Genomic DNA, 55,209 nt, shown 5'->3' on the forward strand with positions numbered 1-55,209 from the left:
CAGCGGCGCACGCAATTTACGCCCGTCCGCCAGGGTCAGCAGCCAGTCATCGCCGGAGCGGCGCATCTGTTCCAGGCGGGCGTTGGCCAGCAGGCCCAGGTCGCAGTCATGCAGTCGATCGAGCAGCGCGTCCTGAACCACACGGTTCTCGACGATATGCCCGAGCACTTCGGCGTGCACACTGGCCGCCGAGAAGTGGATCTGCCCGGTGCCGCTGCCGTCCCACACTTGCATCTCGCCATAGGGGCTGGCGCGCCGCGACACAATGCCGTCCCACACGCCGAGGCGCTCAAGGATGCGCTGGCTGGCGGCCGACAAGGCGCTCACCCGGGGCTCGAAGGCAGCCGTAGGGTCGAACGGCTTGACGCTCAGCGGGCTGCCGTCAAGCAGCAGCACCTGCAGGCCACTGCCCTGCAACGCCAGCGCCAGGGCGCTTCCGACCATTCCGGCCCCGACAATCAGCACATCTGCGCGCATGTCCATGCTTTAAGCCTGCTTTGCTGGCGGCTTGCGCCGCACGTAAAGGGTTTTGTCGACCCGCGCCACCAGGGTGCCGGAGCCGTCATGAATCTCGACCTTGAGGTGAGGCAAGTACTTCTCGCCACCTTCGGTCTGCCGGCGAATCTCGTCCAGCAAGGCGTCGTCGATGGAAAATTCGGCGTACACCGGGCCTTTGCCCGGCGACACGAAGTCGATGCTCGCGGCCTTGTCCCACACGATGTAATCGCGGCCCAGGTTCTCCATCAACAGCAGCATGTAGAACGGGTCGACCATCGAGTACAGGCTGCCGCCAAATTGCGTGCCTACATAATTGCGGTTGTACCAACCCAGACCCATGCGCACTTTGACATGACGAAAGTCAGCGCTCATATGCTGCACGCTTATCCCCGCCCCGAGATAGGGCGGATAAAGGGTCATGACCCAACGCAACAGTCGCGCTTTACCCAAACGTTGGATCAACCACTTACGCATCGGGGCGCGTACCCAGGCCCATGGCCTGACGAGCGAACCAGCGTTTGGCCGGCGGTAGCAGGTCCAGACCTAGCAGGCCCATGTTGCGGCCCAAAGCCACTAATGGCTGGGCGCTGCCAAACAGGCGCGTGACTTGATCCGAGAAACCCACCGTGAGCTTCTGGTCAAGATGCTGGCTTTCGCGGTAGCGCTGCAAGGTCGCCAAGTCGCCCGGCACCGCAGGCCCGGCCAACAGGGCTTCGGCCAAGGCATTGGCATCGCGCAGGGACAGGTTGAACCCCTGCCCGGCAATCGGGTGCAGGCTGTGGGCGGCATTGCCGAGGATCGCCAGGTGCGAGCGCACTTGTTCTTCGGCTTCCACCAGCGTCAGCGGGTACAGGTGCCGCGCGCCGACTTGCTTGAGGGTGCCCAGGCGGTAGCCGAACACGCCCTGCAGTTCGCTCAAGAAGCTGCGCTCGTCGAGGTTGGCCAAGCGCTGGGCGTCCATGCCGATGCGCGTCCATACCAGCGCGCAGCGGTTGTCCGGCAACGGCAGCAGGGCCATCGGGCCTTCATCGGTAAAGCGCTCGAAGGCTTCGCCGTTATGGGCTTCGCTTGGGGTGATGTTGGCGATCAGTGCGCTCTGGTTGTACGGGCGGGTTTTGACGCCAATACCCAGTTGCTCACGCAAACCTGAGCGGCCGCCATCGGCCAATACTGCAAGGTCGCACTCCAGCACGGTTTCATCGTTGAGGGTCAGGCGATAGCCGTCGGGCAGCGGCTCCATGCGCGTGACTTCGGCCGGGCAGCGCCAGCTGACGACTTCTTTGTCCAGGCCTTGCCACAGGCACTGGCCGAGCCAGGCGTTTTCCACCACATAACCGAGGGCTGGCACGCCCTCCTCCATGGCGGACAAGCGCGCAGTGGAGAAACGTCCACGGTCCGACACGTGAATCTGCTTGATCGGCTCGGCGCGGCGGGAGATGTCCTGCCACACACCCAGGCGCTGATAGATCTGCCGTGCACCGTAGGAGAGTGCCGAAGAACGCGCATCGTAGCTTGGCTGGTAAGTGTCGCCTGGCGCAAATGGCTCGATCAGCACGATCTTCCAACCCCGTGCCTTGGCACCGGCCTGCAACGCTAACGCCAGGCTGGCGCCGACCAGGCCGCCACCGATTATCGCAAGGTTGACCCGGCTCATCGGGCTGCCGCCATCAGCGCTTCGATCTCGGCGACGGTTTTGGGTACGCCGCCGGTCAGAATCTCACAGCCTTGCTTGGTCACTATCACGTCGTCCTCGATGCGTACGCCAATGCCACGCCATTTCTTTGCCACATTCTGGTTGTCCGGCGAGATATAAATGCCCGGCTCCACGGTCAACGCCATGCCGACTTCCAGCACACGCCATTCACCGCCCACTTTGTATTCGCCCACGTCGTGCACATCCATGCCCAGCCAGTGGCCGGCGCGGTGCATATAAAAGGCACGGTAGGCTTCGCTGGCGATCAATTCGTCGACGTCGCCCTGCAACAACCCCAATTTCACCAGCCCGGCGGTGATGACTTGCACCGTCGCCTCATGGGCCTGGTTCCAGTGTTTGTTCGGCGCGATCTCGGCAAAGGCGGCTTCCTGGGAAGCCAGCACAACTTCGTAGATCGCCTTTTGTTCGGGCGAAAACTTGCCACTGACCGGCCAGGTACGGGTGATGTCGCTGGCGTAGCAGTCAATCTCGCAACCGGCGTCGATCAACACCAGGTCGCCGTCCTTGAGCAGCGCGTCATTCTGCTGGTAGTGCAGGATGCAGCTGTTGCGCCCGGCGGCGACGATGGAGCCATAGGCCGGCATTTTCGCGCCGCCCTTGCGGAACTCGTAATCCAGCTCGGCCTCCAGACTGAACTCATACAGCCCGGCGCGACTGGCCTGCATCGCCTTGACGTGGGCCGCACAGGAAATTCGCGCGGCCTCGCGCATCACCTTCACTTCTGCCGCCGATTTATACAGGCGCATGTCGTGAAGCAGATGATCCAGGGCAACAAATTCGTTCGGTGGCTGGGCGCCCAGGTGCGCTTTGGAGCGGATCACATTGATCCATTCCATCACATGCCGGTCGAACTCGGCGTTGCTGCCCATGGCCGAGTACACCCGGTCGCGGCCTTCGATCAGGCCGGGCAAGATGTCGTCGATATCGGTGATGGGGAACGCATCGTCAGCGCCAAAGTCGCGAATGGCGCCTTCGGTGCCGGCGCGCAGGCCGTCCCACAGTTCGCGTTCGGCATTGCGTTCGCGGCAGAACAGCACGTACTCGCCATGCTGGCGACCGGGCATCAGCACGATCACCGCTTCGGGTTCAGGGAAGCCGCTCAGGTACTGGAAGTCGCTGTCCTGGCGGTAGACGTGCTCGACATCACGGTTGCGGATGGCCACGGCGGCGGCCGGCAGGATCGCGATGCTGTTGGGTTCCATCTGCGCCATGAGCGCCTTGCGGCGACGGGTGTATTCCGCTTTCGGGATATGAATCATGGGCAGATGGACTTCCTTGCTTAGTGCAGCGACGGCTTGGGTGCGGCGGGCTCAGCGGATTTTTTGGTCTCGGTGAACAGCAGCAGCGGCGCGACGCGCAGGTATTCCATCACTTCCATATAGTCGCCTTCGCCGTCCTCGGACTCTTCCAGGGCGTCTTGCACCTGGGAGATAGCAGCCAGGTCTTGCAACACTTCTTTGGCGTCGGTGCTCAGCTCCAGGCCGCCGGCGTTCACGCCAAAGCCGTGCAGGAAGCCTTGGCACCATTGGCCCAATGCGGCGGCGCGCTCGGTGAGCGGCGCGTCGTCGGTCGGCAGCAGCAGGACCACGGTGACGTCATCACCGGTCAGCTCGCCCTTGACCATCTCTTGCAGGCCGATCAGCGCGTTACGCACGTTCTCGGTAGGTTCGGTTTCCAGCAGCTCGGCCACATCGGCCAGCCAGTTGTCGGCATCAAAGCCAACGCCCGTGCAGCTGCGGCCCAACAGCACGCCGTGCAGTTCGGCAGGCGAGCAAGGATGACCGCTGGAGCTCAGCAGTTTGGAAAAAGCGTCGTACGGGGAGTTCTGAATAGGCATGGTGAGCTAGGCGCCAGACGGCGCAATGTCTAGAATGAAGCGCTGTATCCTAGCACCGGCAGACGTACCAAGACTATCGAGGGCGTCAGATCGTTTATCCTGAAGTTGCCATTCATCAGACAAATCCAGTGGAACCCAATGGAAGACACCGACCTGCAAGCGCTGATGGCCAGACTCGAACTGCTAATTGATCGGGTCGAGCAACTTAAGAGTCAAAACGGACTCCTATTAGCTCAGGAAAAGACCTGGCGCGAGGAACGCGCTCACCTCATTGAAAAAAACGAAATCGCCCGGCGTAAGGTCGAATCGATGATTTCGCGCCTGAAGGCCCTGGAGCAAGACTCATGAGTTCAAGCAATAGCGTTACCGTGCAGATCCTCGACAAAGAATATTCGATCATCTGCCCCCAGGAAGAACGCAGCAATCTGGTGAGTGCTGCCCGCTATCTGGATGGCAAGATGCGTGAAATCCGCAGCAGCGGCAAAGTCATCGGCGCCGACCGTATCGCCGTGATGGCCGCGCTGAACATTACCCACGATTTGCTGCATAAGCAGGAACGGCCTGACGTGCAGGCCAGCGGCTCGACACGTGAGCAGGTGCGTGACCTGCTCGAACGCGTGGATCTGGTACTTTCTACCGATCCAGAGCCACCCAAGGGCTGATTGACGCGTCTGTTTAAGGTATACTCGCCCCACTCCCTGGCGTGTTTGCCAGTCGGCGATGTCCCTGAGCCGATTCGCACTACCCTGGAAGTTGCACGTTGGGCTGGTGTGCATGTCCGCTAGACGGAAAGCCTTAAAGCCTACTGCATCTTCCACCTTGAACTTTCGGGTTCAAGGGCTAAGTCGACAGCGGCTCTGTCGGGGAGCCTGAATTCCCAAACTCAATGCCAGTCCTAGGACTGGCATTGTTTTATGAGCCGAACAACCATGACCGAACCTGCGCCGCTTTCCCGTCCGCAACTTCGACGCATGTTGCGCAAAGCCCGCCGCGCCCTTACGCCGAGCGAGCAGCGCAAGGCCGCCCACGGCCTGTATCGGCAACTGGCACAGCACCCGCTGTTTCGCCGGGCCAAACATATTTCCTTATACCTACCCACGGACGGTGAAATCGATCCGCGCCTGCTGCTGCGCGCTGCCCAGCGCCGGGGCAAGGCCACTTATCTGCCAGTACTCAGTGCCTGGCCGCGCACCAAGATGGTGTTCCAGCGCGTGCGGCCTGGGGATAAGTTATTGCCCAACCGCTTTCGCATTCTTGAGCCGCACGTAAATGCCAACCGCCAACGCAACGTCTGGGCGCTGGACCTGGTGCTGTTGCCGCTGGTGGGTTTCGATGATGTGGGTGGGCGACTGGGCATGGGCGGTGGGTTTTATGACCGTAGCCTGGCCTACCTGGCTCGGCGCAAGAACTGGCGCAAGCCCACGTTGCTGGGCCTGGCCCATGAATGCCAGAAGGTCGAACGTTTGGCGCAGGCGAGCTGGGATGTGCCATTGGCTGGCACCGTCACCGATAAAAAATGGTATGTCGCAGAAACGTCGCTGGAACCAGCGACGCCTTGAAAAAGTGTTAACGCTTAAACGGTTTTGGCTGCTGCTGAGCCAATTCAACAGGTGCATCAGTCTTGTTCGACCACAAGCTCTGGGCATACCCGGTGGTCACGACGCCCAGACCAAACAAAATAACCAAAATCCATAGTAAATCCGGTTTACGTTGCATCGATTGCCCCCCTTCAGGCACCTCGTACACGATGACAACAACGTTCCAAAGTAGTCCGTTGCAGCTGCGTCAAGCTTAAAAGCGGGCATTCTGCGGTAACGTGAACCAACACGCAAACCTTGACGCCAACCGACTGTCGGTTTGTCATGGAATTGCCCGACAACTTGCCCAATGCCTTTTTCAGGAGCCCCAAAATGGCCTACTGGCTGATGAAATCCGAGCCCGATGAACTCTCCATCAAAGGCCTGGAAAAGCTCGGTGAAACGCGCTGGGACGGCGTGCGCAATTACCAGGCGCGCAACTTTCTGCGAGCCATGGCGGTTGGCGATGAGTTTTTCTTTTATCACTCCAGCTGCCCTGAGCCGGGCATTGCCGGTATCGGCAAAATTGTCGAGGCGGCTTATCCGGACCCGACCGCGCTGGAACCTGAAAGCCATTATTTCGATGCCAAAGCCACGCCGGAGAAAAACCCGTGGACGGCACTCAACGTGGCCCACGTCGAGACCTTTCCAAAGGTGCTGGGCCTTGGCTACCTGAAACAACAAACCGCCCTCGCCGAATTGCCGCTGGTGCAAAAAGGCAGCCGATTGTCGGTGATGCCGGTGACGGCCGAACAATGGGCAGCGGTGCTCGCCCTGCGCTGAACAGGCAGAACCCTGCGGTCACACCCGTAGCGCATGCATCTGCACGCCAAGCGGGTTAGGCTTGCGCTTCATTTGACCGGTATCAAGAACCTTCGGGCGCTATCGGTCAAACTAGGATGCTTATGCCGCAGGATGCAGCCATGTCTACGAACCACACTATGTCGCGCCTTTTCGCTGTCGCACTCATCGCCTTGTTGCTGGGTGCCGGTGGCTTCGGTTACTGGCGATCGACCCAGGACCGCCTGCCCGAAGGCTTGAGCATGGGCAATGGCCGCCTGGAATCCACCGAAGTACAGATCGCCGCCAAGATCCCCGGGCGCCTGGCCGAAGTGCGTGTGGATGAAGGCGACAAGGTGCTCAAAGGCCAATTGCTCGCACGCATGGACACCCGCACCCTCGAAGCCCAGCGCACCCAGGCCGAAGCCGAAGTGCTGCGCGCCAAGGAGAACTTCGCCGCCGCCGAGGCCAACGTGCAGTTGCGCCAAAGCGAACAATTGCTGGCCAACCAGGAACTCAGGCGCACCCAGGAGTTGTACAAGCGCGGCTTTGCCAGCAGCCAGTTGATCGACCAGCAGCAAGCACGCCAGAACACCGGCAACGCTGCCGTGGTCTCCGCGCAAGCTCAAGTTAACGCGGTGAAAGCGGCCATCGGCGCAGCACAGGCGCAGGTGGCCCAGCTCACCAGCGAAATCGACGACAGCAGTCTGCGTGCGCCCATCGACGGCATCATTCAATTGCGCCTGGCCGAGCCCGGTGAAGTGCTCGGCGCGGGCGGTCGCGTTTTACTGTTGATTGACCCGAATGATCAGTACATGAACCTCTACCTGCCGGCCTCCGTCACCGGCCGCCTGACCGTCGGCAGCGACGCACGCATCCTGCTCGACGCCCTGCCCCAGCAGCCGCTGCCGGCGAAAATCAGCTTTGTCGCAGCCAAATCGCAATTCACCCCTAAAGAGGTCGAGACCCGCGACGAACGCCAGAAGCTGGTGTTCCGCGTCAAGCTGCGCCTGACTCAACCCAGCGCCGTACCACAAGCCAAACCGGGCATGCCCGGCGCCGGTTATGTACGCACGGCTGATATCGACTGGCCGGCCAACCTGCAATGACCGGCCTGGCGCTGCACGCCACCGGCATCCACCACCGTTACGGCAAGCAACAGGCACTGATCGACATCGCCTTCAGCCTGCCGGCCGGCACCCGTTGCGGGTTGATTGGCCCGGATGGCGCGGGCAAGTCGAGTTTGCTGGGGCTGATCGCCGGGGTTAAGAAACTCCAGGCAGGCCAGCTTGAGGTGCTCGGCGGCTCCATTGAAGATCGCCGCCACCGCAATAGCCTGTACCCGCGCATCGCCTTTATGCCCCAAGGCCTGGGCGGCAACTTGTATCCCGAGTTGTCCATCAGCGAAAACATCCGTTTCTTTGCCACGCTGTTCGGCCTGTCCAAAGCCGACTGCGAGCAGCGCATGCACAACCTGTTGCTGGCCACCGACCTCGCGCGCTTCGCCGAGCGCCCGGCCGGGAAGTTGTCCGGCGGCATGAAGCAAAAACTCGGCCTGTGTTGCGCGCTGATCCACGACCCTGATTTGTTGATCCTCGACGAGCCCACCACCGGCGTCGACCCGCTGTCGCGCCGACGTTTCTGGGAGCTGGTTGACACCGTGCGCAGCGAGCGCCCACAGCTGACGTTGCTGGTGGCCACCGCCTACATGGAAGAGGCCGAGCAGTTCGAACATTGCCTCATGCTTGATCGCGGCAAACTCATCGCCGACGGCTTGAGCCACGAACTGGCGGCTGTTACACCCAGCGGCAAACTCGATGAGGCTTTTACTCATTTCCAGGGTGACAGCGCCCACGACAATCAGCCGCTGGTGATCCCGCCGCGTGAAAGCGCCAATGCCGATATCGCCATCGAGGCCCACGACCTGACGCTGCGCTTTGGGGATTTCACGGCGGTAAACAAAGTCAGCTTTGCGATTGGTCGCGGTGAGATCTTTGGCTTTCTCGGTTCCAACGGCTGCGGCAAAACCACCACCATGAAAGTCCTCACCGGGCTGATGCCGGCCACCGAAGGCAGTGCCACGCTGCTCGGCAACCCGGTAAATGCCAAGGACCTGGCCACTCGCAAGCGCGTGGGCTTTATGTCGCAAAGCTTCTCGCTGTACGGCGAACTCAGCGTGCGCCAGAACCTGGTGCTGCATGCGCAACTGTTCGACTTGCCCAAGGCCGACAGCGCCCCGCGCATAGATGAACTGATCCAACGCTTTGACCTCGGTGAAGTGGCCGAGCAACCCTCCGGTGAATTGCCCCTGGGCCTGCGCCAGCGCCTGTCACTCGCGGTGGCGGTGCTGCATCGCCCGGAAGTGCTGATTCTCGATGAGCCCACTTCGGGCGTCGACCCGGCGGCGCGGGATGATTTCTGGCGACTGTTGGTTGAATTGTCCCGCGAGCAAGGCGTGACGATCTTCCTGTCCACCCACTTTATGAACGAGGCCCAGCGCTGCGACCGCATCTCCTTGATGCATGCGGGCAAAGTGCTGGCCTGCGACACACCCGACGCGCTGCAACAGCAATTCCACGGCGACACCTTGGAGGCCGCGTTCGTCACTTGCCTGGAACAGGCCCAAGGCGAACCCGAACCTGCCGCGCCGAATAAAACCGTCAGCGAAAGCAGCACGCCGCCCCTCAGCAAACGCGGTTTCAGCGTCGCCCGCCTGCTGGCCGTGGCCAGCCGCGAAGGCAAAGAGCTGTTGCGCGACAAAGTGCGCATGGCCTTCGCCCTGCTCGGGGCGATGTTCATGATGGTGATCTTCGGTTACGGCATTTCCCTGGACGTGGAAAACCTCGCCTTCGCCGTCTATGACCAGGACCAGACCCCGCAAAGCCGCGCCTACCTGGAAGCCTTCCGCAGCTCGCGTTACTTCGCAGAACAAGCACCCATCCGCGATACGAACGAACTGCACCGGCGCCTGCAACGTTCGGAAATCAAACTGGCGCTGGAGATCCCGCCCGGCTTTGGCCGCGACCTGTACGCCGGTCGCCAACCCAGCGTGGCTGCGTGGATCGATGGCGGCATGCCGTTTCGCGCCGAAACCAGCCGTAATTACGTAGAAGCGGTGCACCAAGGCAATCTTGCGCAACTGGCCGAACTGAGCAGCCTGCCCCGCAACACCCCAGCTGCCGCCAAGCTGGAGACGCGCTTTCGCTATAACCAGGACGTGGTCAGCGTAAATGCCATCGGCCCCGGCGTGATGGCGCTGATCCTGGCATTCATCCCGGCAATGCTCACGGCCCTGGGCATCGTGCGCGAAAAAGAGCTGGGGTCGATCACCAACTTCTACGCCACGCCGCTGACGCGCCTGGAGTTCCTGCTGGGCAAACAGGCGCCGTACCTGGCCGTGAGCCTGGTCAACCTGGCGCTGCTGGTGGCGATGAACCGCTGGCTGTTCGGCGTGCCCTTCAAGGGCAGCGGCGTGGCCTTGGCGTTCGGCGGCCTGTTGTATGTACTGGCCACCACCAGCATGGGCCTGCTGATTTCCGCGTTCACCCGCACCCAGATCGCGGCGATCCTCGGCACCATGATCATCACCAGCCTGCCAACCATCCAGTTCTCCGGGCTGATTGTGCCGCGTTCGTCGCTGGAAGGCGCGGCCGCGCTGATGGGCATGTTGTTCCCCGCCGGGCACTTTCTGGATATCGCCGTGGGCACTTTCACCAAGGCCCTGGACCTGCGCCAGTTGTGGCCACAATGCCTGGCGCTGTTCGGGTTTTTCGTCGGGTTCACCGGGCTGAGCCTGATCATGCTCAAGAAGCAGGAGGCCTGATGCACAAGCTCGCTCACATCCTGCGTCTAGGTCTCAAGGAGTTGACCAGCCTGCGCCACGACAGCGTATTGCTGCTGTTTCTGGCCTACGCCTTTACCGTGGCGATCTACATGCCCGCCGCCGGTTCGGTGATTGGCGTGCACAACGCCAGCGTGGCCTTTATCGATGAAGACCACAGTGCGCTGTCGCGGCAGATGGCCGAGGCGTTGCAACCACCGGAGTTTCAGCCGCCTGCGCCACTGGCCTACGATCAGTTGGACAAGGTCATGGACAGCGGCGAGTACACCTTCGTGATCAATGTGCCGGCCAACTTCCAGGCGGACCTGTTGGCCGGGCGTCAGCCGGGCGTGCAGGTAAACGTCGATGCCACGGCGATGAGCCAGGCATTTATGGGCGCAGGCTATATCGGCCGGATTTTCCAGCGTGAGTTGCAGCGCTACGGCGGGCAACCCGACGCGGCGGGCAAGCTGCCTGCGCGGCTGACCACACGGGCGTTGTTCAACACCAACCTGGAAGGCGGCTGGTTTTTGGCGGTGATCCAGATCGTCAACAACATCACTATCCTGGCCATCGTGCTCACCGGCACCGCGCTGCTGCGTGAGCGTGAACACGGCACGCTCGACCATTTGCTGGTGCTGCCGCTGACGGCGCTGGAAATCATGCTGGCAAAAATCTGGAGCAACATGCTGGTGGTGGTGCTGTGTACGTGGCTGTCGCTGGAACTGGTGGTCAAAGGCTTGCTCGGCGTGCCGCTGGCAGGGTCGTTGAGCCTGTTTTTGCTGGTGACCGCGCTGTACCTGTTTGCCAGCACTGCCTTGGGGATTTTTCTCGCCACCCTTGCGCGTTCGACGCCGCAGTTTGGTTTGCTGGCGATTCCGGTGATCATTCCGATGCTGTTGCTGTCCGGCGGCAGTACGCCGTTGGACAGCATGCCCGAGTGGCTGCAATGGGTGATGCAGGGCTCGCCGTCGACGCATTTTGTGAGCTTGAGTGCGGCGATTTTGTTTCGCGATGCGGGCGTGGGTGTGGTGTGGCCGGATTTGCTGGCGTTGGTGGGGATTGGGTTGGTGTTTTTTGCGGTGGCGCTGGCCAGGTTTCGTAAAAGCCTGGCGTCCTGAAGTGCCTGTACTGGCGCCATCGCGGGCAAGCCCGCTCCCACATATGGAATGCATTCACCTGTGGGAGCGGGCTTGCCCGCGATAGCCGCGCAGCGACTTACTGGATGATCAGGTTGTTGAAGAGCAGGTCTTCCACCACCGGCTTGCCGGTCTCGTCGTTCATGACTTGCTGGGTTTGCTTCAGGGCTTCCTGGCGCAGTTTTTCTTTGCCTTCGACCGTGCTCATGGCTTCGTTGGTCTGCTGGGTAAACAGCGCCACCAGTTGGTTACGGATCAGCGGATCGTTGGCTTTGACGGCCGCAGCCGCTTCAGGCCCGGTCACGCGCAGGGCGATGTCGGCCTTGTAGACCCGCAGTTTGGCCGTGCCATCCAGGCCGTAGTTGCCCACGAACGGTGGGGTCAGGCTGATGTAGCTGACCTTCGGCGCCTCGCCTTCTTTCGCTTCTTCGGCCTGGGCTGCCATCGGCAAGGTCAGGGCGAGCATCAACAGGATCCACGCTTTCACAGTTCATTCCTCGAATTCGGTTGCCGGGTAGCATAACGCTAGCAAGGCTGAGTACAAGCTTATGGCGACTTATCAGGGTCGGGCATGCTCGTTGACCCACGGGCGTACCCTCCTACACTTATCGGCCACGACGCCAAAAGGAATAGTCCGATGAAAGCTGTGCTGTGCAAAGCCTTCGGCCCCGCCGAAACCCTGGTGCTGGAAGAGATCGCCAGCCCCGCGATCAAGAAGAACGAAATCCTGCTGGACGTGCACGCGGCCGGGGTGAATTTCCCGGACACCTTGATCATCGAGGGCAAGTACCAGTTCAAGCCGCCCTTCCCGTTCTCACCGGGTGGCGAAGCAGCCGGCGTGGTCAGCGAAGTGGGTGAAAAGGTCAGCCACCTCAAAGTCGGCGACCGGGTCATGGCTCTGACCGGCTGGGGCAGCTTTGCCGAACAGGTCGCGGTGCCAGGCTATAACGTGCTGCCAATCCCGCCGAGCATGGATTTCAATACCGCCGCCGCCTTCAGCATGACCTACGGCACCTCCATGCATGCGCTCAAACAACGCGCCAACCTGCAACCCGGCGAAACCCTGCTGGTGCTCGGCGCCTCCGGCGGCGTGGGCCTGGCCGCCGTAGAAATCGGCAAAGCCATGGGCGCCCGGGTGATTGCCGCCGCCAGCAGTGCCGACAAACTCGCCGTGGCCAAGGCCGCCGGCGCGGATGAGCTGATCAACTACAGCGAGGCCAGCCTCAAGGATGAGATCAAGCGCCTGACCGACGGCAACGGTGTCGATGTGATCTACGACCCCGTCGGCGGCGACCTGTTTGACCAGGCCGTGCGTGGCATCGCCTGGAACGGCCGCCTGCTGGTGGTGGGTTTTGCCAGCGGGCGCATTCCCGAGCTGCCGGTGAACCTGGCGCTGCTCAAGGGCGCGTCCGTGGTCGGGGTGTTCTGGGGCTCGTTCGCCCAGCGCCAGCCGCAGGACAATGCGGCGAACTTCCAGCAGTTGTTTACGTGGTATGGCGAGGGCAAGCTGAAGCCGTTGGTGTCGCAGGTGTATCCGCTGGAACAGGCTGCGCAGGCGATCAATGACTTGGGGCAGCGCCGGGCTGTGGGCAAGATTGTCGTCCAGACCCGCTGAATGCGGTTCATGTGGGAGCTGGCTTGCCTGCGATAGCGGTGGGCCAGCTCACACAGCTGCTACTGATAGACCGCTATCGCAGGCAAGCCAGCTCCCACAGTTGATCTCTTTAGCTCTTAAGACCTGATACCGACCCACACTTATCTATTCGCGACATGTTCGTAAGAGAACATGCAATCACTTCGATTTCCTGTGTTTGCAGATAAGAGGCGATGCTATTTTCGGTAACGAAACTGTAACATTCGCATCCGCAGTCAAAACAAGAAATTTGGAGCTCTTGAATGTTTGCTTTCTTTCGTCCTGCCGCACACCAGGCGCCCCTGCCTGAAGAAAAAATAGACAGTACCTATCGACGGCTGCGCTGGCAGATCTTCGCCGGTATTTTCTTCGGTTACGCGGGTTACTACCTGCTGCGCAAAAACTTCTCGCTGGCCATGCCGTACCTGATCGACGAGGGTTACACCCGTGGCGAGCTGGGCCTGGCCATGTCGGCCATCGCGATTGCCTATGGCTTGTCCAAGTTCCTGATGGGCCTGGTGTCCGACCGCTCCAACCCGCGCTACTTCCTGCCTTTTGGCCTGCTGATATCGGCCGGGGTGATGTTCATTTTCGGTTTCGCGCCTTGGGCAACGTCCAGCGTAACCATGATGTTCATTTTGCTGTTCATCAACGGCTGGGCCCAGGGCATGGGCTGGCCGCCGAGTGGGCGCACCATGGTGCACTGGTGGTCGCAGAAAGAACGCGGCGGCGTGGTGTCGGTGTGGAACGTGGCGCATAACGTCGGTGGCGGCCTGATCGGCCCGCTGTTCCTGCTGGGCATGGCCTGGTTCAACGACTGGCACGCAGCGTTCTATGTGCCGGCGACCGTGGCATTGGCGGTGGCGGCATTTGCCTTCATCACCATGCGCGACACGCCGCAATCGGTCGGCCTGCCACCGATCGAGGAATATAAGAACGATTACCCGGAAGGCTACAACGCCAGCCACGAAGACGAGTTCAGCGCCAAGGAAATCTTCGTCAAGTACGTGCTGCGCAACAAAATGCTGTGGTACATCGCCTTCGCCAACGTGTTCGTCTACCTGCTGCGTTATGGCGTGCTGGACTGGGCACCGACTTACCTCAAGGAAGCCAAGCACTTCGACGTGGATAAAACCTCGTGGGCGTACTTCTTCTATGAGTGGGCGGGCATTCCAGGCACGCTGCTGTGCGGCTGGATGTCGGACAAGATTTTCCGTGGCAACCGTGGCCTAACCGGCATCGTGTTCATGGCGTTGGTCACCGTGGCGACCCTGGTTTACTGGCTCAACCCGCCGGGCAACCCGATGGTCGACATGATTGCGCTGTTCTCCATCGGCTTCCTGATCTACGGCCCGGTGATGCTGATCGGCCTGCAGGCGCTGGAACTGGCGCCGAAAAAAGCCGCGGGCACGGCCGCAGGTTTCACCGGTTTGTTTGGTTACCTGGGTGGCTCGGTAGCAGCCAGCGCTGCCATGGGCTACACCGTGGACCATTTCGGCTGGGACGGTGGTTTTGTGTTGCTGGTGGGCGCGTGCCTGCTGGCGATTGCTTTCCTGATCCCAACGCTGTGGCACACCAACAGCGTCAGCTCGGCGCGTTAATTCCCGCCGCAGTCTTTGGCACAACGCTTGAGCCGCGCCTCCAGGTTTTTATCTGGCATGGCGTGGCTACGCAGGGCGTTCACGGTCTGCTCGACATAATCGCGAGTGGTGCCGTAACGCCCGCAAGCGCTTTCCAACACGTGGTTAAGCACGATATCGGGCAGGTTGCCGGCATAGCTGGGCAAGTGCCGCTCCAACACAAACCCCAGCGCTTGCACCTGACTGCCATCTTCCAGGCGGCAGCTGAGCCAGTGCGGCCGGTACGACGGGTAAGGCATCTCGCGCTGCCACAAGGCATAAAGCGAGGCCTCAAGCTGGTCTTCCGGTAAACGGTAGGCAAACCCACTGCAAGAACCGCCGCGATCCAAGCCGAACACCAACCCCGGCGACTCCGGCGTGCCTCGATGCTCGTGTGACCACAGGTACAAACCCCGGTGATAACCGTGAACCCGTGCGCGCATGCGCTGGGTCGACGAGCATTCGGGACGCCAGATCAGCGAACCATAAGCGAATAGCCAGACCGGCCCGCCCTTATGCCTGGCCATGGTGGCCTGCATCGAACTCATTAATTGCTCGTGAGTCAGTTGCGGCCCCAGATCGAGCCGCGGAGGGTAAGCCAATTGCAACAGATCGGTTTCAATAACGGTCATGGCGGATCGCTTAGGTCTCCTGCGTGTTACCAGTTGTAAGCAACTTTACCGTAATAAAACGCGCCGCTGTAACCGTACGGCGAAAAAGTGCTATAGGCGAGGTTGCCACCACTGCTGGCGTAGGCATTGACCTTCTCCGGGTATTTATCGGTGATGTTGTCGCCGCCCAGGGTGAAGGTCCAGTTCTTGAGCTTGTAGTCTGCCGACAGGTCGAGCACCCAGGCGGCCTTGAAGGTCTGGTCGTTGACCTTGTCGGCCTGGTAACTGGTGAATTCACCATAGCGCACCAGGTTGCTGTGCAGCGCCCAATTGCCGTAAGTGAAGTCGTTGCCCAGGCTGAGCTTGTGCTGCGGCGTGGTATCGCCAAGCAAACCGATGCGCTCACGACGGTCTACCCGCACCAGGTTGGCGCCCAGGCTGTCCAGAATCGCCGGGTTGGGCTTCACGTCGGTCACTTTGGTGTGGTTGTAGTTGTAGCCCACGGTGCTGTTCCAGCGGATACCGTTATCGAATTGGTAGCGATAGTTGGCCACCAGGTCGACGCCGTCGGTGCTGGTGTCGGTGGCGTTGGTGAAGTAACGGGCGCTGGTGTAGTTGATATTGCCGACACCATTAGCCTGCAGGTAGGCAATGGTCGCCGGGTTGAGATTAAGGTTGGACGACAGGCTGATGCGGTCGCGGATGTCGATGCGGTACACATCGAGCGTCACGGTCAGGTCATCGGCAGGCTCCAGCACCAGGCCGAGGCTGTAGTTGCGCGACTTCTCGGCCTTGAGGTCTTCGGCGCCCAACAGGCGGGCAACCTGGCTGTTGGCTGGGAAGGTGCCGGCTTCCTGGATGGTGTTGCCGATCAGCTGTGACGAGGTGTAGGCAAAGTTCTGCTGGGCCAGGGACGGCGCGCGGAAACCATTGGAAATGCTGCCACGCAAGGCCACTTGCGGGGTGAAGTCATAACGCGCCGAGAGCGAGCCGCTGACGTTGGAGCCGAAGTCGCTGTAGTCCTCATGACGCACGGCGGCCGAGGCGCTGAGTTTTTCGGTGAAGTTGGTTTCCAGGTCCAGGTACTGGGCCCAGTTGTGCCGCGAGGTGCTGCCGGCGTCGGCATCGCGGAAGCCACCCAGGCCCGAACTGCCGGTCTGGTAGTAGGACGCCGGTTCGCCCGCTTCAATTTGATAACCCTGGCGCAGGTATTCGCCGCCAAAGGCCACCGACACCGGATATGGCAAAAAGCCCACGTCGAACTCACGGGACAGGTCCAGGCTGACCTGGCGCTGGTCATTGCTCAAGGTGCCGTTGTTAAACTTGCGTGGCGTGGCCAGGCCGAGTGAGGTGTTGATGGTTTCGGTGCCCAGTTCGTACTGGTTTTTGCCGTAGTTGGCCGACAGGTCGTAATGCCAATCGTAGGCCAGCAAGCCGCGCAGGCCGACCACCAGGGACGTGTCTTCCAGGTTGCCCTTGATCAGCGGCAGGTAGCCATTGGGGTTGAGCGCCGGGATGTTGTTGGACGCGTTGCTCGCCCGATAGAACGCCGCCGTTTCGCCACGACGCTTGCTGTAGCCGCCGAAGGTGTAGAACTCGGCCGCATCGTTGAAGGAATATTCGGAGTTGAACTGGAATTTGCCTTCATTGGTGGCCGGCTCGCCCTGACGGAACACGCGCTGGCCATAGGTGGTGGAACCTACGCTACCTGGGCGGAAATCGTCGCCGGCGCGGTTGGTGTAGTCATTGTCGGCGCCTTCGCCCGAGACGTTGATAAAGCCGTTGTCACCCAAGGCAAAACCGGTGTTGCCGCTGACGTTGCGCTGGATGCCGTCGCCCTTCTTGTACTCGCCAAACTTGGTCGAGATCGAACCGCCATGGTCGTCGTGCTTGAGGATTACGTTAATCACCCCGGCAATCGCATCCGAGCCATAGCGCGCCGACGCGCCATCGCGCAGCACTTCGATATGGTCGACCGCCGACAGCGGGATCGCATTCAAATCCGCTGGCGCCGAACCGCGCCCCACGGCCCCGCCCAGGTTGACGAAGGCACTGGTGTGGCGGCGCTTGCCGTTGACCAGCACCAGCACTTGATCCGGCGATAAACCGCGCAACTGCGCCGGGCGTACCAGTTCGGCACCGTCCACCAGGCTTGGACGAGGGAAGTTGATGGAGGGAATCAGGCGCGCCAATACAGCGCCCAGCTCATCGGAGCCGGTGCTGCGTAATGTGTCACCGGATATGACATCGATGGGCGACAACGAAGCACTGGCGGTGCGCTCTTGGCCGCGAGTACCCGTGACGATCACGGTGTCGAGTTTTGGTGCATCGGCGGCGCCCGTGTCTGCCGCCAACACCGGATTGAAGCCCACAGCGGTCAGCAAATTGGCCGACAAAATCGCCGTGTACAGCGCGTGTTGCTTGTAGCTCCCCATACCGCACCCCTAAGAATCAACACTCAGAACTTCACTGCTCTGAGTTCGAACGATCGATCCGGCTGGCGGGCGGTGGCGGTCAGTTATTGGTTATTGGCAAATAGTCGGTAGTCCGTTGCTTATAGCTTAATGAGATTTTCCCTACATCAGTAATACCGTAATTGCATAAGCATAGGCGAGCAAACCTTCAGCGCAGGTTCAGCCCCAGTAGGACGTTTGCCGCCAAACTGTCGACGTTTAGCGACCCTTATTAGCCGCCCCTTCAAAACGACTATCGAGGTCGGACCATGAAACACCTTTTATCCGGCGTGCTGCTTATGGCCCAAGCCGCCACTGCCCTGGCCTCCGAGGCCGCCGCCAAAGACGACAAAGGCTTCTGGTACGCCCAGACGAGCGTCTACACCCGGCATTTTTCGCCGGACCCAAAGCACAACAACAATCAGGATTTGCTCAACCTGGAGCGCAATGAAGCCTCTGGGTTGGTGTATGGCGGGGCGACGTTTCGCAATTCGTTCAGCCAGCGCTCGTATTACGTCTACGCCGGCAAGCGCTACGACATTGGCGACTCACCGTTTTATATGAAGGTGACCGCCGGCGCGCTGCAGGGCTATCGCGGCAAGTATCGCGACAAGATTCCGCTCAACCGTTATGGCGTGGCACCGGCGATCATTCCATCCGTGGGCGTAAACTTCGGCCCGGTGGCCAGCGAGTTGGTGTTGCTGGGCTTCAACGCGGCGATGCTGACGGCAGGCGTGCGTTTCTAAGAACACCGCATAGCCATGTGGGAGCTGGCTTGCCTGCGATAGCGGTGGGTCAGCTAACACACCGGCAACTGACACACCGCTATCGCAGGCAAGCCAGCTCCCACACTCGTTCAGCTCAAGGCTTCAAGGCCGTGGCGCGTAGGCAAACACATCGGCGCGCATCTGGTGCGCATCCATGCCTGCGTCCACCAAAGCATCCAAAGTCCCATAGATCATCGCCGGCGAACCACTGGCGTAGACATGCACGGCCTTGAGGTCGCTGATGTCTTCACACACGGCCTCATGCAGCAGCCCGCAGCGCCCTTCCCAACCGCACAGGTCGCTGACCACTTTGTGCAGGAACAGGTTGGGCAGTTGCTGCCATTGGTCCCAGTGTTCGATTTCGTAGAAGTCTTCCGGGCGGCGCACGCCCCAATACAGATGCACCGGGTGCTTGAAGCCTGAAGCGCGGCAATGTTCGATAAGGCTGTGCATCTGCGCCATGCCGGTGCCGGCGGCGATCAGCACCAGCGGCCCGTCCGGCAGTTCAGCCAAGTGCGTATCACCAAACGGCAGTTCAACACGGGCCATCTGGTTACGCTGCAACTGCTCGATCAGAGTGCGCGCACTGTCCTCGCGCACCAGCACATGCAGTTCCAGCTCGCGCCCGGAATGGGGCGCCGAGGCCAGGGAAAACGCCGATTTATCGCCGTTATCGCGCTCGATCATCAGGTATTGCCCGGCGTGGTAACGCACCGCCTTGCCGGCCGGCGCGCGCAGGCGCACGCGCCATACATCGCCACCGACCTCCACGCATTCACTTAATTGGCACGACAACTTGCGCAACGGCAACTCTCCCGGCGCCAGCACGCCATCCCACAACACAATGCAATCTTCCAGCGGTTCGGCGATGCAAGTGTAGAACTCACCATGGTCACGCACCTCACCGGCTTGCTGCACCCGGCCTTCCACCAGCAGCGCGGCGCACACATGGCACACGCCATTGCGACACGCCTGTGGGCACTCGTAGCCCAGGCGGCGCGCGCCTTCGAGGATTCGCTCGCCAGGGACCAGCTCCAATACGGCGCCGGAAGGTTGCAGGGTTACACGCATCAATCTATTCCCAATTCTTTCCAGATCGCATCAACACGTGCGGTGACGGCTTCATCCTTGACGATCACCCGGCCCCATTCGCGGGTGGTCTCACCCGGCCATTTGTGGGTGGCATCCAGGCCCATCTTCGAACCCAGGCCGGATACCGGCGAAGCAAAGTCGAGGTAGTCGATGGGCGTGTTGTCGATCATCACCGTGTCGCGCTTGGGGTCCATGCGCGTGGTGATGGCCCAGATCACGTCGTTCCAGTCCCGGGCATTGATGTCGTCGTCGGTGACGATAACGAACTTGGTGTACATGAATTGTCGCAAAAACGACCACACACCGAGCATTACCCGCTTGGCATGGCCTGGGTACGACTTCTTCATGGTCACGATGGCCATACGGTACGAGCAGCCCTCGGGCGGCAGGTAGAAGTCGGTAATTTCCGGGAACTGCTTTTGCAGGATCGGCACGAACACTTCGTTGAGCGCCACACCGAGAATGGCCGGCTCATCCGGCGGACGGCCGGTGTAGGTGCTGTGGTAGATCGGTTTGATCCGGTGGGTGATGCGCTCGACGGTGAACACCGGGAAGCTGTCGACTTCGTTGTAGTAGCCAGTGTGGTCGCCGTAAGGGCCTTCATCGGCCATTTCGCCCGGATGAATCACGCCTTCGAGGATGATTTCAGCGGTGGCCGGCACTTGCAGGTCGTTGCCACGGCACTTCACCAGCTCGGTGCGGTTGCCGCGCAGCAGACCGGCGAAGGCATATTCGGACAGGCTGTCGGGTACCGGTGTCACGGCACCAAGGATGGTCGCCGGGTCGGCGCCCAGGGCCACGGACACCGGGAACGGCTTGCCAGGGTGCTTTTCGCACCACTCACGGAAGTCCAGCGCGCCGCCACGGTGGCTCAGCCAACGCATGATCACCTTGTTGCGGCCGATCACTTGCTGACGGTAGATCCCCAGGTTCTGGCGATCCTTGTTCGGGCCTTTGGTGACGGTCAGCCCCCAAGTGATCAGCGGGCCGACGTCGCCCGGCCAGCAGGTCTGCACCGGCAGCATGCCCAGGTCGACGTCATCGCCTTCGATGACCACTTCCTGACACACCGCGTCCTTGACCACTTTGGGCGCCATGGCAATGATCTTGCGAAAGATCGGCAGCTTCGACCAGGCGTCCTTCAAGCCCTTGGGCGGCTCGGGCTCCTTGAGGAACGCCAGCAGCTTGCCGATCTCGCGCAGCTCGCTGACCGACTCGGCGCCCATACCGAACGCAACGCGGTCGGGCGTGCCGAACAGGTTGCCGAGCACCGGGATATCAAAACCGGTCGGGTTTTCGAACAGCAGCGCCGGGCCCTTGTTGCGCAAGGTGCGGTCGCAAATCTCAGTCATTTCCAGCACCGGGGAAATCGGCACCTGGATACGTTTCAACTCTCCGCGCTGCTCAAGTTGCTGCACGAAATCCCGAAGATCCTTGAATTTCATTAACCATGCCACCCGTAAAATAGGCGTACATCCTACCTGCTCTTAAGAGCGCTGGCAGCTTATTGCACGTCATTGCGACTCACACTCGACTCAACGGACGCATTACGCATGGCGTGGAAGAAGGGCTCAAGGAACCCTTCCACATAGCGCGTGCCTACGGCCGAGAGATGGTTGTCATCGGTATACAGCGACTGGCCGTCGCGTTCGACCCGGCACCAGCCGTTGGTCTCGCACAGCTTGGGCGCAGGGTCCATGAGCTGCACACCGGGGTCGGCCGCGGCGATGCGCTCAAAGACGCTGCTGATATAGGCCTGGCGCTCGATGTGCTCGGCCAGGGGCAAGCCTTCGCGGTCGGTAGGGCGCCCCAGCATCGCCAGGCGGCTGAGCCGGTAAGGCACGTTGAATGCCTGCAGCGGCACCTCCTTGACCAGCCACACCCTGTGCCCGCTGGCGCGCAGTTGCTGCACCAGCGCACTCACACCCTCGGCAAACAGTCGTTCAGCGACGGCGCGGTCGTACTTGCCAGTCTGCGGGTCATGAAGGGAAGCGCCGGTGTCGCCGGAGCGTTGGCCATAAACGTACAGGCTCCAGCGGGCTACCAGCACCACATCACTGAACGGTTCCTTGCTCAACAATTGGGTGACACGTTCGTTGAACGCCCGGCAGCCTGGGGTGTTTTCTTTGCGGTTGAACGGCAGGCAACCGGCGTAACCGGCCTGGGTGATGCCGAAGTCGTACTTGCGCGAGCCGTCATTCAACGCTGGAATGAGTGCCGAGGCATGGCTGTCGCCCCAGACCAATGCGCGGGCAGCACTCGCCTGCGGGCCAAAATGGCAGAGTTTGCGGTTCGGGTCTTTCTTGTCATCCGACAGGCAGCTCATGAGCGTAGGGCTCCAGGTATGCGCCTGGGCGAACTGCAACGCCTGGGGCGACAGCCGCGATGCAAACCCATCCGACCACACCAGGCCTTTGCCGATCAGGCCCAGGCCAGCGAGACCGACCACGCCTGCAATCAGGATCGACCGACGACCCGCCAGCAGGCGCCGCTCGCGAAACGGTCCCTCGACGAACCGCCAGGACGCGTAACCCAGTACCAGGCTCAAGACGAACAGACCCGCCAGCGCCCAGGACGAAAGCCCAAAAATACTCGCGTACTTGCCAAACACCAGCACCGGCCAGTGCCACAGGTACCACGAATAGGAAATCAGCCCAATGCCGACCAACACTCGGCTGCCCAGCAAGCGGCCTACCCAGGTGGTGTGTTGGCCGTTAGCCCAAATCAAGCCCACCACACCCAATACCGGCAACAAGGCCGCAGCGCCAGGGAAAGCGGTGCTGGCGTCGTAACCTAATACCGCCACCAGAATCAGGCCCAGGCTGAACAGACTGATGGCTTGCGCAAGCGTGGGACTTACCCGCTGAGCCCGCATTGGCATCACAGCCAGCATGGACCCGGCCAACAATTCCCAGGCACGCATGGGCAGCAGGAAGAAGGCTTTGTCCGGCTCATGGGCCACGGCCCACACGCTCGCCGCAAACGACACCAGCAGCAACACAAACAAGGCGCCACGCCATTGCTTCAGCCGGCTCGACAACAGCGCCAGCAAGAGTGGGAAGGCGATGTAGAACTGCTCTTCAACCGACAGCGACCAGGTGTGCAACATCGGCTTCATATCGGAGGCCGTGTCGAAGTAACCGTCCTGACGCATGAAGAACAGATTGGAGATGAAAATAACCTGATTGTGTATCGAGCGCCCAAGCTCTGAGTAATCTTTGGGCGCCATCAGGAACCAGCCGGCCACCAATGAGGTGAACATCATCACAAGCAACGCAGGCAGGATACGCCGGGCTCGTCGCGCCCAGAAATCGACAAAGCTGAAACGCCCGGCTTCACGTTCGCGCCAGATGATCGAGGTAATCAGGAAGCCTGAAATCACGAAGAACACATCAACGCCGACAAAACCGCCAGTAATACCAGGAACACCAAAATGGAACAGCACGACAGCGAGGACAGCAATGGCGCGCAGGCCATCAATGTCTCTTCGGTAAGCAAGAGCGGTCATAAATCGTAGATCAGCCTGATTCGAATGGAGATGAGCGTAGCCACGCTCAGCCTTTTTGTTTCTTAACTGACACTATTACCGCACAAATCTCTCTTTTCCGATGCAAAAAAAATGGCGCCCCGAGGGGCGCCATTTTTTGGACCTGAAACGTCGTATTACTTACGCTTCATCGACAGGAAGAACTCGTCGTTGGTCTTGGTGGTTTTCAGCTTGTCGATCAGGAACTCGATGGCGGCTACTTCGTCCATCGGGTGCAGCAGCTTGCGCAGGATCCACATGCGCTGCAGTTCGTCGTCGGCGGTCAGCAACTCTTCACGGCGGGTGCCGGAGCGGTTGATGTTGATCGCAGGGAACACACGCTTTTCAGCGATGCGACGGTCCAGGGGCAGTTCCATGTTGCCGGTACCCTTGAACTCTTCGTAGATCACTTCGTCCATCTTCGAGCCGGTTTCAACCAGCGCGGTGGCGATAATGGTCAGCGAGCCGCCTTCTTCGATGTTCCGCGCAGCACCGAAGAAACGCTTTGGTTTCTCCAGGGCGTGGGCATCGACACCACCGGTGAGTACCTTGCCGGAGCTTGGGATCACGGTGTTGTAGGCACGCGCCAGACGGGTGATGGAGTCGAGCAGGATCACCACGTCCTTCTTGTGTTCGACCAGGCGCTTGGCCTTCTCGATCACCATTTCGGCAACCTGCACGTGGCGGGTTGGCGGCTCATCAAACGTCGAGGCAACCACTTCGCCGCGCACGGTGCGCTGCATTTCGGTCACTTCTTCCGGGCGCTCATCGATCAGCAATACGATCAGGTGAACTTCCGGGTTGTTACGCGCGATGTTCGCTGCAATGTTCTGCAGCATGATGGTCTTACCGGCTTTCGGCGGTGCAACGATCAGGCCGCGCTGGCCTTTGCCGATCGGGGCGCACAGGTCGATGACACGACCGGTCAAGTCTTCGGTGGAGCCGTTACCGGCTTCCATCTTCATGCGCACAGTCGGGAACAGCGGCGTCAGGTTCTCGAAGAGAATCTTGTTCTTCGCGTTCTCGGGACGATCGAAGTTGATCGTGTCGACCTTGAGCAGGGCGAAATAACGCTCGCCTTCCTTCGGAGGACGGATCTTGCCGACGATGGTGTCACCGGTGCGCAAGTTGAAGCGACGGATCTGGCTCGGCGAGACGTAGATATCGTCTGGGCCGGCAAGATAGGAAGCGTCTGCAGAGCGGAGGAAGCCGAAGCCGTCCTGGAGAATCTCCAGCACGCCATCACCGGAGATTTCCTCGCCGCTTTTCGCGTGCTTTTTGAGCAGGGAGAAAATCACGTCCTGCTTGCGCGAACGGGCCATATTTTCTATGCCCATTTCTTCGGCCAATTGGAGCAGGTCGGTAATCGGCTTTTGCTTGAGTTCAGTCAGATTCATATAGGAATGACGTAATCATTTATGGAGGGGGGAAATTAAGCTTTTGGCTTAATGAGGCCGCGCCGCAGAGAAGGCGACAGGATCGCGTACTAATCGAAAAGGAATGCGTCGGCGACGGCTTGCAGGGGGCAGTGGAGAAACCAGTGCGGGGCCGAATGTACCACCTGAATTTCGGAGCGTCTAGCCCTGTTTCACGAAAAAGCCCCGCTATTTTGCGGGGCTTTTTTGACGACGCTTAGATGTTCGCGTCGAGGAAAGCTTGCAGCTGGGACTTCGACAGCGCGCCCACTTTAGTGGCTTCGACGTTGCCGTTCTTGAACAGCATCAGGGTCGGGATACCACGCACGCCGTGCTTGGCCGGGGTTTCCTGGTTGTCGTCGATGTTCAGCTTGGCAATGGTCAGCTTGCCTTCGTAAGTGGTCGCAATGTCGTCCAGAACAGGGGCGATCATTTTGCAAGGGCCACACCATTCAGCCCAGTAGTCAACCAGTACCGGGCCTTGAGCCTTGAGTACTTCGGCCTCAAAGGTCGCGTCGGTGACGTGCTTGATAAGATCGTTGCTCATGGATGTCTCCGGATTGTAAGCAAAAAAAACGTGGCCCATCATAGCCGCCCTTCCCCCGTTCAGGAAGCCGCCTCTGATTGAGTCTTGCTATGGCGCTGCATGAGTTTGGGTATAGCCCACTCACGGCGTCACGGGGGTCACGAAGGCGATGCCGGTGCGTAACGCGGCATTGCGCACGTGTTCCTGCATGGTTTTCTGCGCCGCCGCACTGGCGCGCCGGGCCAGGGCACGCAGGATCCTGCGGTGCTCTTGCCAGGTCTCCATGGCCCGTTCCGGTCGGATGAACGGTAGCTTCTGGCTCTCCAGGAACACCTCGGCACTGGCACTCAGGATGCTCACCATCGCCTGGTTACCGCTGGCCAGCAGGATCCGTTGATGGAACTCGAAGTCCAGCCGGGCAGCGGCTTCGAAGTCGCCGGCCTTGAGCACTTTGCGCATCGCCTCCACATTGTCCTGCAGGCTGTCCAACTCATCGAGGCTCAACGTCATCGCCGCCAACCCTGCGGCGAACCCTTCCAGGGCGTAGCGCAACTGGAAGATGTCCAAAGGCGTGGCCTGCGCGGCGAAGGGCCAGGCAAACCCCGGCGCCTCTTGTACCTCTTGCACAAACACACCTTTACCCGGCTGCACGCTCACCACGCCCAAGGCACTTAGCGACGACAACGCCTCGCGCAACGATGCCCGGCTGACGCCCAACTGCACCGCCAGGTCGCGCTGGGACGGCAATGCGTCACCCGCTGCAAAGCCCTGTTCCTTGATCAGTTTGCGGATGGCCTGCAGGGCCGCTTCCGGTACGGCTTGGGCGATGGAATTCATAAAAAACTCAAGGTTGCAGTCAACGGAGCGGCTAGTTGTAAAGCTATTCGAAGCCGGCGGCAAGCCACGCCCCAAAGGGGCTCGCGGGGTTTTGCCGGCGCTCGAAAAAGGTGCAAAAACCCTGCCCACTGTTCAGACCAGTAAGACCACCAGAACTCAACAAATCCCAGCGTTCCGGGCCATTGGTGCCGTGATGGCATGGGCCGTGCAATGGCTCGAAACAGAATATTCCCGCGCCCTTCCCCGGAGAGTTGCCATGACCAAGCGCTACAGCGCCCTGCTTACTGCCCTGTTTGCCAGCCTGATGCTGAGCCAGGCACCCGCCCATGCCAACGGTCTGGACGATATCGTCGCTCGTGGCACCCTCAAGGTTGCCGTGCCCCAGGACTTCCCGCCGTTCGGCTCGGTTGGCCCGGACATGAAACCCCGTGGCCTGGACATCGACACCGCCAAGCTGCTGGCTGACCAGCTCAAGGTCAAGCTGGAACTGACCCCGGTCAACAGCACCAACCGTATCCCGTTCCTTACTACCGGCAAGGTCGACCTGGTGATTTCCAGCCTGGGCAAGAACGCCGAACGTGAAAAGGTCATCGACTTCTCCAAGGCCTACGCACCGTTCTACCTCGCTGTGTTCGGCCCACCTGATGCGGCCATCCACACCACCGATGACCTCAAGGGCAAGACCATCAGCGTGACCCGCGGCGCCATTGAAGACATCGAGCTGACCGCCGTCGCCCCCAAGGAAGCCACGATCAAGCGCTTCGAAGACAACAACTCAACCATCGCCGCCTACCTGGCCGGCCAGGTGGACCTGATCGCCAGCGGCAATGTGGTGATGGTGGCCATCAGCGAACGCAGCAATAAACGCGGGCTGGAGCTGAAGGTAAAACTCAAGGATTCGCCGGTGTACGTGGGCGTGAACAAAAACGAGCCGGCCCTGCTGGAGAAGGTCAACCAGATCCTGGTCGCGGCCAAGGCCGATGGCAGCCTGGAAAAGAACGCGATGCAGTGGCTTAAAGAGCCGCTGCCTGCCGATCTGTGAGGCGGAGCTGATTCATGGCGTATCAATTTGACTTTGTGCCGGTGCTGGCCAATACCGACCTGCTGTTGCGCGGCGCGCTGTTCACCCTTGAGCTGACGGCTATCGGCGCGATTCTCGGGGTAGCCTTGGGCACCGTCGGCGCCGTGGTGCGGGCCTGGAAGATCCAGCCGTTTTCCTGGATCTTCGGGGTGTATGTCGAGTTGATCCGCAACACGCCGTTTCTGGTGCAGTTGTTCTTCATCTTCTTCGGCCTGCCATCCCTGGGGCTGAAAATCACCGAGTGGCAAGCTGCCGTGTTGGCGATGGTGATCAACCTGGGGGCGTACTCCACCGAGATCATCCGCGCGGGCATCCAGGCAGTCCCAAGTGGCCAACTGGAGGCCGCAGCGGCACTGGCAATGACGCGTTTCGAGGCGTTCCGTCATGTGGTGCTGCTGCCGGCACTGGGCAAGGTATGGCCGGCCCTGAGCAGCCAGATCATCATCGTGATGCTCGGCTCGGCAGTGTGCTCGCAGATCGCCACCGAAGAGCTGAGCTTTGCCGCCAACTTTATCCAGTCGCGCAACTTCCGCGCGTTTGAAACCTACGCACTGACCACTCTGGTGTACCTGTGCATGGCCTTGATGATTCGCCAGTTGCTCAACTGGATAGGCCGCAGGTTTGTGATGAGGAACAGTCGATGAGTGATTTCTCCTTCTGGGACATCGTGCGCAACCTCGCCACCGGCCTGCAATGGACCTTGCTGCTGTCGCTGGTGGCGTTTGTCGGCGGCGGCGTTATCGGTTTGTTGGTGATGACCATGCGCATCAGCCGCAAAGCTTTCCCGCGCAATGTCGCGCGCACCTACATCGAGTTGTTCCAGGGCACGCCGCTGTTGATGCAGCTGTTCCTGGTGTTTTTCGGCATCGCGCTGCTGGGTGTGGATATCTCGCCGTGGCTGGCGGCGGCGATTGCCTTGACCCTGTTCACCAGTGCTTACCTGGCCGAGATCTGGCGCGGCTGCGTCGAATCGATTGCCCACGGGCAATGGGAAGCCTCGGCCAGCCTGGCGCTTAACCCGCTTGAACAACTGCGCTACGTGATCCTGCCGCAAGCCCTGCGCATTGCCGTGGCGCCCACCGTGGGCTTCTCGGTGCAGGTGGTCAAAGGCACGGCCGTGACCTCGATCATCGGCTTTACCGAGCTGACCAAAACCGGCGGCATGCTCGCCAACGCTACCTTCGAGCCCTTTATGGTCTACGGCCTGGTGGCGCTCGGTTACTTCCTGCTCTGCTACCCCTTGTCCCTCAGTGCGCGCTACCTGGAAAGGAGACTGCATGCCTCTGCTTAGAATTTCCGCCCTGCATAAGTATTACGGCGATCACCATGTACTCAAAGGCATCGACCTGACCGTTGAAGAAGGCCAGGTGGTGGCGATCATCGGCCGCAGCGGCTCGGGCAAATCCACCTTGCTGCGTACCCTCAATGGCCTGGAATCGATCAACGACGGCGTGATTGAAGTCGATGGTGAATACCTCGACGCCGCCCGCGCCGACCTGCGTAGCCTGCGGCAGAAAGTCGGCATGGTGTTCCAGCAGTTCAACCTGTTCCCACACCTGACCGTGGGCGAGAACGTCATGCTCGCGCCACAAGTGGTGCAGAAAGTGCCCAAGGCCAAAGCCGCCCAGCTTGCCCGGCAGATGCTGGAACGGGTCGGGCTGGGGGAAAAGTTCGACGCCTTCCCTGATCGCCTGTCCGGCGGCCAGCAACAACGGGTGGCCATTGCCCGTGCGCTGGCCATGTCGCCCAAGGTGCTGCTGTGCGATGAAATCACCTCGGCGCTGGACCCGGAGCTGGTCAATGAAGTGCTCAGCGTGGTGCGCCAACTGGCCAAGGACGGCATGACCCTGATCATGGTGACCCACGAAATGCGCTTTGCCCGGGAAGTCGGGGACAAGCTGGTGTTCATGCACCAGGGCAAGGTGCATGAAGTGGGCGACCCCAAGACCTTGTTCGCCAACCCAAAGACGCCGGAACTCGCCAATTTCATCGGCTCGGTGGAGCACCCGGGTTGATCGATTAGCCGCCGGGCAACCATTCAAAGTGCCCCTGACCTTCAAAGACAGTCTCGCGTCGCACAGAAAAGGCATCGGGTGGCAGGTAAGTGTCGATCTCCACCAGCGCTGAAAAGCGTGTGCCGGTCAGCGGCAGACCACTGGCTTTGGCAATCAATACGTGGCCGGGCAATAAAAGCCCCGACGTAGACATGTCTGTTGATTGCGCCGAGTTGAGTTCGACGGCGCGACCATCGACCTGGGCATGCCTGAGGGCCAGGGTGAAGCTGCCCTGGCGGCCGAATCGATAGCCTTGCGCCCCTGCAGGAACACCCGTAAAGCGCAAGGCGACAGCCCCGGGCTGGGCACACACGACGCTCAATTGCAGGGTTCGCTTGCCCAACATGATGGGCCGGCTTCTGATCCCCTCGTCCAGCAGTTCTGTGCGTCTAAGCACGCCGTAATCGACCCTTGGCTGGCTGAGGGAAAGGCGGCAGTCATTCGCCGAAGCATCCGGGGCCGCTATCGCGAGTATGAACAACAGCAAGCTAACGCCCAGGCACAGTCGACGCAGGGTGTATTGCACTGATTCATTGGGCACGACAGACCGCCGAAGCCGTTTCATAGAGTTTGTCCTCTGTGGATTGCGACTCAAGGTTCAGATGCAGCAGGCACGCGCGGGTAGAGCCCGGCGGCGAAACGCTGAGGATTTGCCCGTCATCCATGTTGTTCAAAAAGATCAGGCCCTCACCCACCACATTGGTCAGGTAGGTGTTATCCGGGCCGAACACCGCAGAGCCCTGGGGCAGAGATGTGCCTTGCTCATCGCGCACCTCAAGCAATACCCGGCGAACATTCACCACCTGGAAATCCACGGTATTGAATGAACCGCGCCCAACGGCGAGGATTTTGGTGCCATTCTTGAGATCGACCCGCTTGGGCAAGGACTGGGTCTGCACTTCCAGGTGGCTGGTGGTATAGGCCGGCAAGCCGGGAATCACTGCATGCCCACGGTAGTCAGTCCATACCGGGCCTTGTGGGGTCGAAACCTTGGCCGCCGACACTTCGCCCACCGAAAGCACACCAAAGGTGTCCTGCACGGCGTAGGGGGAAAAGGTCAGGCCGCGCTCGTGAGCCACCACGGCCCCCTGCAGTTGCCCGCTGTAGCTGGTGCTCGTGGGCGTGCGATTCACGCCCAGGCCCACACGGGTGTAACGCGGCATCACGTCCACATTCGCGCGAACCGCTTGCTGGCGCTCCTGCAGATCCCGCTCAACCCCCACTTCGTAGTTCACATATTCATTGACCCGCTCGGACAACGCCGTGCCCATATCGGCGCGGCCATTGCGGCGACTGGCATAGGACGTCAGGCGGCGATCATCACCCAAGGGCACCGTGACCTGCAGGCGCAAGGACAGCCCTTCCGGCGATACCTCATCGCGCATGCCACGCTCACGGCTTGCGACCTTGCGCCGCCGCGAGACGCCCACCTGCGAGTCGGCGATCAACGCCACATCGACCTGCCTGAAACCCTTGCTCCACGAGGCAAATACATGTTCGGCAAGCTGGCCGTCAAACTGCGTACTGCGCGTGTAGCTGAGCGAAAAGGCGCCCAGGGTCGGCTCAGCCCAATTGAGCCCCGCCGTGTACTGATTCTGGAAACGAGTGTGCAGATCGTCTTTTTTCAAGCGCCGGCCTGCTTCGAGGACATCGCGGTAGCCTTGGCTTTGGGTCGTCGCACTGAGGCTCATCTCAGCACCCGCCACCAACGGGCTGCTCAGGGATACTGCACTGCGGCTGCCGTTCACACCCGCTTCACCATCGCGCGAGATGTTTTGCCGGGCACTGACGGTCACCCGCTGGAAAAACACACTGCTCATAGTGCCGCCGGCCGACTGGTACTCATCGGTACTCAATAAACCGAACCCCAGGGATGACTGCCGGCCGAGCCCCCAGGTGCCGCTGCCCATGACGACAGTCGGCGCCTCGCGGGCCCCGCTCAGTTGTTCACGTACCTTGCCAAGGGCGAAGTCAAAGCCTGGGGTTACGGCAATAGCCGCACCAAAGGAAGCCGCCGGCACCACGAAACTGCGTGTGCCGCCCCGAGTGCCGATAACGCTGACCTCCAGATCGCTGGTGCCATTGAGCAAAGGCAAGCCTGTCAGGCTGAACGGCCCTTCCGGCACCAGCGTGGTATGGATCAGCGCACCGGACTGGCGCACCTCGACACGCGCCTGGCTGTGGGCTAACCCCTCCACCACCACGCCATTACTGGCGCCGGCGCGGGAGACGCCATCAGGAAACAGCTGTAACCCCGATAGCTGAATCCCACCGAACACCGGGCTTCGGGTAGAGATCTGGCCCACTTGGAAAGTTGACTGCAACGCCGCGATATCACGCTGGGCGTAGGCCTGCACATGCTCGCTGCTGCTTTTGCCGTTATCAACGATGTAGAACTGCCGGCTGCGGACCACCCAATTACCCAGGTTGAATCCCGCCTCGGTATAAGCTGAAACGAACCGACTGGGGCCACTGCGCGACTGGTTCTGAAACCCAAGCACATCGTAGTTGAACAACGCCGCCGCACCGCCCTCGGAAAAATTCCCCCCTTCCCATTCTGGCTCACGCAGGGACTGGGTCGGCACAACCAGCACCACCTCCTCGCTGCCCGGCTGCAGTCTGACGATGGTCGCGGGGAACTCGCCGATGAAATCGTGACAGGCCTGATCGGCCGAGATGCCCGATTGCAGGATCGCCGAGGGCACTTTAAGGCCAGCCTTCTCCAGTAAACCCTGGGTAAAACACAGCTGCCCCTGATAATCGAAACGAGCCTCGACCAACCCCAGGGAATTCCCGTTGACCCGCAGCCCCACTACTTGCCTACCCTCACGAAACCGCGCGGCACTGCGAAAGTAGTCGGAAACCTTGGGGTCGATGCCATAACTGGCCAAGACAGCCAGATCAAAGCCCTCTCCCAACTCGACGGCCAAAGCAAAACCGGGGGCACCCCACAAGGCCGCCAGCCCCATGAAAAGCCCAGGGCGACGGACCGTCAGGCCAACCATCGAACGCTTAACGCTCATGAACCAGAACATCTGCCTGGTAGGCATCGACAGCAAACCCAAAGGTCGTGGCCGGCTGCAACACCACCGAGGACACCGCTCCCGTCGGCCCTTCGGTCTTGAGCGTCAATACCTCACCGGGCAGGATATAAGTGCGTGGCAGCAAGCCGGTTTGTTTCAGCGGATTAAGCTGCACCTCCAATCCCATGCGCACCACATAAGCACTGTCGTTATGCACGCTCAAGCGGTCCCCCTGGCGCTTCCACTTGAGCAGTTCCCAAGGTGCCTGGTGCCGGGGCAAACCTGCCGGGTGCAGGATCAGCGGCAAGTTTTGACGCAGGGTGATACCAATGGTCGCACCACCAGGCTCACGTGCCTGGGGAATCCCCTCGAACGACACGCGCTTCAAACGCTGAGTCTTGAGGGGCGTCTTCAGGGTGCTGATAAACCGGACCAGTTGCGTTTCCCCTGGCTCCACGCGAGCAATGGGCGGGGTGACAATCAACAGGGTTTCAAGATCCTCGGGCACATTTTCAATAACGGAGTGCAGTAATGCGGGGGTTGGATCAGTGTTTTTTATATTGATCGTGGCTTCGCCGTTCTCTTCATAAAGAATGACAACCGTTGTTTCAGGCAACATACCGTCTGCATGGGCTACGCCATACAGCAGCAGAGCCATACAGAAAAATATGAAAACAATTGATTTGGAAAGACCGTTCACCGAATTCTCCCTGGAACATTCATAAACAAATGAACACGCGTCATTGCACAGCCACATGAAAACAGTCGACAACTAATAAGAGGCCCCCTGACTGCCTCTGCTTCGTTATCGACTGTTGTTCAAACGTTTAGATGTAATCCAAAATCAGCGTCGCGTGACCATCCAACGCCACATTACCGGTGAGGTTCAGATCGCTTGCGCGATTGATAACCGCTTTGACGGCAATAATACCGCTTAGCTGAGAGATCGGAGCTGGTGCATTGACAACGCCGTTACGCCAGGAATGCTGGCTAGGTGTCTGGGTAACCTTGCCGTCGCTGGCTTGCCAGGCGGCCGAGGCGCTCGAGCGTACGATCGGCGAAAGCGCCACACCGCTGGACGTCAGGCTTCTGAGGGTGACCGAATAGCCGCCGATGCGCCTGCCACCCGACGTACCGAGACCATAGTTTTGGGCCTCGGTGTAGCCAGCGCCCAATATGCCGGCAACTTTGCTGGAGGACCGCAAGTCAGTAACAGACAAGAAAAACCTGGCAGGCGTAGTACCGCAGTTGACGACCAGGGAAGTGGAACGCTCCTCACGTGGGTTGAAATTCGTCTGGGACAATTCAGTAGCGCGAATCGTGCCATAGTCGATAACCCCGCCGGCGCTCACGCTCATACTGCAAGCCGCCGGAATGATGGTGCCTTTGACGATCAGGTTACCGGTCGGCTTAGGTGTGGCATAGGCACCCACACTGGCAACCAGGCACGCGATACCCACGGCCAAACCAAATATTTTTTTCATATTTTACCCGTCATTAGAAATTAACAGGCGTTACTTATTAAAGGCTGAAAAGCTCCGTTTCTAAAATACGACATTCCCTGACATGAAAGACCATAAACAAATAACACCACGGCATCATTGCCGGCGGGCAGTCTCGCTTGTTAGTGACCTGAAAAAGAATAGGAGAGCACGCCAAGTGTTGTCAGAATGTAATAAATACATCTCCACCGCTTACTACTGCATCAGTAGTCATAACTAAGAAATTGAACAGAATAAATACGAACCTCTGTAAGAAAAGTGCCGAGAGGTTTTCTATAAGTATAAATCTAATACCTCTTACTTAGCCTAATGTTTATTCGTCAGGACAACGGAGAATCGCCCTACATCTCCATCAGGCATTGCCTCCGGCACCGCCAGGAAGATTCCCGAAGCACAACGCGTTGGCGGCAGCGGTCGATCGTGGCACGATGGTCGGGTTATCGACCGAGACCCCCAAACCATGCCGCAATCCCAAGCCAAGAATCTGTCCCTGATCGCCGCCATCGACCTGGGCTCCAACAGCTTTCACATGGTCGTGGCCAAGGCCCAGAACGGCGAAATCCGCATCCTTGAGCGGCTCGGCGAGAAAGTTCAACTGGCTGCCGGCATCGACGACCAGCGCCAGCTCAATGAAGAATCCATGCAGCGCGGCCTCGACTGCCTCAAGCGTTTTGCCCAACTGATTAACGGTATGCCTTTGGGCGCCGTGCGAATTGTCGGCACCAACGCCCTGCGTGAGGCGCGTAACCGTGTCGAATTCATCCGCCGTGCCGAAGAAATCCTCGGGCACCCGGTAGAAGTGATCTCCGGCCGCGAGGAAGCGCGCCTGATCTACCTCGGCGTGTCCCACACCCTGGCCGACACGCCCGGCAAGCGCCTGGTGGCGGATATCGGCGGCGGCAGTACCGAGTTCATCATCGGGCAACGATTCGAGCCCTTGCTGCGCGAGAGCCTGCAAATGGGCTGCGTGAGCTTTACCCAGCGCTATTTCAAGGACGGCAAGATCACCCCGGCCCGCTATGCCCAGGCCTACACGGCGGCGCGGCTGGAGATCATGAGCATTGAGCACGCGCTGCACCGCCTGACCTGGGATGAAGCCATCGGCTCCTCCGGCACCATCCGCGCCATCGGCCTGGCCCTGAAAGCCGGCGGCCATGGCACCGGCGAAGTCAACGCCGAAGGCCTGGCGTGGCTCAAGCGCAAACTGTTCAAGCTGGGCGATGCCGAGAAAATCGACTTCGACGGCATCAAGCCCGACCGTCGCGCCATCTTCCCGGCCGGCCTTGCGATTCTCGAAGCGATCTTCGACGCCCTCGAGCTGCAACGCATGGACCACTGTGATGGCGCCCTGCGCGAAGGCGTGCTGTATGACCTGCTGGGCCGCCATCACCACGAAGACGTGCGTGAGCGCACCCTCACCTCGTTGATGGAGCGTTATCACGTCGACCTGCAACAAGCGGCCCGCGTGGAGCGCAAAGCCCTGCATGCCTTTGACCAAGTGGCCGAGGACTGGGACCTGGAAGACGGCGTCTGGCGCGAACTGCTGGGCTGGGCCGCCAAGGTGCATGAAGTGGGCCTGGACATCGCCCACTACCATTACCACAAGCACGGCGCCTACCTGATCGAACACTCGGACCTCGCCGGTTTCTCCCGCGAAGACCAACAGATGCTCGCCCTGCTGGTGCGTGGCCATCGCCGCAACATTCCCAAGGACAAGTTTGCCGAATTCGGCGACGAAGGCATCAAGCTGATCCGCCTGTGCGTGCTGCTGCGCTTTGCGATCCTGTTCCACCACATCCGTGGCACCCAGGAAATGCCGCAAGTCACCCTGCGCGCCCACGGCGACAGCCTGGACGTGGTGTTCCCTAAAGGCTGGCTGGATGAAAACCAGCTGACCCAGGCGGACTTTGCCCAGGAAGCGGAGTGGTTGACGCGGGTTGGGTTCAGCCTGAACTTGCGCTAAAGAACACTGCAAAAAAACCTGTGGGAGCGGGCTTGTTGTGGCGAGCGGGCTTGCCACACAGGTCACTCCCACATTTTTAGAGCATGTCGGGTTTTAATTCACCGCAAGAATCGGGCTACCCAGCTTCTCCAGCAACGTCGCCTGCGCGCTGCGCGGGTTCTGGTTGCCGGTCGGCGTGTTGCGCACGTAGCGCCCGTCCGATTGCAGGCTCCAACTGTGGGTGTTGTCGGTGAGGTAGCTTTCCAGCTCCTTCTTGACCCGCATGATCAGCTTCTTGCCTTCCACCGGGAAGCAGGTCTCCACACGCTTGTCGAGGTTGCGCTCCATCCAGTCGGCACTGGAGAGGAACATCTGCTCTTCGCCGCCGTTGAGGAAGTAGAACACCCGCGTGTGCTCCAGGAAGCGGCCGATGATCGAGCGCACATGGATGTTATGCGACACGCCCACAATGCCCGGCCGCAGGCAGCACATGCCACGCACCACCAGGTCGATGCGCACACCGGACTGGCTGGCCTTGTACAGCGCGCGGATGATCTTCGGATCGGTCAGCGAGTTGAACTTGGCGATGATATGCGCCGGCTTGCCGTCGAGGGCGAACTGGGTTTCGCGGGCAATCATGTCGAGCATGCCCTTCTTGAGCGTGAACGGCGCGTGCAGAAGCTTCTTCATGCGCAAGGTCTTGCCCATGCCGATCAACTGGCTGAACAACTTGCCGACGTCTTCACACAAAGCGTCATCAGAGGTGAGCAAGCTGTAGTCGGTGTAGAGCTTGGCGTTGCCGGCGTGATAGTTACCGGTGCCCAAGTGGGCGTAACGCACGATTTCACCGGCTTCGCGGCGCAGGATCAGCATCATCTTGGCGTGGGTCTTGAAGCCGACCACGCCGTAGATCACCACCGCACCGGCCGCTTGCAGGCGGCTGGCCAGTTGCAAGTTCGACTCTTCGTCAAACCGCGCACGCAGCTCGATCACCGCCGTGACTTCCTTGCCGTTACGCGCGGCGTCGACCAGCGCATCGACGATTTCCGAGTTGGCGCCGGAGCGATACAAGGTCTGGCGCACGGCCAACACATGCGGGTCTTTGGCGGCCTGACGCAGCAGGTCGACCACTGGCGTGAACGACTCGAACGGGTGCAGCAGCAGAATGTCCTGCTTGCTCACCACGCTGAAAATGTTCTCGCTGTTTTGCAGCAATTTCGGGATCTGCGGCGTGAACGGCGTGTATTGCAGCTCCGGATGGCTGTCCAGGCCGGTGATGCTGAACAGACGCGTCAGGTTCACCGGACCATTGACCTGGTACAGCTCGGACTCGGCCAGGTTGAACTGCTTGAGCAGGTAGTCCGACAGGTGTTTGGGGCAGGTGTCGGCCACTTCCAGGCGCACCGCGTCGCCGTAACGCCGCGAGAACAGCTCGCCGCGCAGGGCACGGGCCAAGTCTTCGACGTCTTCGGAGTCCAGCGCCAGGTCGGCGTTCCGGGTCAGGCGGAACTGGTAGCAGCCCTTGACCTTCATGCCCTGGAACAGGTCATCGGCGTGCGCGTGGATCATCGACGAAAGGAATACATAATTATCGCCAGCGCCCCCCACTTCCTCCGGTACCTTGATGATCCGTGGCAACAGACGCGGCGCCGGGATGATCGCCAGGCCCGAATCGCGACCGAAGGCGTCGATGCCTTCCAGCTCGACGATAAAGTTGAGGCTCTTGTTCACCAGCAACGGGAACGGGTGCGTCGGGTCGAGACCGATCGGAGTGATGATCGGTGAAATCTCGTCGCGGAAGTAACGGCGCACCCAGGTCTTGATCTTGGTGGTCCAGTGGCGTCGACGGATGAAGCGGACCTGATGTTTTTCCAGTTCCGGCAACAGGATGTCGTTGAGGATCGCGTATTGGCGGTCCACATGACCGTGTACCAGCTCGCTGATGCGTGCCAGGGCCTGATGCGGCTGCAGGCCGTCGGCACCGGCTTGTTCACGGGCAAAGGTAATTTGCTTCTTGAGGCCGGCAACGCGGATCTCGAAGAACTCGTCCAGGTTGCTGGAGAAGATCAGCAGGAATTTCAGCCGCTCCAGCAGCGGGTAGGACTCATCCAGCGCCTGCTCGAGCACGCGGATGTTGAATTGCAGTTGTGACAGCTCACGGTGGATGTACAGGCTGCTGTCATCCAGGTTGGTCACCGCCGCTACCGGGGCCGGCGCGGGCGCTTCAGCCACCACGGCAGGTGCGGCCGGCTCCAGCTCCGGTGGGGTTTCGCTGACTTGTTCAACCACCGGGTGAGCGTCTTTTACAGCAACTTCGGAGAGTCCTTCGGTATTCATCGAGTGTTCCTGTGAGGGCTATTGTTGCTCTCTAAGCAATTGGGCAGCGCGGGCGGCGAAGTAGGTCAGAATGCCATCAGCACCCGCACGTTTAAAGGCAGTCAGGGATTCGAGGATCACCCCTTCACTCAACCAACCATTCTGGATCGCGGCCATGTGCATGGCGTATTCACCGCTGACCTGATAGACAAAGGTCGGCACCTTGAATTCCTCTTTGACCCGATAAAGGATGTCCAGGTACGGCATCCCGGGCTTGACCATCACCATGTCGGCGCCTTCGGCCAGGTCGGCGGCCACTTCGTGCAGGGCTTCATGGCTGTTGGCCGGGTCCATCTGGTACGAGGCCTTGTTGGCCTTGCCCAGGTTCAACGCCGAGCCCACCGCATCGCGGAACGGGCCGTAATACGCGCTGGCGTACTTGGCCGAGTAGGCCATGATGCGTACGTTGACGTGGCCGGCCAGCTCGAGGGCTTCGCGGATCGCCTGGATGCGGCCGTCCATCATGTCCGACGGTGCCACCACTTGGGCGCCTGCGGCGGCATGGGACAAGGCCTGCTTGACCAGCGCATCGACAGTGATGTCGTTCTGAACGTAGCCGTCTTCGTCGAGAATGCCATCCTGGCCGTGGGTGGTGAACGGGTCCAGCGCCACGTCGGTGATTACACCCAGTTCCGGGAAACGCTCACGCAAGGCACGGGTGGCGCGCTGGGCGATGCCTTCGGGGTTCCAGGCTTCGGCGGCGTCGAGGGACTTGAGCTCAGCCGGTGTCACCGGGAACAGTGCCAATGCGGGAATCCCCAGTTCAACCCAACCGGCTGCCTCTTCAAGCAGCAAATCAATGGTCAAGCGCTCCACGCCCGGCATCGACGCCACAGCTTCCCGACGATTTTCGCCGTCCAGCACAAACACCGGCAGGATCAGATCATTCGACGTCAGTACGTTTTCACGTACAAGGCGGCGAGAAAAATCATCACGGCGATTGCGTCGCAGACGGGTGGCGGGGAACAGGCGATTGGCAGGGGTAAAGCTCACGACAGACTCCTGAGCCCGCGTTTACGGGCGAGCGTTGCAGTTATAAGCGGCCATTATGACGAAGGAATGACAGTTGTGCTTATCGATGCGACCTGTAGTCGCATTCGTCGTTTATGTAGGAATTGTTCACTTCGTGACACATCTCGATACTTTCATGAATGTTCACGAAGGCGTAGGCTGCGCGTTCATTTCGCCAGCACCCCAGACCATGCTTCAACAATTTCTGCATGACTTCGGCTACTTTGCGCTCTTCCTGGGCACCTTCTTTGAAGGCGAAACCATTTTGGTTCTCGCAGGCTTCCTGGCGTTCCGTGGCTACATGGATATCAACCTGGTGGTCGTGGTTGCGTTTTTTGGCAGCTATGCCGGCGACCAGCTGTGGTATTTCCTGGGGCGCAAACACGGGCGCAAGCTGCTGGCGCGCAAGCCGCGTTGGCAATTGATGGGCGACAAGGCCCTGGAACATATCCGCAAGCACCCGGATATCTGGGTGCTGAGCTTCCGCTTCGTGTATGGATTGCGCACCGTGATGCCTGTGGCGATAGGCCTGTCTGGCTACCCGCCGGCCCGCTACTTGATCCTCAACGGCATCGGCGCCGCCATCTGGGCCGCAGCCTTGGGCGCGGCGGCCTACCACTTCGGTGCGGTGCTGGAAGGCATGCTCGGCAGCGTCAAGAAATACGAGCTGTGGGTACTGGGCGCGTTGCTGTTGCTGGGGTTTGGCCTGTGGTTGCGCCGGCGCTTCAAGAATGCGCGTATCGCCCGCGAAGCCTGTGCTGCGGCCAAGGCCCGGCTGGCTGCCGAGCCGGCCCCGGAGCCAACGCCTAAGACGCCAGTCGAGTAAGCCGGCTTCTGCAACAGTAGAGGCCGATCGCGCTGAGCAAGCTGTAACTCACCAAGCCCAGCCAACCGAGGCTGCTGGCCGGCCACAAGCCGACCAACGGCGCCAGCCACACTAGTGGCACATTCAGCCCCAGGCGCACCAGCTCGGCTTTCAGCGCCCACGGCCGGTTCTCCAGGGCCACACCCAAGGTAAACAACCCCAGCGCCATCGCACTCCAGCCCAGCACCAGCGCGGCCGTGGGCAGCCCTTCGCCGAAATTCATCAGGTAACTGCCAAAGCCTACGTACGCTGCAAATTGCAGGGCGATGTAAACCTGCTGGCGTGCGTCCAGCGGCACCTCGAATTTGCGGAACTGGCTCAAGACGGGCTTGGCCATCGGGTACTTGGCCTTCACGTCCGCCGGGCGCCAGCCGGTGCGCATGAACCAGATACGCAGCTTGTCCCACCTGCTCTCGGTGCGGCGCGCATCACTCCACAACTGTGCATAAAACTGCAGGTTGGCCCATAGCGGGTTCCAACTGGCCAACGGCGTGGTCACGCCAAAGATCACCGGTTCATTTTCGTCTTCTTCCTGGAAGCTGCCGAACAGGCGGTCCCAAATAATGAACACCCCGCCGTAGTTGCGATCCATGTAGAGAGCGTTTTGTGCATGGTGGGCCCGATGGTTGGACGGCGTGACAAAGATCCACTCGAACCAGCCAAGCTTGGGCACATGGCGGGTATGCACCCAGAATTGATACAGAAGATTGAGCGAGGCCACACTGATAAACACCACCAACGGCACACCCAGCACGGCCAGGGGCAGGTAGAAAATCCAGCTCAGCAGAAAGCCAGTGCTGGTCTGGCGCAGGGCGGTGGTGAGGTTGTAGTCCTCGCTCTGGTGATGCACCGAGTGCGCGGCCCACAAGATGTTGCGCTCATGGCCGCAGCGGTGCAGCCAGTAGTAGCAGAAGTCGTAGAACACAAAGGCGAACACCCAGGTCCATACGCTCTGGGCGGGAAGCTCGATCAGCGCCAGGTGCTTGAGGGCAAATGCGTAGGTCAGCAGGCCCACGCCCTTGGTCAACAACCCGGTGGTGGTGGACAGCACGCCGGTGCTGAGGCTGTTGATGGCGTCCGCCACCCGATAATTGCGTTCGCCGCGCCAGCGATCGGCCAGCAGCTCGACCACGATCAGGGCAATGAAAAACGGTACCGCGTAAGGCACGAAGTCCATGGGCTAGTCCGATGTTTTTTTGTTACATCAAGATTAGGTGTAGCGGCAGGAGATCCCATTGGCAACAGGTGACAAATTAGTAGACATTTAACGCCACAAAATAGGAGAGATGCCCATGAGCAAAAAGATTGCAGTGATCCTTTCCGGCTGCGGCGTGTACGACGGCGCAGAGATCCATGAAAGCGTGATCACGCTGCTGCGCCTGGATCAGCGCGGCGCTCAGGTCCAATGTTTTGCGCCAGATATTGCGCAGCTGCATGTGATCAACCACCTCACTGGTGAAGAGATGCCCGAGTCACGCAATGTGCTGGTGGAGTCGGCGCGCATCGCTCGCGGTGAAGTCAAAGACATACGCGAAGCCAATGCCGACGAGTTCGACGCACTGATCGTGCCTGGCGGGTTTGGTGCAGCCAAGAACCTCTCGAACTTTGCCGTGGAGGGCGCCGGCTGCAGCGTCAATCCACAAGTGCTGGAGCTGGCCGAAGCCTTTGCCGAAGCCGGCAAGCCCGTGGGGTTGATCTGCATCTCACCGGCCCTGGCGGCAAAGATCTACGGCCCCGGCGTGACCTGCACCATCGGCAACTGCCCCGACACGGCGGCCGCGCTGGACAAAATGGGTGCCACTCATCAGGAGTGCGCCGTCGAGGACATCGTCGAGGACAAGGCCCGCAAGCTGGTGAGCACACCGGCCTACATGCTCGGCAAGCGCATCAGCGAGGTCGCATCAGGGATCAACAAGCTGGTGGATCGGGTACTGGAACTGACTCACGAGAATGATTAACCCGCGATAGACGACCGTGTGTGGTAAGCCTGCTCGCCACAACAAGCCTGCCCATAACAACAAGCCTAGCTGCTACAACAAGCCCACTCGCTGCACGGTCAGACCTGACGCATTAACCGGGTGAGGATACGATCCAGCGCATTGGCAAACGCCTGCTTGTCCTTTTCCCCATGGGGCGGCGGGCCGCCGCCCATCTGGCCCTGTTCACGCAGGTCGGTGAACAGGTTACGCACCGCCAGCCGCTCACTCATGTTCGCCGGGCTGAATTCCTTGCCGCGTGGGTCGAGGGCCGTGACGCCCTTCTTCACCAGGCGATCGGCCAACGGCACGTCGCTGCAGATCACCAACTCACCGGGCACGGCGTGTTCCACCAGATAGTCATCCGCCGCGTCCGGGCCGCTGGGCACCACGATCAGCTTCACACAGGCAAAACTCGGCTTGATCTGGCTTTGGCCCGCCACCAGCACCACGTCGAACTGGCGCTTGAGGGCGAACTTCACCACTTGGTCCTTGGCTGCCCGCGGGCAGGCGTCTGCATCGATCCACACACGCATGCTTATGCCACCACTCGACGCTTCTCGGCCAGGCGGCTGCGGCCGTACAGCACCACAATCGCCAGGATCGCCACAGCCTGCGCACTCAACGAGTACGCATCGGCATGAATGCCCAGCCAGTCGAAGTCAAAGAACGCCACCGGCCGTGTGCCGAAGATGCCCGCTTCCTGCAAGGCCTTGACGCCATGCCCGGCGAACACCACCGACAACGCGCACAGCAGCGCCGCGTTGATGCCGAAGAACAACGCCAGCGGCAGTTTCGCCGACCCGCGCAGAATCACCCACGCCAAACCTACCAGCAGCACCAGCGCCGTGGCGCCGCCGGCCAGTACCGCGTTGTGCCCGGCAGGGCCCGCTTGCAGCCACAGGGTTTCGTAGAACAGGATCACCTCGAACAGCTCGCGATAGACCGAGAAAAACGCCAGCATCGCAAAACCGAAACGCCCCCCGCCGCCGACCAGGCTGCTCTTGATGTAATCCTGCCAGGCCGCCGCGTGGCGTCGGTCGTGCATCCATACGCCCAGCCACAGCACCATCACACTGGCGAACAGCGCCGTGCAGCCTTCAAGCAATTCGCGCTGGGCGCCGCTCACGTCAATCACATACGCCGCCAAGGCCCAGGTCGCCAAGCCGGCCAGCAGCGCCAAGCCCCAACCGACGTTGACACTGCGCACCGCCGATTGCTGGCCGGTGTTACGCAGGAACGCCAGGATCGCCGCGAGTACCAGGATCGCTTCAAGGCCTTCGCGCAGCAGGATCAGCAAACCAGAGATGTAGCTCAGCGACCAGCTCAGGCCATCACTGCCCAACAATCCGGCGGATTCGGTAAGTTTGCCCTTGGCCACGTCCAGGCGCTGTTGCACCTGCTCGACCGGCAGGCCGTCCTGCAACGACTGCCGGTAGGCCATCAAAGCTTTCTCGGTGTCTTTACGCACATTGGCGTCGACGTTATCCAGGGAGCTTTCTACCAGCTCGAAGCCTTCCAGGTACGCTGCGACTGAAAGGTCATAGGCCTGTTCGTGATCGCCGTTGCGGAACGCGGCGAGGCTCTTGTCCAACGTGGTTGCGGTGTAGTCGAGCAACTGCGCCGGGCCACGCTTGACCTGCGGCGGCTGCGCACGCTGGGCGCGGAACGTCGCGACAGCGGCCGGGCCACTGGCTGCCAGCACCTCGTTGGGGGTCTGGCGTGCGAGATCGGCAAGGTTGAAGGGTTGTTCGCTTTGGGCAGCAGCCGGGTCAGCAGTGAAACCTGCGATGTAGGTGGCCAGGTCCCAACGTTGGCGGTCGTCCAATTGGTCAGCGAAGGACGGCATGTCGGTGCCTTCAACACCCAGGCCGAGGGTGTTGTAGATCGCGTAGAGGCTCAGGCGGTCCAGACGTGTCGCGTCGCGCAGGTTCGCCGGCGGTGGCGTCATGCCCGTGGACGCCGGGCCATCACCGGCGCCCGCAGTACCGTGGCACACCGAACAGTGCTGGGCATAGAGCGGAGCACCCCGGGTAGGGTCTGGCGTGATCGCCGGCGCCTGGCTGACTTCATAGGCCACCGCCAACTTGGCGCCCAACTGGCGGGCTTGGCGGGCGACGGTTGCGCCGTCCTGGTGAGCGGATACCGCCGCTGACAATTCGTCGACGCCCTTGATTAACTCCGCGCGCTCCGGCCTTTGCGGCAACTCGGCCACCAGGCTCTGCAACACGCCGAGAAACTCTATTTGTTCGCGGTATTCGGATTCATCGATAACCTTCCCCGCCTCCACCGTCGGCGGGTAGTCAGCGCCAATATAGTCCAGCAGATGCAGGGCTTGTGGGGCGCCCTCGGCAGTCGCGGCCAGCAGGTTGTAGCTGCACGACATCAACCCTGGCAGCAGCAACCAGGCGAGAAAACGGAAAGGGGCAATCATGAATGAATCTCAAAGGGAAATACGAAGTAACACATTGTTGAATTTTAACGGGCTTGACTCAAGGCGTTAGTGATTTGGCGCATCGAAGAACCGCGCATTCAAGAGACAAGTAATGGCACCGCACCACGAATCACAACAGCAAAAAGCCATTGTTTTGCCAGTAATGGCGCCTATAATGCCGCGCCCTGTTATTGCGAAAGGGAATTTATTTCCTCGTTTTTATGAGGAATTTGCACATCAGCTGAATACTTTCAGGGAAGAAGTTTGCATGGCATTTCGCGCCTTAACCCCGCTGACACTCGCGGCGGTTACCTTGCTCTCCGGTTGTTCAATGTTTCGCAGCTACGATACCGAGCTGCAAGCCACCAACCAGCAGTTGGCCACCGGCAACGTCGACGGCGCCCTGACCCTGCTGGAAAAGAACAACACCGGCGAAGACAAGGACCTGCTCTACTTTTTTGAAAAGGGTGAGTTGTTACGCGCCAAAGGCGACCTCACCGGCAGCCAGACCGCCTGGCGCAGTGCCGACCTGCAAGTGTTCAAGTGGGAAGAATCGGTCAAGTTCGACAGCGAAAAGTACCTCGCCCAGTTCGGCAGCTTCCTGGTCAACGACAAGGTGCGTCGCTACGAAGGTTATGACTACGAAAAAGTCATGCTGACCACCCAGATGGCCCTGAACCTGCTGGCCCTGAATGATTTCGACGGCGCCCGCACCGAGATCAAGAAGACCCACGAGCGCGAAGCCGTGATTGCCGACCTGCGGGACAAGGAATACCTCAAGCGCGAAAACGAAGCCGAGCGCCAGGGCGTCACCACCCAGATCAAAGACCTGCGCGGCTACCCGGTGGAAGCACTCGACGCACCGGAAGTGGTCGGCCTCAAGAACAGCTACCAGAGTGCGTTCAGCCATTACCTGGCAGGCTTTGTCTACGAAGCCCTGGGTGAAAAGGACCTGGCTGCACCGGGCTATCGCAAGGCGGCCGAGTTGCGCCCCAACACACCGCTGCTGGAACAGGCATTGCTGGACCTCGACAAGTCAAAAGTCGGCGCCGACGAGACCGATGTACTCATCGTGGTGCAGAGTGGCCTGGCACCGGCGCGTGACTCGATCCGCCTGCCGCTGCCGATTCCGATTGACGGCCATCTGGTGATCACCCCGCTGTCGTTCCCGGTGATCAAGGCCGACACCTCCACCCAGGCCTTCGGCCAGATTGGCGTCGACGGCAAGCAGCAGAACCTCACCGTGCTCAATAGCACCACGGCCATGTCTCGCCGCGCCCTGCGTGATGATATGCCGGGGATCATCCTGCGCACCACCGTGCGGGCGGTCAGCCGTGGCGTGACACAAAACAACCTGAACAAGACCAACCCCATGGCGGGCTTGGTGCTGGGCATCGCCTCGGCCGTGACCGAAGGCGCCGACACCCGCACCTGGCGCACCCTGCCGGACATGACCCAAGTGACACGCCTGCGCCTCAAGCACGGCGAGCATCAGGTCAGCCTGCCCAATGCCCTCGGCGGCACGCGGGTGACGGTCAAGGCCGACCAGCGCTATCAGGTGATCACCCTGCGGGTGGTCGGCAACCAGGTGTTCGCCGGTGGCCTTGCCGCCCATGTGATGCCGAGCACCTCAGCTCAGGCTATCGCCCTCAAACAACCTTAAGGAGCACGTTATGCGTCATTTCATCCTCGGCGCCCTGGCGCTGGTCCTGCTCGCCGGCTGCGCCACCCCGCCGCCACCGGAGCCCGGCAGTGCCGCCAGCAAAATCGTGGTGATGGGCAAGTTCAAGGGCATCGCCGTCGGCGCCATCCGCGTAGCCCGCGAAAATGGCTTCCTGACTGCCAAGGTGCAGTTGAGCAACATCACCAGCAGCAACCAGATGATGTATTACCGCTTCGCCTGGCTGGGCGCCGACGGCTTCCCGGTGGGCGATGAAGAAACCTGGAAAGTGCTGAACCTGTACGCCAACCAGGCGACTTTCCTGCCGGCCATCGCCAACCTGCCCCAGGCCGCTGACTTCCGTCTCGAAGTGAAAACCCCTTGAGCCGTTGCGCTAACCGTATTCAGAGAGATTTCCCCATGTTTGCACGCTTCTCGATTCTCGCCGTCGTCGCCCTTCTGGCCAGCGGTTGCTCCAACACCTCGCCGGTACTCGGCGGCAAGAACATCAGCTACGGCGACTCCAAAGCCGTGGAACTGGTGACCAACGAGTTCGGCTCCACCGACCTGCAGATGATCGCCGAGAGCATGACCCGCTCCCTGGCCCAGTCCGGCATCCTGCAAGGCCGCCCGGTGGTGCAGGTCTATGACGTGAAGAACAAGACCAGCGAGTACATCGATACCCGCGAGATCACCACGTCGATCAAAACCCAACTGATGAAAACCGGCACCGCGCGTTTTGCCAGCGACAACACCGACATGCAAAGCCAGGTCGACCAGCTCAAGCTGCAAAACCAGAGCGGCCTGTACAAGAAATCCACGGTGAGCAAGACCGGCAACATGGTTGCCGCCAAGTACCGCCTGGAAGGCTCCATCAGCTCCATCGTCAAGCGCAGCTCGGACTACAAGGACGTGTTCTACAAGTTCAGCCTGCAACTGATCGACGTTGAAAGCGGCCTGGCCGAATGGATGGACGAGAAAGAAATCCGCAAGACCACGGAGCGCTAAGCAATGCGTGCATGGATCGGCATGATCGGCCTGCTGTGCGCCTTTGGCGCCTCGGCCGTCCCGAAGATCGCGGTCACCGACCTGGCCTACGAGGCGCGCGTGGAGGAGTACATCCACGCGGTGTCGGCCAGCAACAACTTCCAGGCCAGTGCCTACAGCGCCAGCGGGGCTTCGAGCTACAGCGAGTACGAGAGCCGCACCAGCTACATCGAACAGGCCGAGCTGCGTAAATTCAGCGGTGATATCAAGGGCGAGATTCTGAAGTCGCACCAGTTTCAGCTGGTGCAAGGCACGCCCTACACCGCCGACGCCAAGGGTGACGTCTATGACGTGATCAAACGCATCAAGGCCGGTAACTTCAAGGGCGCGGACTACGTGCTGTTCGGCACCCTGTCAGACATCGACTTCACCCAGGACATCAACGCCCTGGACCACACCAACAGCTACTCGGCGGTGCTGGGCCTGACGTTGGTGGCCGATTTCAGCCTGATCAACACCCGCACCTTCGAGATCACTTCGGCGTTTACCGCCATGGGTGAAGGCCAGGACACCAAGCTGGTGAACAACCGTGACGTGCGCGTGAGCCTGAACCGGCCGCGTGTGGTGCGGGAAGTGTCGAAAGCACTGGGTGAGGATGTGGCGCGCCAACTGGCGGAGCAGCTGGGCGGTGGCTACGAAGACCCGGGCAAGCCTGCACTGCGCAATAACCTGCCAAGGGATGAAGCGCCGAAGATTCTTCGTTGAGCCGTGATCTCAAAGCCAACACATAACAAATGTGGGAGCTGGCTTGCCTGCGATAGCATCTGCGAGGTGTAACTGATACACCGCAATGCCTGCATCGCAGGCAAGCCAGCTCCCACATTTTTGATCCGGTTTCGTCAATCAAGCCGTTGCGCGATGCAAGCTGGCCAGGAACCCCGCCGCCCCCACAAACAAGCCTGCAAACGTGCGGTTCATGCGTTTTTGCTGCTTGGGCGTACGCAGCAACCGCAAGACTTTCGACGCAAGCCCTGTGTAGCCCGCCATCACGATCATATCGACGCTGATCATGGTTGCGCCCAGGATCAAGTACTGGACCAGCAGTGGCGCCTGCGGGTTCACGAACTGCGGCAGAACCGCCAGCATGAACACCAGTGCCTTGGGGTTACTGGCGTTGACCAGGAAACCACGGAACATCATCGCCATCGGCTTGCCGATAGGGCGTATCGTCGCGTCCTCGCTCATGTCCATCGGCAAGGCGCGCCACTGTTTGATGGCCAGGTACACCAGGTACGCCACACCAAACCACTTGATCGCATAAAACGCGGTCGAAGACGCCGCAAGAATGGCACCCAGGCCGCCCGCAACCACAGCGATCTGCATCGCCAGGCCCAATTGCAGGCCAATGGCGTTCCAGTAGCCGCGCAGGAAACCGTATTGCAGGCCGCTGGACATCGAAGCGATGGCACCGGCGCCGGGGGAAAGGGAGATGATCCAACTGGCCAGGAAAAAGGCCAGCCATGTGTCGAGTGCCATTACACACCTCAGGAGGGAGTTTGCGAGTAGGGCTTAAGCTAACTCCGCCGACCGAGGACTGGCTATAGATTTTTACACGGTGTGGATGCTAGCGGTCGCCTGGAAACACATGGGTACCCGGCCAACGCCGCACCGAGCGCTGGAAGAACAGGCTGTTGGGCACCTGCACCATCGCACTGTCAGTGCCAGCCTCCGCCACTTCGATCAGTGTGGTGTAGAGCAAGTTAATCGCCACCACGCGGCCTTTTACACCCGGCTTGTCGACCGTATCCACCAGCTCGACGATATCCCCGAGGCGAAACGGCCCGACGGTGAAAATCAAAATTGCACACAGCAGGTTGGACAGCACCGACCACATGGCAAAAAACGCCACGGCTGCGACGGCGACAAACCCCGACAACGCCGTCCACAATACGGTGGCGGACACGCCCAGGCGCTCCAGCACAAAAATCAGCGCACTGCCCATGATCAACCAGCGCAGGCCGCCACGCAGTGGCATCAGCAACTGCGGCGGCAACGGGTAGCGTTCACCCAGTCGATTCAGGCCCTTGGCCACGAAACGCTGGGCGAAATAACCCGCCAGCAGGATCAGCAGGATCTGCACGCCGACCCAGATCGGCGCGATCCATTGTGCCGGCAGCGGTAACTGCAACGCTTCCATCAGGACAGCGCCTCCAGCTCCGCTTGCAAGGTTTCGAGCACTTCGAGGGCTTCCATCCAGGTCTCCTCCAACTGCCCTTCGCGCACCTTGAGCTTGGCCTGTTCGGCCAGCAGGTCGCGCAGTTCGTCCTTGCGCGCCGCCTCGTAGACGGCGCTGTCGCCCAGGCTGGTTTCGATTTTGGCCAGGCGCTCATGCACCTTGCCCAGCTCAGCTTCCAGCTTGTCGGCTTCACGCTTGTGCGGTGCCAGCTGCTGGCGCAGGGCGGCAGCTGCCTGGCGCTGGGCCTTCTTGTCGGTCTTGTCGGGGTTGACCGGCGTGTTACTCACCGGCGCGTTGCGCAGGCGGTAATCGGTCAGCCACCGCGCATAGTCATCCAGGTCGCCGTCGAACTCTTCGACCTTGCCGTCAGCCACCAGCAGGAAGTTGTCGGTGGTGCTCTTGAGCAAGTGCCGATCGTGAGACACCACCAGCACCGCACCGCTGAACTCCTGCAAGGCCATGGTCAACGCCAGGCGCATTTCCAGGTCCAGGTGGTTGGTCGGTTCGTCGAGCAGCAGCAGGTTCGGCCTGTCCCAGGCAATCAACGCCAGTGCCAGACGGGCTTTTTCGCCACCCGAGAAATTCAGCACCGGCTCATCGATGCGTGCGCCACGGAAGTCGAAGCCGCCGAGGAAGTCGCGCAAGGTTTGCTCGCGCTCGGTCGGCGCCAGACGCTGCAAGTGCAGCAAAGGGCTTGCCTTGGAATCCAGGGAATCCAACTGATGCTGGGCAAAATAGCCCACCACCGTGTTCTCGCCACGGGTCAGGCGGCCGGCCAAAGGCTCAAGCTCGCCGGACAGGTTCTTGATCAGCGTCGATTTGCCCGCGCCGTTAGGGCCGAGCAAGCCGATACGCGCACCCGGTGTGAGCTGCAGCTTGACCTTCTCGAGGATGGTTTTGTCGCCATAACCCAGGCGCGCATCCGAGAGGTCCAGCAACGGGCTGGAGATCTTCACCGATTCACGGAATACAAAGTCGAACGGCGAATCGACATGGGCCGCCGACAGCTCTTCCATGCGCTCCAGCGCCTTGATCCGGCTCTGGGCCTGGCGGGCCTTGGTGGCCTGGGCCTTGAACCGGGCGATGTAGCTTTCCATGTGCGCACGTTGCGCCTGCTGCTTCTCAAAGGCCTGTTGCTGCTGGGCCAAACGCTCAGCGCGGGCGCGTTCGAACGCAGTGTAGCCGCCCCGGTACAGGGTGATTTTCTTCTGTTCGACGTGGGCGATGTTGTCGACCACGGCGTCGAGGAAGTCCCGGTCGTGGGAAATCAGCAACAACGTGCCTTGATAGTTCTTGAGGAAGTCTTCCAGCCACAGGATCGCATCGAGGTCCAAGTGGTTGGTCGGTTCGTCGAGCAGCAGCAAGTCCGAGGGGCACATCAGTGCCTGGGCCAGGTTCAGGCGCATGCGCCAGCCACCGGAGAAGTCGGCGACCGGGCGATCCATCTGTTCGTTGGTAAAACCAAGGCCGGCCAGCATCTTGCGGGCGCGGGCGTCGGCGGTGTAGCCGTCGGCACTGTCCAGCTCAGAGTGCAGGCGGGCCTGGGCGGCGCCGTCCTGTGATTTCTCGGCCTCGGCCAGGTCGTGTTGCACCTGGCGCAGGCGCAGGTCGCCATCGAGCACGTAGTCGATCGCAATGCGGTCGAGGGTGTCGATTTCCTGGCGCATATGGGCAATGCGCCAGTCGGCCGGCAGCAAGCAGTCCCCGGAGTCCGGGGTCAGCTCACCCAGCAACAGGGCGAACAGCGTGGATTTGCCGGCGCCGTTGGCACCGATCAGGCCGGCTTTGTGACCGGCGTGCAGGGTCAGCTCGGCGTCTTCAAGAAGACGTTGCGGGCCACGCTGTAATGTTAGGCTTTGAAGTCGGATCATAATGGCGGCGGAGTCTACCAGCTTCGTTGGCCGCTGGCTTGGGTGTGAATATGTGCGCTGACCTGTGGAGCTTTGCCCTATCGATTTACGCCCGCCCCGGGTGCGAAGCCGCTTGCCTGCGCTTGCAGGAACAAGGCGCGGATGTGTGCCTGTTGCTGTGTGGTGCGTGGCTGGAGCGGCGCAGTGTGGCGCTTGAGCCTGGGCGCATTGAGGCACTGCAGCAGCTTGCCCGGCCATGGCAGCAGGCGGTGGTCGAACCGTTGCGACAGATACGCAGGCAATGGCGAACCATGGCGCAACAGGATGTGCCTCTGGCGGCGTTACGCGAGCGAGTCAAAGCTCTGGAGTTGGAGGCCGAACGGGAATTGCTAGCGCGCCTGGAAGCGTTAGCGCAGGCATGGCCGACTGGGGAATTGAGTCAACCGAAATGGCTGGAAGGCTTGGCGACCGAAGCCGCCAACCTTGACCACGACGCGCTGCAGCAGCTGCGCGTCGCGGCCACCTGCACTTAGGAAGCGCTGGTTGGGGTGGTGCTTGCCGCTACCGGTGCAGGAGTGCTGCTGGCCGATGCAGTTGGAGCGCTGGACGCTGCCGGGGCAGCAGGCGCGGCTGCCGGAGTTGCCGGCTTGGCCGGGGCAGGCTTGGCAACAGCTGGCTTTGCAGCAGCCGGTTTAGCCACTGGCTTGACCGCTGGTTTCGCAGCAGCAGGTTTAGCTGCTGGCTTGGCAGCTGGTTTGGCAGCAGCAGGTTTAGCAGCCGGCTTGGCGGCTGGTTTCGCAGCAGCAGCTTTAGCAGTTGGCTTGGCGGCTGGTTTCGCAGCAGCAGTTTTAGCAGCTGGCTTGGCGGCTGGTTTTGCAGCAGCAGCTTTAGCAGTTGGCTTGGCGGCTGGTTTCGCAGCAGCGGTTTTAGCAACTGGCTTGGCGGCTGGTTTTGCAGCAGCAGTTTTAGCAACTGGCTTGGTGGCTGGTTTTACAGCAGCAGGTTTAGCAGCTGGCTTGGCGGCTGGTTTTGCAGCAGCGGTTTTAGCAGCTGGCTTGGCGGCTGGTTTTGCAGCAGCAGTTTTAGCAGCTGGCTTGGCCGCAGCCTTGGCTGGAGCTTTCGACGCGGCAGCTTTTGCCGGGGTACGGGCGCCCAATACTTTGGCCACAGCTTCTTTCACTCGACCAACGCCCTGGGCCAGTTTCAGGCTTTCCTGAGCATCTTTTTTGAGTTGGGAAATGTAAGTGCGGGTTTCAGCTTGGCGATCCTTGAGGGCGTCCAGCAGGTCCTCAAGTTCTTTGACGGCGTCTTTGGCTTTGGCTTGTGCCTTGGCTTTGCCGGCAGTCGCGGCGTCTTGCAGTTTGGTGCGGGATTTGTGCAGCTTTTCTTGCGCTTTACCGCGTTGTTTTTCCAGTTTGGCGAGCAGTTTTTCTGCATCGGCCAACGCTTGGGAACAGGCGCTTTCCAGATGTTCGAGCAAGCTGCCCGAAAGTTGTTGGAGTAAATGCAACGGGGTATTAACAGGCTTCTGTTTGGCCGACATGGTTTACCTCCTGGCTGACGTGGGTGCGGCTCATACTAGCCCTCTGCTCTTACCGCCGCTAGGGCATGTTGACAGTATCGTTTGCCTTGCGTTGCACCGTGAGGAAATTCTTATCGATATAACAAAAAACTGCGCCACTTTTTGCCCACTCACACTGGCATAATCCGTCGCACTTTCGGCGGGAGAAGCACCATGTCGCGTTATCTTTTTTTAGTGCTGGGCTTGGCGATTGGTGTGGCCAATGCAGGCGAACAATCGCCGTCCAAAACTACTGTTCAAGACCCACACGACCTTGCCTACAGTTTGGGAGCAAGCCTCGGCGAGCGCTTGCGCCAGCAGGTGCCCGACCTGCAGATCCAAGCGCTGCTCGATGGCCTCAAGCAAGCCTACCAAGGCAAGCCATTGGCGCTGGATGATGCACGCATCGAACAGATCCTCGCCCAACACGAAGCACAAAACGCAGCCGACGCAGAGGTTCCACAAAGCGAAAAAGCGCTGGCTGCCGAGCAGCAATTTTTAGCCAAGGAAAAAGCCGGCAACGGCGTGCGTGAACTGGCAGATGGCATCCTGCTCACCGAGCTGGCACCCGGCAACGGCAGCAAGCCGCTGGCGACTGATGAGGTGCAAGTCAATTACGTAGGACGGCTGCCCGATGGGACAGTTTTCGACAAGAGCACACAGCCCCAATGGTTTCGCCTGGACAGTGTGATCAGCGGCTGGAGCAACGCGCTGCAGCAGATGCCGGTAGGCGCGAAATGGCGTTTGGTCATTCCCTCCGCCCAGGCCTATGGCGCCGACGGTGCGGGTGAGTTGATCCCGCCGTATACACCACTGGTATTCGAGATCGAATTGCTCGGCACTCGCCACTGACCCAATAAAAAACGGTGCGCCATGCGCACCGTTTTTTCATCTCACTTCGAGGGTCAAGCCTGGGTGGCTGCCTCTTCCTTGTGAGCGTTGTGCAGCACTTCGATCAGGCAGTCTTCCAACTCGAAGCGCTCATGCAACAGCGCGCCCAATTCTTTGAATTTTTCAGCAACACAATTACCCGCATCACATAGATCGGTGAAGGCCAGCAGCTTCTCGGTGATCACATCAATGCGCGGGTAGATCGTCTCTGCCAGGTCCAGACCACGCTGATCATCAAAAGCTTCCGCCTCCTTGGTCAGTTGCTCGTAGACACCAAAATGGCCGGCTGACACGTAGTCCACCAGGACAGCGCAAAAATCCTGCAACGGTTCGCGATTCTCAGCCAGTGCCTCGGGCTTGGCGCCAAGAGCATCAAAGGCTCGAACCAGTTCGTGACGTGCTTTCAACCAGCTGTCGATCAGCTTGTGCACTCCACCCCAGCGTTCCTGAGCATTCTGACAACTTTCCAGCATGGTGATCTCTCTTCCCTATAGGGGCGCTGCCGCCTGTGCCCGCGCAACACCTCAAACATTGAGGCGGCAGCCGGACAAGGCCGCATGTCACAAACGGTTTCTATAACGCGTGCGGGCCAGATTATGCCCGCATGACTATGGCTTCAAGGTACGCAGGAGAGAAAGTTCATACAAGTGTTTAATCCCGTCCTACACATTACGGCGAATTTTCAGTACCTCGCAGGGTGTAAACGGCGACCCGGCAACAATCGTGAAAACTGCATGATGCCGAGAATCAGCATCGCCAAAAAGAACAACAAGCTCCATTCGGGCAAGCTCAGGTCAAACAGTGTCCAGTTGAGTTCCACGCAGTCTACGGTGCCCTTGACCGTCAGTTGCAGTGCTTGCCATAACGACAGGTTTTCAATCATGTAGTGAAGGCTGGGCCAGCACTCGTTGACCTGCTCCGGCGCGGCATTTTGTAGCAGCACCTGGCGTACCGCGGTGATGGCCCCGAGCAGTGCGCTGCCCATGCTGGCCAATCCGTAGAGGTAGGCCCCTGAGCGTTTTGAGTTATGAATCGCCGCAGCCAGGTTGATCAGCGTGAAGGCGGCTAAAAAGATGCGCTGTACCTGGCACAGGAAGCAAGGGCGCAAGAGCGCGCCGAACTCAAGATAAAAAGACGCACCCAACGTCAGCGCACCAGCCAGGAAGGCCAGGAGAAACAGGGAGCGTGAAGGGGCCAAAGACATTGTTATCCGTACCGCAAGAGATAGACCCTTACGGTAGAGTAAAGGCCTGACTCCTTTCAATACGCACCAGAGCAGACAATTCCGCAACAGCCTAGGGATATGCCGTCAGAAGCTGGATGACTTCAAGCAGTTGGCGGTAGGAATTTGCTACTCAGAGCTTTAGTGCCCGGGTTTTACGCGATAAAGAAAGGTTGGCCCTCAGAAGTGTCCGAGCCAACCTTGCTTTCATTCTTACACTCGCGCAGGCACCGGCAGCGGTGATGCCAGCAAGCGGCTGTCCAGAAGCCCAAGGCCTTCCTGGAACAACTGGTTGCTGCGCTCGGTGTCGCCCAACTGGGCCAGTAAGCGCGCCAGCTCAGCGCACGCTTCGGGATTACGCTGCACCTGCAGGCTGCTTTCCAGATAGTCCCGCGCCTTGCCCCACAGACTGTTTTGCAGACACAGGCGACCTAGCGTCAGCAGCAGGCTGGCATCCCCGGGATGGTCCTTGAGCCAGCCTTCGGCGAATTTGAGCTGACGGCCCGGGTCACTGCCACGCAGCAAACCGTACAGCCGGATCAGATGGCTGTCATAGCCACGCTTGATGGCGCCACGCAGGACTTCCTCGGCCTTGGCGTCAGCACCCAGCCGGCGCAGTTGCTCAGCGTAAGCCAACACCAGTTGCGGCTCTTGGCGCTGGGCGGAGGTGAGTTGTTCCCACGCTCGCTCCAAA

Annotated in this window: 54 protein-coding genes and 1 other RNA gene (2 of these 55 running past the window's edge); 24 read left to right on the forward strand and 31 right to left on the reverse strand. The window is 60.4% G+C overall.

Annotated elements, in window-relative coordinates; translation table 11 throughout:
• The 5 genes in view from K0H48_RS26470 to K0H48_RS26490 are tightly spaced (at most 20 nt apart) and all read right to left on the reverse strand, a layout consistent with a single transcriptional unit that may run on beyond the window.
• On the reverse strand, positions 1-477 hold the 5' end (the start) of the coding sequence (locus K0H48_RS26470; protein ID WP_219337616.1) for a 2-octaprenyl-3-methyl-6-methoxy-1,4-benzoquinol hydroxylase. It extends 741 nt beyond the left edge of the window; 477 of the gene's 1,218 nt are visible here — the first part of the coding sequence; the start codon lies at positions 475-477; its stop codon lies off the left edge, out of view.
• A 9-nt stretch (positions 478-486) separates the two neighbouring features.
• Entirely contained in the window at positions 487-972 is a 486-nt protein-coding gene (locus K0H48_RS26475) for a DUF4442 domain-containing protein (RefSeq protein WP_017135271.1), read from the reverse strand.
• Positions 965-2,152 (reverse strand): 2-octaprenyl-6-methoxyphenyl hydroxylase, encoded by a 1,188-nt coding sequence (ubiH, locus tag K0H48_RS26480; RefSeq protein WP_219269957.1) that lies wholly within the window; start codon positions 2,150-2,152, stop codon positions 965-967. The genes K0H48_RS26475 and ubiH overlap by 8 nt, the downstream gene beginning before the upstream one ends.
• Positions 2,149-3,471 (reverse strand): Xaa-Pro aminopeptidase, encoded by a 1,323-nt coding sequence (gene pepP, locus K0H48_RS26485; protein WP_219269959.1) that lies wholly within the window; start codon positions 3,469-3,471, stop codon positions 2,149-2,151. The genes ubiH and pepP overlap by 4 nt, the downstream gene beginning before the upstream one ends.
• Before the next feature lie 20 nt (positions 3,472-3,491).
• Positions 3,492-4,049 (reverse strand): YecA family protein, encoded by a 558-nt coding sequence (locus K0H48_RS26490; RefSeq protein WP_017135268.1) that lies wholly within the window; start codon positions 4,047-4,049, stop codon positions 3,492-3,494.
• Positions 4,050-4,187: 138 nt separating this feature from the next.
• Here K0H48_RS26490 and K0H48_RS26495 point away from each other — a divergent pair, with 138 nt between their 5' ends.
• The 4 genes from K0H48_RS26495 to K0H48_RS26510 all read left to right on the forward strand — a co-directional run bounded on the left by K0H48_RS26495 (position 4,188) and on the right by K0H48_RS26510 (position 5,608).
• Positions 4,188-4,397: a TIGR02449 family protein gene (locus K0H48_RS26495; RefSeq protein ID WP_003177365.1), complete on the forward strand. Its 210-nt coding sequence runs from the start codon at positions 4,188-4,190 to the stop codon at positions 4,395-4,397.
• Positions 4,394-4,711, forward strand: a complete 318-nt coding sequence (locus K0H48_RS26500) for a cell division protein ZapA (RefSeq protein ID WP_003213956.1) — start codon at positions 4,394-4,396, stop codon at positions 4,709-4,711. Before K0H48_RS26495 ends, K0H48_RS26500 begins: the two co-directional genes overlap by 4 nt.
• 30 nt (positions 4,712-4,741) lie before the next feature.
• Positions 4,742-4,920: non-coding RNA, 6S RNA (gene ssrS, locus K0H48_RS26505), on the forward strand.
• 58 nt (positions 4,921-4,978) lie between these two features.
• Positions 4,979-5,608, forward strand: coding sequence for a 5-formyltetrahydrofolate cyclo-ligase (locus K0H48_RS26510; protein ID WP_058421183.1), 630 nt, complete (start codon positions 4,979-4,981; stop codon positions 5,606-5,608).
• Positions 5,609-5,615: 7 nt separating this feature from the next.
• Here the strand turns inward: K0H48_RS26510 and K0H48_RS26515 are convergent, their stop codons facing one another.
• Positions 5,616-5,765, reverse strand: a complete 150-nt coding sequence (locus K0H48_RS26515; protein ID WP_024078005.1) for a hypothetical protein — start codon at positions 5,763-5,765, stop codon at positions 5,616-5,618.
• A gap of 194 nt (positions 5,766-5,959) precedes the next feature.
• On the opposite strand from K0H48_RS26515, the gene K0H48_RS26520 reads away from it, so the two are divergent.
• The 4 genes from K0H48_RS26520 to K0H48_RS26535 all read left to right on the forward strand — a co-directional run bounded on the left by K0H48_RS26520 (position 5,960) and on the right by K0H48_RS26535 (position 11,347).
• On the forward strand, positions 5,960-6,409 hold the full coding sequence (locus tag K0H48_RS26520) for an EVE domain-containing protein (RefSeq protein WP_056860757.1): 450 nt from the start codon (positions 5,960-5,962) through the stop codon (positions 6,407-6,409).
• A gap of 140 nt (positions 6,410-6,549) precedes the next feature.
• A complete protein-coding gene (locus tag K0H48_RS26525) occupies positions 6,550-7,515 on the forward strand; it encodes an HlyD family secretion protein (RefSeq protein WP_219269961.1) in 966 nt (321 codons plus the stop codon).
• Positions 7,512-10,229: a ribosome-associated ATPase/putative transporter RbbA gene (gene rbbA / locus K0H48_RS26530; RefSeq protein WP_219269963.1), complete on the forward strand. Its 2,718-nt coding sequence runs from the start codon at positions 7,512-7,514 to the stop codon at positions 10,227-10,229. The genes K0H48_RS26525 and rbbA overlap by 4 nt, the downstream gene beginning before the upstream one ends.
• Positions 10,229-11,347 carry an ABC transporter permease gene (locus K0H48_RS26535; RefSeq protein WP_219269965.1) on the forward strand — a complete coding sequence of 373 codons (1,119 nt, stop codon included), beginning with the start codon at positions 10,229-10,231 and terminating at the stop codon, positions 11,345-11,347. Before rbbA ends, K0H48_RS26535 begins: the two co-directional genes overlap by 1 nt.
• Positions 11,348-11,444: 97 nt before the next feature.
• Here K0H48_RS26535 and K0H48_RS26540 read toward each other — a convergent pair whose 3' ends face one another.
• Positions 11,445-11,852 carry a flagellar basal body-associated protein FliL gene (locus tag K0H48_RS26540; protein ID WP_056860760.1) on the reverse strand — a complete coding sequence of 136 codons (408 nt, stop codon included), beginning with the start codon at positions 11,850-11,852 and terminating at the stop codon, positions 11,445-11,447.
• 150 nt (positions 11,853-12,002) lie between these two features.
• Between K0H48_RS26540 and K0H48_RS26545 the strand changes: the two genes are divergently transcribed.
• Both K0H48_RS26545 and glpT read left to right on the forward strand, forming a co-directional pair.
• Positions 12,003-12,980, forward strand: a complete 978-nt coding sequence (locus K0H48_RS26545; protein WP_065931846.1) for an NADPH:quinone oxidoreductase family protein — start codon at positions 12,003-12,005, stop codon at positions 12,978-12,980.
• A 281-nt stretch (positions 12,981-13,261) separates the two neighbouring features.
• Positions 13,262-14,599: a glycerol-3-phosphate transporter gene (gene glpT / locus K0H48_RS26550; protein WP_219269967.1), complete on the forward strand. Its 1,338-nt coding sequence runs from the start codon at positions 13,262-13,264 to the stop codon at positions 14,597-14,599.
• Here the strand turns inward: glpT and K0H48_RS26555 are convergent.
• Positions 14,596-15,249 carry a gamma-glutamylcyclotransferase gene (locus K0H48_RS26555; protein WP_017135258.1) on the reverse strand — a complete coding sequence of 218 codons (654 nt, stop codon included), beginning with the start codon at positions 15,247-15,249 and terminating at the stop codon, positions 14,596-14,598. The genes glpT and K0H48_RS26555 overlap by 4 nt on opposite strands.
• 26 nt (positions 15,250-15,275) lie before the next feature.
• On the reverse strand, positions 15,276-17,663 hold the full coding sequence (locus tag K0H48_RS26560; RefSeq protein WP_219269969.1) for a TonB-dependent siderophore receptor: 2,388 nt from the start codon (positions 17,661-17,663) through the stop codon (positions 15,276-15,278).
• A 287-nt stretch (positions 17,664-17,950) separates the two neighbouring features.
• On the opposite strand from K0H48_RS26560, the gene K0H48_RS26565 reads away from it, so the two are divergent.
• A complete protein-coding gene (locus K0H48_RS26565) occupies positions 17,951-18,427 on the forward strand; it encodes a sn-glycerol-3-phosphate transporter (RefSeq protein ID WP_219269972.1) in 477 nt (158 codons plus the stop codon).
• A gap of 123 nt (positions 18,428-18,550) precedes the next feature.
• Here K0H48_RS26565 and K0H48_RS26570 read toward each other — a convergent pair whose 3' ends face one another.
• From K0H48_RS26570 to K0H48_RS26595, 6 genes are all read right to left on the reverse strand, one after another.
• A complete protein-coding gene (locus K0H48_RS26570; protein WP_219269974.1) occupies positions 18,551-19,519 on the reverse strand; it encodes a CDP-6-deoxy-delta-3,4-glucoseen reductase in 969 nt (322 codons plus the stop codon).
• Positions 19,519-20,985, reverse strand: a complete 1,467-nt coding sequence (ubiD, locus tag K0H48_RS26575) for a 4-hydroxy-3-polyprenylbenzoate decarboxylase (RefSeq protein ID WP_056860766.1) — start codon at positions 20,983-20,985, stop codon at positions 19,519-19,521. The genes K0H48_RS26570 and ubiD overlap by 1 nt, the downstream gene beginning before the upstream one ends.
• A 59-nt stretch (positions 20,986-21,044) precedes the next feature.
• Positions 21,045-23,048 carry an acyltransferase family protein gene (locus tag K0H48_RS26580; RefSeq protein ID WP_219269976.1) on the reverse strand — a complete coding sequence of 668 codons (2,004 nt, stop codon included), beginning with the start codon at positions 23,046-23,048 and terminating at the stop codon, positions 21,045-21,047.
• A 155-nt stretch (positions 23,049-23,203) separates the two neighbouring features.
• A complete protein-coding gene (gene rho, locus K0H48_RS26585) occupies positions 23,204-24,463 on the reverse strand; it encodes a transcription termination factor Rho (RefSeq protein ID WP_003176825.1) in 1,260 nt (419 codons plus the stop codon).
• A 235-nt stretch (positions 24,464-24,698) separates the two neighbouring features.
• Positions 24,699-25,028 (reverse strand): thioredoxin TrxA, encoded by a 330-nt coding sequence (gene trxA / locus K0H48_RS26590; protein ID WP_003213989.1) that lies wholly within the window; start codon positions 25,026-25,028, stop codon positions 24,699-24,701.
• A gap of 120 nt (positions 25,029-25,148) precedes the next feature.
• Positions 25,149-25,844 (reverse strand): FadR/GntR family transcriptional regulator, encoded by a 696-nt coding sequence (locus K0H48_RS26595; protein WP_219269978.1) that lies wholly within the window; start codon positions 25,842-25,844, stop codon positions 25,149-25,151.
• 256 nt (positions 25,845-26,100) lie between these two features.
• On the opposite strand from K0H48_RS26595, the gene K0H48_RS26600 reads away from it, so the two are divergent.
• From K0H48_RS26600 to K0H48_RS26615, 4 genes are read left to right on the forward strand one after another with little or no spacing between them, the layout of a single operon-like run.
• Positions 26,101-26,886 carry a transporter substrate-binding domain-containing protein gene (locus K0H48_RS26600; RefSeq protein ID WP_138813368.1) on the forward strand — a complete coding sequence of 262 codons (786 nt, stop codon included), beginning with the start codon at positions 26,101-26,103 and terminating at the stop codon, positions 26,884-26,886.
• Between the two features lie 14 nt (positions 26,887-26,900).
• Positions 26,901-27,569 (forward strand): amino acid ABC transporter permease, encoded by a 669-nt coding sequence (locus K0H48_RS26605; protein WP_200433083.1) that lies wholly within the window; start codon positions 26,901-26,903, stop codon positions 27,567-27,569.
• On the forward strand, positions 27,566-28,216 hold the full coding sequence (locus tag K0H48_RS26610) for an amino acid ABC transporter permease (protein WP_138813366.1): 651 nt from the start codon (positions 27,566-27,568) through the stop codon (positions 28,214-28,216). Before K0H48_RS26605 ends, K0H48_RS26610 begins: the two co-directional genes overlap by 4 nt.
• Entirely contained in the window at positions 28,203-28,940 is a 738-nt protein-coding gene (locus K0H48_RS26615; protein ID WP_219269980.1) for an amino acid ABC transporter ATP-binding protein, read from the forward strand. Before K0H48_RS26610 ends, K0H48_RS26615 begins: the two co-directional genes overlap by 14 nt.
• A gap of 4 nt (positions 28,941-28,944) precedes the next feature.
• Here K0H48_RS26615 and K0H48_RS26620 read toward each other — a convergent pair whose 3' ends face one another.
• The 4 genes from K0H48_RS26620 to K0H48_RS26635 all read right to left on the reverse strand — a co-directional run bounded on the left by K0H48_RS26620 (position 28,945) and on the right by K0H48_RS26635 (position 33,486).
• Positions 28,945-29,544, reverse strand: coding sequence for a hypothetical protein (locus K0H48_RS26620; protein ID WP_219269982.1), 600 nt, complete (start codon positions 29,542-29,544; stop codon positions 28,945-28,947).
• The gene (locus tag K0H48_RS26625; protein WP_257627108.1) at positions 29,510-32,002 is read right to left on the reverse strand and encodes a fimbria/pilus outer membrane usher protein; all 2,493 of its coding nucleotides are present in this window, start codon (positions 32,000-32,002) and stop codon (positions 29,510-29,512) included. The genes K0H48_RS26620 and K0H48_RS26625 overlap by 35 nt, the downstream gene beginning before the upstream one ends.
• Positions 31,992-32,702, reverse strand: a complete 711-nt coding sequence (locus K0H48_RS26630) for a fimbria/pilus chaperone family protein (RefSeq protein WP_368862202.1) — start codon at positions 32,700-32,702, stop codon at positions 31,992-31,994. The genes K0H48_RS26625 and K0H48_RS26630 overlap by 11 nt, the downstream gene beginning before the upstream one ends.
• Positions 32,703-32,829: 127 nt before the next feature.
• Positions 32,830-33,486 carry a DUF1120 domain-containing protein gene (locus K0H48_RS26635; RefSeq protein ID WP_219269985.1) on the reverse strand — a complete coding sequence of 219 codons (657 nt, stop codon included), beginning with the start codon at positions 33,484-33,486 and terminating at the stop codon, positions 32,830-32,832.
• Positions 33,487-33,964: 478 nt separating this feature from the next.
• On the opposite strand from K0H48_RS26635, the gene ppx reads away from it, so the two are divergent.
• On the forward strand, positions 33,965-35,467 hold the full coding sequence (gene ppx, locus K0H48_RS26640; protein WP_219269986.1) for an exopolyphosphatase: 1,503 nt from the start codon (positions 33,965-33,967) through the stop codon (positions 35,465-35,467).
• Positions 35,468-35,560: 93 nt separating this feature from the next.
• Here the strand turns inward: ppx and ppk1 are convergent, their stop codons facing one another.
• Both ppk1 and hemB read right to left on the reverse strand, forming a co-directional pair.
• On the reverse strand, positions 35,561-37,783 hold the full coding sequence (gene ppk1, locus K0H48_RS26645; RefSeq protein ID WP_219269987.1) for a polyphosphate kinase 1: 2,223 nt from the start codon (positions 37,781-37,783) through the stop codon (positions 35,561-35,563).
• Positions 37,784-37,801: 18 nt separating this feature from the next.
• On the reverse strand, positions 37,802-38,815 hold the full coding sequence (hemB, locus tag K0H48_RS26650; protein WP_219269989.1) for a porphobilinogen synthase: 1,014 nt from the start codon (positions 38,813-38,815) through the stop codon (positions 37,802-37,804).
• Between the two features lie 208 nt (positions 38,816-39,023).
• Here hemB and K0H48_RS26655 point away from each other — a divergent pair, with 208 nt between their 5' ends.
• Positions 39,024-39,659 (forward strand): DedA family protein, encoded by a 636-nt coding sequence (locus tag K0H48_RS26655; RefSeq protein ID WP_138813360.1) that lies wholly within the window; start codon positions 39,024-39,026, stop codon positions 39,657-39,659.
• On the opposite strand, the gene K0H48_RS26660 is transcribed toward K0H48_RS26655, so the two are convergent.
• Complete coding sequence (locus K0H48_RS26660) at positions 39,640-40,875, reverse strand: sterol desaturase family protein (RefSeq protein ID WP_219269991.1); 1,236 nt, start codon at positions 40,873-40,875, stop codon at positions 39,640-39,642. The genes K0H48_RS26655 and K0H48_RS26660 overlap by 20 nt on opposite strands.
• A 115-nt stretch (positions 40,876-40,990) precedes the next feature.
• Here K0H48_RS26660 and elbB point away from each other — a divergent pair, with 115 nt between their 5' ends.
• Positions 40,991-41,656 (forward strand): isoprenoid biosynthesis glyoxalase ElbB, encoded by a 666-nt coding sequence (gene elbB, locus K0H48_RS26665; RefSeq protein ID WP_138813358.1) that lies wholly within the window; start codon positions 40,991-40,993, stop codon positions 41,654-41,656.
• 98 nt (positions 41,657-41,754) lie between these two features.
• Here elbB and K0H48_RS26670 read toward each other — a convergent pair whose 3' ends face one another.
• Both K0H48_RS26670 and K0H48_RS26675 read right to left on the reverse strand, forming a co-directional pair.
• Positions 41,755-42,210, reverse strand: coding sequence for a YaiI/YqxD family protein (locus tag K0H48_RS26670; protein ID WP_219269992.1), 456 nt, complete (start codon positions 42,208-42,210; stop codon positions 41,755-41,757).
• A 2-nt stretch (positions 42,211-42,212) separates the two neighbouring features.
• Positions 42,213-44,108: an FTR1 family protein gene (locus K0H48_RS26675; RefSeq protein ID WP_219269994.1), complete on the reverse strand. Its 1,896-nt coding sequence runs from the start codon at positions 44,106-44,108 to the stop codon at positions 42,213-42,215.
• A 268-nt stretch (positions 44,109-44,376) separates the two neighbouring features.
• On the opposite strand from K0H48_RS26675, the gene K0H48_RS26680 reads away from it, so the two are divergent.
• From K0H48_RS26680 to K0H48_RS26695, 4 genes are read left to right on the forward strand one after another with little or no spacing between them, the layout of a single operon-like run.
• A complete protein-coding gene (locus tag K0H48_RS26680) occupies positions 44,377-45,771 on the forward strand; it encodes a COG3014 family protein (RefSeq protein ID WP_219269996.1) in 1,395 nt (464 codons plus the stop codon).
• A 10-nt stretch (positions 45,772-45,781) separates the two neighbouring features.
• Positions 45,782-46,153, forward strand: a complete 372-nt coding sequence (locus tag K0H48_RS26685; RefSeq protein ID WP_008439304.1) for a YcfL family protein — start codon at positions 45,782-45,784, stop codon at positions 46,151-46,153.
• Between the two features lie 35 nt (positions 46,154-46,188).
• Positions 46,189-46,776, forward strand: a complete 588-nt coding sequence (lpoB, locus tag K0H48_RS26690; protein WP_056860782.1) for a penicillin-binding protein activator LpoB — start codon at positions 46,189-46,191, stop codon at positions 46,774-46,776.
• A gap of 3 nt (positions 46,777-46,779) precedes the next feature.
• Complete coding sequence (locus tag K0H48_RS26695; protein WP_219269998.1) at positions 46,780-47,520, forward strand: penicillin-binding protein activator LpoB; 741 nt, start codon at positions 46,780-46,782, stop codon at positions 47,518-47,520.
• A 138-nt stretch (positions 47,521-47,658) separates the two neighbouring features.
• Here K0H48_RS26695 and K0H48_RS26700 read toward each other — a convergent pair whose 3' ends face one another.
• The 3 genes from K0H48_RS26700 to K0H48_RS26710 all read right to left on the reverse strand — a co-directional run bounded on the left by K0H48_RS26700 (position 47,659) and on the right by K0H48_RS26710 (position 50,862).
• Positions 47,659-48,291 carry a LysE family transporter gene (locus K0H48_RS26700; protein ID WP_017135232.1) on the reverse strand — a complete coding sequence of 211 codons (633 nt, stop codon included), beginning with the start codon at positions 48,289-48,291 and terminating at the stop codon, positions 47,659-47,661.
• A gap of 88 nt (positions 48,292-48,379) precedes the next feature.
• Complete coding sequence (locus tag K0H48_RS26705) at positions 48,380-48,952, reverse strand: mechanosensitive ion channel family protein (RefSeq protein ID WP_200433094.1); 573 nt, start codon at positions 48,950-48,952, stop codon at positions 48,380-48,382.
• A complete protein-coding gene (locus tag K0H48_RS26710) occupies positions 48,952-50,862 on the reverse strand; it encodes an ATP-binding cassette domain-containing protein (RefSeq protein WP_219270000.1) in 1,911 nt (636 codons plus the stop codon). Before K0H48_RS26710 ends, K0H48_RS26705 begins: the two co-directional genes overlap by 1 nt.
• A 50-nt stretch (positions 50,863-50,912) precedes the next feature.
• Here K0H48_RS26710 and K0H48_RS26715 point away from each other — a divergent pair, with 50 nt between their 5' ends.
• On the forward strand, positions 50,913-51,374 hold the full coding sequence (locus tag K0H48_RS26715) for a TIGR02444 family protein (protein WP_219270002.1): 462 nt from the start codon (positions 50,913-50,915) through the stop codon (positions 51,372-51,374).
• Here the strand turns inward: K0H48_RS26715 and K0H48_RS26720 are convergent.
• A complete protein-coding gene (locus K0H48_RS26720) occupies positions 51,371-52,384 on the reverse strand; it encodes an AlgP family protein (RefSeq protein ID WP_219270003.1) in 1,014 nt (337 codons plus the stop codon). The two genes, K0H48_RS26715 and K0H48_RS26720, sit on opposite strands and share 4 nt — an antisense overlap.
• A 192-nt stretch (positions 52,385-52,576) precedes the next feature.
• Here K0H48_RS26720 and K0H48_RS26725 point away from each other — a divergent pair, with 192 nt between their 5' ends.
• On the forward strand, positions 52,577-53,254 hold the full coding sequence (locus K0H48_RS26725; protein WP_219270005.1) for an FKBP-type peptidyl-prolyl cis-trans isomerase: 678 nt from the start codon (positions 52,577-52,579) through the stop codon (positions 53,252-53,254).
• 53 nt (positions 53,255-53,307) lie between these two features.
• Here the strand turns inward: K0H48_RS26725 and rsd are convergent, their stop codons facing one another.
• The 3 genes from rsd to K0H48_RS26740 form a co-directional block, all read right to left on the reverse strand.
• A complete protein-coding gene (rsd, locus tag K0H48_RS26730) occupies positions 53,308-53,766 on the reverse strand; it encodes a sigma D regulator (RefSeq protein WP_219270007.1) in 459 nt (152 codons plus the stop codon).
• A gap of 209 nt (positions 53,767-53,975) precedes the next feature.
• Positions 53,976-54,497, reverse strand: coding sequence for a disulfide bond formation protein B (locus K0H48_RS26735; RefSeq protein ID WP_219337618.1), 522 nt, complete (start codon positions 54,495-54,497; stop codon positions 53,976-53,978).
• A gap of 231 nt (positions 54,498-54,728) precedes the next feature.
• A protein-coding gene (locus K0H48_RS26740; protein WP_219270008.1) for a heme biosynthesis protein HemY crosses the window boundary here: on the reverse strand, positions 54,729-55,209 show its 3' end. Its footprint extends 761 nt past the window's final position; only the last 481 of its 1,242 coding nucleotides appear in the window; its start codon lies off the right edge, out of view; the stop codon is at positions 54,729-54,731.

The sequence above is a fragment of the Pseudomonas sp. Xaverov 259 genome (assembly GCF_019352915.1).
In the GTDB taxonomy this organism is placed as follows: domain Bacteria; phylum Pseudomonadota; class Gammaproteobacteria; order Pseudomonadales; family Pseudomonadaceae; genus Aquipseudomonas.

Excerpts from the sequence above, each read along its gene's own strand:
- K0H48_RS26515 (WP_024078005.1), bottom strand. The coding sequence starts at position 5,765 with ATGCAACGTAAACCGGATTTACTATGGATTTTGGTTATTTTGTTTGGT.
- K0H48_RS26555 (WP_017135258.1), bottom strand. The coding sequence starts at position 15,249 with ATGACCGTTATTGAAACCGATCTGTTGCAATTGGCTTACCCTCCGCGG.
- ubiH (WP_219269957.1), bottom strand. The coding sequence starts at position 2,152 with ATGAGCCGGGTCAACCTTGCGATAATCGGTGGCGGCCTGGTCGGCGCC.
- K0H48_RS26565 (WP_219269972.1), top strand. The coding sequence starts at position 17,951 with ATGAAACACCTTTTATCCGGCGTGCTGCTTATGGCCCAAGCCGCCACT.
- K0H48_RS26520 (WP_056860757.1), top strand. The coding sequence starts at position 5,960 with ATGGCCTACTGGCTGATGAAATCCGAGCCCGATGAACTCTCCATCAAA.
- K0H48_RS26600 (WP_138813368.1), top strand. The coding sequence starts at position 26,101 with ATGACCAAGCGCTACAGCGCCCTGCTTACTGCCCTGTTTGCCAGCCTG.
- K0H48_RS26635 (WP_219269985.1), bottom strand. The coding sequence starts at position 33,486 with ATGAAAAAAATATTTGGTTTGGCCGTGGGTATCGCGTGCCTGGTTGCC.
- K0H48_RS26545 (WP_065931846.1), top strand. The coding sequence starts at position 12,003 with ATGAAAGCTGTGCTGTGCAAAGCCTTCGGCCCCGCCGAAACCCTGGTG.
- rsd (WP_219270007.1), bottom strand. The coding sequence starts at position 53,766 with ATGCTGGAAAGTTGTCAGAATGCTCAGGAACGCTGGGGTGGAGTGCAC.
- K0H48_RS26490 (WP_017135268.1), bottom strand. The coding sequence starts at position 4,049 with ATGCCTATTCAGAACTCCCCGTACGACGCTTTTTCCAAACTGCTGAGC.
- K0H48_RS26725 (WP_219270005.1), top strand. The coding sequence starts at position 52,577 with ATGTCGCGTTATCTTTTTTTAGTGCTGGGCTTGGCGATTGGTGTGGCC.
- elbB (WP_138813358.1), top strand. The coding sequence starts at position 40,991 with ATGAGCAAAAAGATTGCAGTGATCCTTTCCGGCTGCGGCGTGTACGAC.
- K0H48_RS26525 (WP_219269961.1), top strand. The coding sequence starts at position 6,550 with ATGTCTACGAACCACACTATGTCGCGCCTTTTCGCTGTCGCACTCATC.
- trxA (WP_003213989.1), bottom strand. The coding sequence starts at position 25,028 with ATGAGCAACGATCTTATCAAGCACGTCACCGACGCGACCTTTGAGGCC.
- K0H48_RS26495 (WP_003177365.1), top strand. The coding sequence starts at position 4,188 with ATGGAAGACACCGACCTGCAAGCGCTGATGGCCAGACTCGAACTGCTA.
- K0H48_RS26560 (WP_219269969.1), bottom strand. The coding sequence starts at position 17,663 with ATGGGGAGCTACAAGCAACACGCGCTGTACACGGCGATTTTGTCGGCC.
- lpoB (WP_056860782.1), top strand. The coding sequence starts at position 46,189 with ATGTTTGCACGCTTCTCGATTCTCGCCGTCGTCGCCCTTCTGGCCAGC.
- K0H48_RS26675 (WP_219269994.1), bottom strand. The coding sequence starts at position 44,108 with ATGATTGCCCCTTTCCGTTTTCTCGCCTGGTTGCTGCTGCCAGGGTTG.
- K0H48_RS26735 (WP_219337618.1), bottom strand. The coding sequence starts at position 54,497 with ATGTCTTTGGCCCCTTCACGCTCCCTGTTTCTCCTGGCCTTCCTGGCT.
- rho (WP_003176825.1), bottom strand. The coding sequence starts at position 24,463 with ATGAATCTGACTGAACTCAAGCAAAAGCCGATTACCGACCTGCTCCAA.
- K0H48_RS26610 (WP_138813366.1), top strand. The coding sequence starts at position 27,566 with ATGAGTGATTTCTCCTTCTGGGACATCGTGCGCAACCTCGCCACCGGC.
- ubiD (WP_056860766.1), bottom strand. The coding sequence starts at position 20,985 with ATGAAATTCAAGGATCTTCGGGATTTCGTGCAGCAACTTGAGCAGCGC.
- K0H48_RS26715 (WP_219270002.1), top strand. The coding sequence starts at position 50,913 with ATGTGCGCTGACCTGTGGAGCTTTGCCCTATCGATTTACGCCCGCCCC.
- K0H48_RS26700 (WP_017135232.1), bottom strand. The coding sequence starts at position 48,291 with ATGGCACTCGACACATGGCTGGCCTTTTTCCTGGCCAGTTGGATCATC.
- K0H48_RS26475 (WP_017135271.1), bottom strand. The coding sequence starts at position 972 with ATGCGTAAGTGGTTGATCCAACGTTTGGGTAAAGCGCGACTGTTGCGT.
- K0H48_RS26680 (WP_219269996.1), top strand. The coding sequence starts at position 44,377 with ATGGCATTTCGCGCCTTAACCCCGCTGACACTCGCGGCGGTTACCTTG.
- glpT (WP_219269967.1), top strand. The coding sequence starts at position 13,262 with ATGTTTGCTTTCTTTCGTCCTGCCGCACACCAGGCGCCCCTGCCTGAA.
- K0H48_RS26705 (WP_200433094.1), bottom strand. The coding sequence starts at position 48,952 with ATGGAAGCGTTGCAGTTACCGCTGCCGGCACAATGGATCGCGCCGATC.
- K0H48_RS26580 (WP_219269976.1), bottom strand. The coding sequence starts at position 23,048 with ATGACCGCTCTTGCTTACCGAAGAGACATTGATGGCCTGCGCGCCATT.
- K0H48_RS26685 (WP_008439304.1), top strand. The coding sequence starts at position 45,782 with ATGCGTCATTTCATCCTCGGCGCCCTGGCGCTGGTCCTGCTCGCCGGC.
- K0H48_RS26570 (WP_219269974.1), bottom strand. The coding sequence starts at position 19,519 with ATGCGTGTAACCCTGCAACCTTCCGGCGCCGTATTGGAGCTGGTCCCT.
- K0H48_RS26625 (WP_257627108.1), bottom strand. The coding sequence starts at position 32,002 with ATGAGCGTTAAGCGTTCGATGGTTGGCCTGACGGTCCGTCGCCCTGGG.
- rbbA (WP_219269963.1), top strand. The coding sequence starts at position 7,512 with ATGACCGGCCTGGCGCTGCACGCCACCGGCATCCACCACCGTTACGGC.
- K0H48_RS26510 (WP_058421183.1), top strand. The coding sequence starts at position 4,979 with ATGACCGAACCTGCGCCGCTTTCCCGTCCGCAACTTCGACGCATGTTG.
- pepP (WP_219269959.1), bottom strand. The coding sequence starts at position 3,471 with ATGATTCATATCCCGAAAGCGGAATACACCCGTCGCCGCAAGGCGCTC.
- K0H48_RS26535 (WP_219269965.1), top strand. The coding sequence starts at position 10,229 with ATGCACAAGCTCGCTCACATCCTGCGTCTAGGTCTCAAGGAGTTGACC.
- K0H48_RS26710 (WP_219270000.1), bottom strand. The coding sequence starts at position 50,862 with ATGATCCGACTTCAAAGCCTAACATTACAGCGTGGCCCGCAACGTCTT.
- K0H48_RS26670 (WP_219269992.1), bottom strand. The coding sequence starts at position 42,210 with ATGCGTGTGTGGATCGATGCAGACGCCTGCCCGCGGGCAGCCAAGGAC.
- K0H48_RS26660 (WP_219269991.1), bottom strand. The coding sequence starts at position 40,875 with ATGGACTTCGTGCCTTACGCGGTACCGTTTTTCATTGCCCTGATCGTG.
- K0H48_RS26620 (WP_219269982.1), bottom strand. The coding sequence starts at position 29,544 with ATGAAACGGCTTCGGCGGTCTGTCGTGCCCAATGAATCAGTGCAATAC.
- K0H48_RS26655 (WP_138813360.1), top strand. The coding sequence starts at position 39,024 with ATGCTTCAACAATTTCTGCATGACTTCGGCTACTTTGCGCTCTTCCTG.
- K0H48_RS26605 (WP_200433083.1), top strand. The coding sequence starts at position 26,901 with ATGGCGTATCAATTTGACTTTGTGCCGGTGCTGGCCAATACCGACCTG.
- ppx (WP_219269986.1), top strand. The coding sequence starts at position 33,965 with ATGCCGCAATCCCAAGCCAAGAATCTGTCCCTGATCGCCGCCATCGAC.
- K0H48_RS26720 (WP_219270003.1), bottom strand. The coding sequence starts at position 52,384 with ATGTCGGCCAAACAGAAGCCTGTTAATACCCCGTTGCATTTACTCCAA.
- K0H48_RS26595 (WP_219269978.1), bottom strand. The coding sequence starts at position 25,844 with ATGAATTCCATCGCCCAAGCCGTACCGGAAGCGGCCCTGCAGGCCATC.
- K0H48_RS26695 (WP_219269998.1), top strand. The coding sequence starts at position 46,780 with ATGCGTGCATGGATCGGCATGATCGGCCTGCTGTGCGCCTTTGGCGCC.
- K0H48_RS26615 (WP_219269980.1), top strand. The coding sequence starts at position 28,203 with ATGCCTCTGCTTAGAATTTCCGCCCTGCATAAGTATTACGGCGATCAC.
- ppk1 (WP_219269987.1), bottom strand. The coding sequence starts at position 37,783 with ATGAATACCGAAGGACTCTCCGAAGTTGCTGTAAAAGACGCTCACCCG.
- K0H48_RS26500 (WP_003213956.1), top strand. The coding sequence starts at position 4,394 with ATGAGTTCAAGCAATAGCGTTACCGTGCAGATCCTCGACAAAGAATAT.